At 49.9% G+C, this 57,671-nt stretch carries 31 protein-coding genes and 1 pseudogene; 10 read left to right on the top strand and 22 right to left on the bottom strand.

All coding sequences use genetic code 11. The annotated features are described in order from the left end of the window. Positions 1–336: 336 nt before the first annotated feature. The 4 genes from GJ688_RS13110 to fabZ form a co-directional block, all read right to left on the bottom strand. Positions 337–1,260: an SDR family oxidoreductase gene (locus GJ688_RS13110; RefSeq protein WP_328597370.1), complete on the bottom strand. Its 924-nt coding sequence runs from the start codon at positions 1,258–1,260 to the stop codon at positions 337–339. Between the two features lie 70 nt (positions 1,261–1,330). After that, complete coding sequence (locus tag GJ688_RS21365) at positions 1,331–2,191, bottom strand: SH3 domain-containing protein (RefSeq protein WP_155477010.1); 861 nt, start codon at positions 2,189–2,191, stop codon at positions 1,331–1,333. Between the two features lie 91 nt (positions 2,192–2,282). After that, on the bottom strand, positions 2,283–3,374 hold the full coding sequence (locus GJ688_RS13100) for an MraY family glycosyltransferase (protein ID WP_155477034.1): 1,092 nt from the start codon (positions 3,372–3,374) through the stop codon (positions 2,283–2,285). 136 nt (positions 3,375–3,510) lie between these two features. Then, entirely contained in the window at positions 3,511–3,939 is a 429-nt protein-coding gene (fabZ, locus tag GJ688_RS13095) for a 3-hydroxyacyl-ACP dehydratase FabZ (protein WP_407928956.1), read from the bottom strand. A gap of 169 nt (positions 3,940–4,108) precedes the next feature. Between fabZ and GJ688_RS13090 the strand changes: the two genes are divergently transcribed. Continuing rightward, positions 4,109–4,606 carry a DUF4330 domain-containing protein gene (locus tag GJ688_RS13090; RefSeq protein ID WP_155477008.1) on the top strand — a complete coding sequence of 166 codons (498 nt, stop codon included), beginning with the start codon at positions 4,109–4,111 and terminating at the stop codon, positions 4,604–4,606. On the opposite strand, the gene GJ688_RS13085 is transcribed toward GJ688_RS13090, so the two are convergent. Further along, positions 4,607–5,794 carry a glycosyltransferase gene (locus GJ688_RS13085; protein WP_155477007.1) on the bottom strand — a complete coding sequence of 396 codons (1,188 nt, stop codon included), beginning with the start codon at positions 5,792–5,794 and terminating at the stop codon, positions 4,607–4,609. Between the two features lie 70 nt (positions 5,795–5,864). On the opposite strand from GJ688_RS13085, the gene GJ688_RS13080 reads away from it, so the two are divergent. Next, positions 5,865–7,850, top strand: coding sequence for an O-antigen ligase family protein (locus GJ688_RS13080; protein ID WP_155477006.1), 1,986 nt, complete (start codon positions 5,865–5,867; stop codon positions 7,848–7,850). Positions 7,851–7,926: 76 nt separating this feature from the next. Here GJ688_RS13080 and murJ read toward each other — a convergent pair whose 3' ends face one another. From murJ to GJ688_RS13025, 11 genes are all read right to left on the bottom strand, one after another. Further along, entirely contained in the window at positions 7,927–9,510 is a 1,584-nt protein-coding gene (murJ, locus tag GJ688_RS13075) for a murein biosynthesis integral membrane protein MurJ (protein ID WP_155477005.1), read from the bottom strand. Between the two features lie 24 nt (positions 9,511–9,534). Further along, the gene (locus tag GJ688_RS13070) at positions 9,535–10,674 is read right to left on the bottom strand and encodes a glycosyltransferase family 4 protein (RefSeq protein WP_155477004.1); all 1,140 of its coding nucleotides are present in this window, start codon (positions 10,672–10,674) and stop codon (positions 9,535–9,537) included. A 135-nt stretch (positions 10,675–10,809) separates the two neighbouring features. Continuing rightward, positions 10,810–11,574 (bottom strand): SLAP domain-containing protein, encoded by a 765-nt coding sequence (locus tag GJ688_RS13065; protein ID WP_170291964.1) that lies wholly within the window; start codon positions 11,572–11,574, stop codon positions 10,810–10,812. Positions 11,575–11,609: 35 nt separating this feature from the next. Beyond that, the gene (locus GJ688_RS13060; RefSeq protein ID WP_155477002.1) at positions 11,610–12,143 is read right to left on the bottom strand and encodes a hypothetical protein; all 534 of its coding nucleotides are present in this window, start codon (positions 12,141–12,143) and stop codon (positions 11,610–11,612) included. 166 nt (positions 12,144–12,309) lie between these two features. Further along, the gene (locus tag GJ688_RS13055; protein ID WP_155477001.1) at positions 12,310–14,628 is read right to left on the bottom strand and encodes a tetratricopeptide repeat protein; all 2,319 of its coding nucleotides are present in this window, start codon (positions 14,626–14,628) and stop codon (positions 12,310–12,312) included. 133 nt (positions 14,629–14,761) lie between these two features. Then, positions 14,762–15,712, bottom strand: a complete 951-nt coding sequence (locus tag GJ688_RS13050) for a copper amine oxidase N-terminal domain-containing protein (protein ID WP_155477000.1) — start codon at positions 15,710–15,712, stop codon at positions 14,762–14,764. Positions 15,713–15,847: 135 nt separating this feature from the next. Continuing rightward, the gene (locus tag GJ688_RS13045) at positions 15,848–18,034 is read right to left on the bottom strand and encodes a copper amine oxidase N-terminal domain-containing protein (RefSeq protein ID WP_155476999.1); all 2,187 of its coding nucleotides are present in this window, start codon (positions 18,032–18,034) and stop codon (positions 15,848–15,850) included. 14 nt (positions 18,035–18,048) lie between these two features. Continuing rightward, positions 18,049–18,915 carry an SLAP domain-containing protein gene (locus GJ688_RS13040; protein WP_170291963.1) on the bottom strand — a complete coding sequence of 289 codons (867 nt, stop codon included), beginning with the start codon at positions 18,913–18,915 and terminating at the stop codon, positions 18,049–18,051. A gap of 101 nt (positions 18,916–19,016) precedes the next feature. Next, the gene (locus GJ688_RS13035; protein WP_170291962.1) at positions 19,017–21,104 is read right to left on the bottom strand and encodes a M6 family metalloprotease domain-containing protein; all 2,088 of its coding nucleotides are present in this window, start codon (positions 21,102–21,104) and stop codon (positions 19,017–19,019) included. Between the two features lie 27 nt (positions 21,105–21,131). Further along, positions 21,132–22,472 (bottom strand): copper amine oxidase N-terminal domain-containing protein, encoded by a 1,341-nt coding sequence (locus tag GJ688_RS13030; protein WP_155476996.1) that lies wholly within the window; start codon positions 22,470–22,472, stop codon positions 21,132–21,134. Between the two features lie 127 nt (positions 22,473–22,599). Continuing rightward, positions 22,600–28,395 carry a beta strand repeat-containing protein gene (locus GJ688_RS13025; RefSeq protein WP_155476995.1) on the bottom strand — a complete coding sequence of 1,932 codons (5,796 nt, stop codon included), beginning with the start codon at positions 28,393–28,395 and terminating at the stop codon, positions 22,600–22,602. A 362-nt stretch (positions 28,396–28,757) separates the two neighbouring features. Between GJ688_RS13025 and GJ688_RS13020 the strand changes: the two genes are divergently transcribed. Then, complete coding sequence (locus GJ688_RS13020) at positions 28,758–29,735, top strand: hypothetical protein (RefSeq protein WP_155476994.1); 978 nt, start codon at positions 28,758–28,760, stop codon at positions 29,733–29,735. A 75-nt stretch (positions 29,736–29,810) separates the two neighbouring features. Here the strand turns inward: GJ688_RS13020 and fliB are convergent, their stop codons facing one another. Then, positions 29,811–31,052 carry a flagellin lysine-N-methylase gene (gene fliB, locus GJ688_RS13015; RefSeq protein WP_155476993.1) on the bottom strand — a complete coding sequence of 414 codons (1,242 nt, stop codon included), beginning with the start codon at positions 31,050–31,052 and terminating at the stop codon, positions 29,811–29,813. A 213-nt stretch (positions 31,053–31,265) separates the two neighbouring features. Between fliB and GJ688_RS13010 the strand changes: the two genes are divergently transcribed. The 7 genes from GJ688_RS13010 to GJ688_RS12980 all read left to right on the top strand — a co-directional run bounded on the left by GJ688_RS13010 (position 31,266) and on the right by GJ688_RS12980 (position 43,853). Beyond that, a complete protein-coding gene (locus GJ688_RS13010; protein ID WP_155476992.1) occupies positions 31,266–33,101 on the top strand; it encodes a CHASE2 domain-containing protein in 1,836 nt (611 codons plus the stop codon). 181 nt (positions 33,102–33,282) lie between these two features. Continuing rightward, a complete protein-coding gene (locus GJ688_RS13005; RefSeq protein ID WP_155476991.1) occupies positions 33,283–36,174 on the top strand; it encodes a carboxypeptidase regulatory-like domain-containing protein in 2,892 nt (963 codons plus the stop codon). Positions 36,175–36,177: 3 nt separating this feature from the next. Next, the gene (locus tag GJ688_RS13000; protein WP_170291961.1) at positions 36,178–37,194 is read left to right on the top strand and encodes a hypothetical protein; all 1,017 of its coding nucleotides are present in this window, start codon (positions 36,178–36,180) and stop codon (positions 37,192–37,194) included. A 271-nt stretch (positions 37,195–37,465) separates the two neighbouring features. Beyond that, a complete protein-coding gene (locus GJ688_RS12995) occupies positions 37,466–38,377 on the top strand; it encodes a tyrosine-type recombinase/integrase (protein ID WP_170291960.1) in 912 nt (303 codons plus the stop codon). 87 nt (positions 38,378–38,464) lie between these two features. Continuing rightward, positions 38,465–39,418, top strand: a complete 954-nt coding sequence (locus tag GJ688_RS12990; protein ID WP_155476988.1) for a tyrosine-type recombinase/integrase — start codon at positions 38,465–38,467, stop codon at positions 39,416–39,418. Then, the gene (locus GJ688_RS12985; RefSeq protein WP_170291959.1) at positions 39,415–40,305 is read left to right on the top strand and encodes a tyrosine-type recombinase/integrase; all 891 of its coding nucleotides are present in this window, start codon (positions 39,415–39,417) and stop codon (positions 40,303–40,305) included. The genes GJ688_RS12990 and GJ688_RS12985 overlap by 4 nt, the downstream gene beginning before the upstream one ends. Positions 40,306–40,463: 158 nt before the next feature. Beyond that, a complete protein-coding gene (locus GJ688_RS12980) occupies positions 40,464–43,853 on the top strand; it encodes a beta strand repeat-containing protein (RefSeq protein ID WP_155476986.1) in 3,390 nt (1,129 codons plus the stop codon). A gap of 493 nt (positions 43,854–44,346) precedes the next feature. Here the strand turns inward: GJ688_RS12980 and GJ688_RS12975 are convergent, their stop codons facing one another. The 5 genes and pseudogenes from GJ688_RS12975 to GJ688_RS20305 all read right to left on the bottom strand — a co-directional run. Then, entirely contained in the window at positions 44,347–50,679 is a 6,333-nt protein-coding gene (locus GJ688_RS12975; protein WP_170291958.1) for an S-layer homology domain-containing protein, read from the bottom strand. A 176-nt stretch (positions 50,680–50,855) separates the two neighbouring features. Then, positions 50,856–51,833, bottom strand: a complete 978-nt coding sequence (locus GJ688_RS12970) for an Ig-like domain-containing protein (RefSeq protein ID WP_170291957.1) — start codon at positions 51,831–51,833, stop codon at positions 50,856–50,858. Between the two features lie 232 nt (positions 51,834–52,065). Beyond that, entirely contained in the window at positions 52,066–54,258 is a 2,193-nt protein-coding gene (locus tag GJ688_RS12965; protein ID WP_155476983.1) for an Ig-like domain-containing protein, read from the bottom strand. Positions 54,259–54,606: 348 nt separating this feature from the next. Continuing rightward, positions 54,607–56,463, bottom strand: coding sequence for an Ig-like domain-containing protein (locus GJ688_RS12960; protein ID WP_155476982.1), 1,857 nt, complete (start codon positions 56,461–56,463; stop codon positions 54,607–54,609). A gap of 323 nt (positions 56,464–56,786) precedes the next feature. Continuing rightward, positions 56,787–57,671 (bottom strand): annotated as a pseudogene (locus GJ688_RS20305) (hypothetical protein); the annotation flags it as partial.

Here is a 57,671-nt window from a genome sequence, read left to right as displayed (position 1 = left end):
CAAAACCCATTCTCCGTCGGTCTTCAACACTGTCATTATATAGCGGTCCCTAAATGTTATTTCCAGAAGCCATGTCGTTTCTCCTGCTTAGACGAAGGACAACCGTCCGGACAAGTTATCCCGTTATCCGGTTATCCGGTTCCGTAGCAAGCCTATCACTCCCTCAAAGTGTCTCCGGAAAAAGTCTTTTCCATTATCACCCGCCCTAGTTTTTTCATCAAGCCTTCTATAACAGCCTAAAGCAGACAGAAAAAGCCGCTTCGCAGCGGCTACGTCAAAAAAGTTATGCTTGATAAGAACCGCCAAGGTGCGTTACGTCCCATTGCTTCTGTTCAACTACTTGTCCTTTCTCCAGAAAGCCATGGTCTGTTCCAAGCCCGCTCTCAGCGCAGTTCTAGGTACCCAACCGAGGGCCTCATACAGCCGGCGGTTATCCAAATAGCTGTGTAGAATATCGCCGGGACGCGGCGGCAGATACCGAGGATTCAACTGAGCCCCAGTGGCCTCACAAAGGGTTCGAAAGAGCTCGTTCACCGTCAGCGGATGACTGGTGCCTACGTTGTAGACGCTTTCTGAAATCCGCTCGGTGTCCGCCTCAAGCACCGCGACGATCGCCTCGGCCACATCGCCTACATAGACAAAATCCCGGGTCTGCTCGCCGTCACCAAAGATCGAAGGCGCTTCCCCTCTACCGAGGCGGTCGCAAAAAATGGCCACGACTCCGCCCTCGCCGTTCGCGTCTTGCCGCGGGCCATAGACATTGGCAAAGCGCAGCGCCACGCCAGTAATTCCAAAAAGGCGGCGGTAGACCTGTAAATAATGCTCGGGCGTATGCTTGCTGACACCGTAACAATTGGCCGGATCGAGGGGATGATCTTCATCAATGGGCAGCCGCAGAGGATCGCCATAGACCGCTGCCGACGAAGCGACGATCACCCGGTTGACCGCACTCTCCCGGCAAGCTTCCAAAACGTTCAAGGTCCCCAGAATATTCACCTGGGCATCGCACAAGGGGTCACGGAGCGACACCTGGATGTCCACTTGCGCCGCCAGATGAACGATTCCGTCAGGACGTTCTCGGCGAACCACCTCACGAATCTCCGGTTGGGTCACATCCATCAGGAAAAATCGGGCCTGCGGATGAATATTTTCCTCTTTTCCGGTAGACAAATTATCCACGATGATTACATCGTCGCCCCGGCCGATCAACAAGTCGACCAAGTGGGAGCCAATAAAACCGGCTCCTCCGGTAACCAGCACTTTCAAAGAAGCACACTGCCTTTCCAACCGAAAGAATTTCTATCCGTATCTACTATCCTGCAGTTCAAACCTAATTTTTGAGAGTCACCAAATCCTGGCGAATAAATCCTTCACGTCCATCAGGCAGCGTGACTCGGTACCACTTCGAACCGTCCGATCCGGCCTTGGTTTCCAAAATCGTTAACAGAGTCCCATGATCTGCAACGCAAACAACCGTGTAATCCATACCTGGGCCGTAACGAACATTCGCACCAGTCGATGAATTGACCATTCCCTGTGGTTTACCGTTGGAGACGGCCGTTGAGGCCCCTGTCCCTGTCACGCCGCCGCTGACAGAACCGATCACGGCGGTGGAAGAGGCGTTGGTATTTGCCACAGAACCGTCAACAGGCCCGTTAATCAGCACAGGCGACACCGTGGCTCCGGCGATGCTTGGCGCGACTGTCCATGGCGTATTTTGATAGTTTGCAGGCATGGGCGGGAGTTGTACAGATGTACCGGACTTCTCTAGTGCCTTTTGAAGCGTTTCAATCCGCTGGTTTAAGGCAACAATTTGATTGTGTACCTGAACTGAGTTATCACCTAAAATCTTTTCAAAAAAACTTTTCGTAATCAATGGATCGTCGGGACTACCCGGGTCTGCCACAGCGAGAACCACTTGCCCCATAATAAAACCTGCAACAATCAATGCCATACCACCAGAGAAAAGACGAATGAAGCCTCTGCCCTGCCGGATTCTACCGGTAGGCTCTTCCGAAGCACCGAGCAGTACGTCCCGCTCCTCTACCGTAAGACCCATCGTCTCCGGTACCGATTCTATCACGGACAAGTTGTCTGATCGGGCAGCACAATTAAAGGTCGATTCTAGACCAATTTCATCCTTCGTTTCTGTAAGGGACTCATCTGCAGCCAACAATTCCTTATGCTCCACTGGAACTCCCCCCAGGATATGTATTTCTGAAACAGGAAAAGCCACTGGTGTTTATACCAATGGCCTATGTCGCCTGACCTAATCGCCCTTACTACGACTCGTCGTCTGTCTCTAGGCTGACCCGGCTAGCGGCCACTTCCGACGTGCTCGCAGAACGTCCCAATATACCCAACCGATCGGCAGTGACGATAATCAAGCTCGATATCAATATAAGAATAAAGACACTCTGAGCGGTAGAAAGGCTTGTCAGCACGACAGCAGTAACCCCTAAGACCGTATTGATACCATAAATAATCATCACTGTCTGAGGATGAGAGAAGCCCAACGCTAATAACCGGTGATGCAGATGATCCTTGTCCGCCTGAAAAATAGGTTGTCCCTTCTGATAGCGGCGAAATATGGCAAACCCGGTATCGAGAATCGGAATGCCGACAATCAAAATCGGGATAAAGACCGAAATGACTGTAGCCACTTTCGCCAAGCCGAGAATGGAGAGGCAGGCCAACGCAAAACCTAAAAACATAGCCCCTGCATCACCCATAAATATGCGGGCTGGATGAAAATTATATTTCAGAAATCCGACGGAAGAAGCAGCAAGAATCAAGGCTAAGTAGGCGACCAAAATTTGTCCCTGTGTCCAAGCTACCACAGCCAGCGTCACCGAGGCAATCGAGGCGATCCCCGCAGCCAGGCCATCCAGGCCGTCAATCAGATTCACCGCGTTCGTGACGCCAATAATCCAAATGACAGTAATCGGTGCCTTTAGCCAGCCCAAGTCAACCACGTCAGGGCCAAATAAGGGGCCAAAAAAGGGGTTCGTTACAAAATCGACAGACAATCCAAAAGGTATGACCACGCTTGCCGCCACGATTTGCCCCACCAGCTTCCATTTTGGCGACAAATCTCGTGCATCATCAATCACCCCAACGAGAGTGATGATGAATCCGCCGATCAACAACCCGACGATCTCCGAACGCAAAAAATCGGAATTCTCAAAACCCATCACGGCAATAGCAGCAGCAAAACCGCCATAGATCGCCACTCCGCCCAGATAGGGCATGGGCTCCCGGTGAACCTTGCGTCCGGAGGGCATATCGACAATACCGAGGCGTAAGGCCAGTCGGCGCACCAAAGGGGTTAGTACGAGGGCGAATAGAAACGCAGCGCAGGCTGCCAGGGCCATCGACACCCAGGTCGCCTCCTTCAAACTAAATCAAACTAAATCGACATTTCCAACTGTTATTTTACTCCACCCGCCCGGTGAATACAACGGGGACCTTTATTGCCGCAGCAAATGTTAACAAATGTATGATAAATATTTACTTGGCAATCGCAAAGGTCAACTCAGCTTCACATGCCAATTGATCCTCCACATATGCTTTGCCGACCCCTTTACCGATGCTCTTTCGAAGAGCCGTCAACTCCACCTCAAGCCGTAACGTATCACCAGGCATCACCTGTCGGCGGAAACGCACCCCGTCTACACCGGCGAACAATGCAATCCGCCCCTCATATTCAGGCATTTTTAATAGAGCGACAGCTCCGGTCTGAGCCATAGCTTCGAGAATCAGCACACCAGGCATCACCGGATGGCCGGGAAAATGGCCTTGGAAAAATGGTTCGTTGATAGTAACATTTTTCAGCGCAACGGCCGATTTTCCCACTTCCAATTCGATCACCTTGTCAATCAGTAAAAAAGGGGGTCTGTGAGGTAGAATCCCCTGAATGTCTTGAGCTGATAAATTCACATTTTCCCTCATTGGCACAAATCTTCCTTTCATCAATAGAGAATCACTATTTTTTTCTTTCTTCTAATGTTCCTTCATTTATAAAAAAGGAACCTTGCCCCGAATGTCGAAACGATAAGAGTTATGGGCAATAAGTTCACAAGCGATAACTGAGGAGGCATATCAACCTGTGAAATTCATCAATGACAAAGGGCGTTTGTTCGGTATCATTAACCCGCTCGACTTAATTATCTTGCTCACTGTTGTACTACTGGTAGCCGGATTAGCGACAAAAACCAAAAACATCGTGAAAACAGCCGAAACAGAAGTCCAATTTGAGGCGGTATTTCGAAGAGTCGCACCGGAAGTTGCGGCCACGCTCAACCCGTCGGAGCCCTTATTGGCAGCCGGCACCCTCGTCGATTCGAAAGAAGCCCATGTCGAATCGATACGCATCGTTCCGAACCGTACAGCCCAACCGAACGCGCAAGGCCAGTTGATATCTACAGACGATCCCAATTTAAAAGATATCTACGTGACCGTCCGCGGAATCTCCCGCTCCTCCACAGAAGATTTGAAAGTGGCTAGCCAAGAAGTCAAAGCCGGAAAAGAATACTATTACAAGACCCAACGGGTACAATTATTAGGCACAGTTGGAACCGTAACCGTCATCAAACCCCAACAATGATCACTGGCCCATTTTCTGTAACATGTCTGTCAAGCGGGCATCCCAGGAATGCCGTTCAGCAAGGGCCAATCGCTCCGCTTGTTTCTCCGGAGAGTCCGTAAGGATCGACTGTTCAACCGCCCGGAGAAATGACGACTCGTCGGTCCCTATCTCGACGACCGGAGCAAAGGACAGTACCTCTGGAAGAGCCGTAGAAACAACGGGCTTTCCAGCGGCTAAGTACTCATAAACCTTCACCGGGTTCACACTCAACGTCAATGTGTTGATGCGAAAAGGGGACAAGCAAACATCAAACCCTTGGATATAAGCAGGTAACGCCGCGTACGGCTTTCGGCCCAGAAAAAATACATTTGATAATTCCTGTAAAATCCTAACGTCTGTCTCCACAGGCCCAATCAGCACCAAGGCCCAGTCCTCCTGTGATCGGGCCAGGCTCGTCAGCAACTCAATATCGATCCAATCGCCGATTCCACCGACGAAACCGATCACATGACGGAATTGACGGGGAAAATCGGCAGGCATGGGCAGTACATGCTGAGGCGACGCATCGTTACCATCGCGGCGATTGTCCTCCCGCCCCCCCTGATAGGCTTGGCGAAAATGTTCCACATCCGCCGCATTGGGCACCAGCGTCACGTCGGAACGAACCTTGGCCACTTTGTCGCGGAGTGCACGAGCCGAAGCAAAGACTGCGTCGGCTTGGCAGGCCAACTCCGCTTCCATCGTTTCCATCACTTCCGGATCGATCAGGCCGGAGAAAGCCGCATGATCATCGACACAGTCATACACCCGGTAGTGCCATTGGATCCCGCCGGTGAGCAGATCACAAGAACCCGGCAGATAAGTCCAGAGAACTGGTTTTTCCATTCCTAGAGAGGAAAGGGCCTTCCGGAGCGACCCTTCCAACCAGCGCTGGTTGATCCGGTTGAACCCCCGGCGCATACCATGGAACGGCAAGAAGACCGGCGGCTCAAGCCGCCAGATCCTCCCCGGCTCAACCTCCTCGAGGCGGCCGGCAGAAGGCCACCGGCTTTTCCATAATTCCCGGTTCTTCAACGGCGCTAAGTACGTAATCGGCGGTTCCACATAGACGATTCGGTGCCCCCGTCGAGCCAGGCGCACCATCAACTGCTGTGCCCGTGCCCAGATTCCATACCACTCGGCAGCGCCGATACAAACAATGTCCAAAACAAGTCATTCCTTTATCTGCGATTATGACCTCGATTAACCATACATCTAAGACACGGACAGTCCGGAGGTGAATCTCCTGAATACCATTCAAACCTTTGAACGAATAATTGTCAACAGTTTGGTCGTTCGATTCATTCTTTTTCTCTATAAAATCCTGGTTTTTTTGGAATCGCTTTGGCTAAACAGCCGGTTTTGTCGCCTCTTGGAACGAAGCATTCGCCATGCCCGGCTGGGCCTTATCGGCCAGTTTTTCACCAATGATCCGAAAGTACGGTTCGAAAAACAAGCCGAATCGTCTCTTCTGATCCGTCTGGGCAAATCAATGGCGGCTCCCTTCGGCCGTATACGGATTCTCTTCATAGAGAAACTGCTCACGCTTTCCAAAGCAAGCCTATTCGGTACCATCTTATCCCACCTCGCCCAGCCTGAAGGCTGGCAGCTGGGCGGATTAGCCAAAGCCGGCCTGGCCTTTCTCTTCGGCCTAGCCTTAAGCTTGCTCTACACCCATAGTATCACCGTAAAAATCGGCCTGGCTCTCACCGTCGCTTTCGTGCTCCTTGCACTTTGGCGGCACTCTTTAGCCACCGTGGCCGAGATTTGGCTCGATTCCTCCGTAGGGAAAGCTTTCTACTCCCTATTACCTTCGGAACTGTATCCACAGAACCGGGAGAAGCTCACTGTCGCCCCGCCACTCACCGGTGCGTCAGCCTCGTTGATGTACTTCCTCTTATTCGCTCTCGGCGCACTGCTGGCCTACTTTTGGATAAAAACCAGCAACCCCCTTGTCTTGGCGTTGCCCCTCATCCTGATCATCATTCAGGTGATCGTCGTACACCCAGTCATCGGGCTTTGGGGAGTGGCCGCCTATCCCTTCATTGACTGGCTACTCCGCCTCAAAACGGCATCCCTCGCGAACTGGTGGGACGAACTGCTCATGGTGCTCATCGTAGGGTCACTTTTCGTCCACTGGATCACAACGCCGAATTTTCGCTGGCGGTCCCATCCTACCGCAGCCCCCCTCACCGCCTTTATCTCGGTCATGCTCTTTCTCTTTCTGATCGACCACACCTATCCGAGTCTTGCCATTCCCATCGACGGGCTCCGTGTCGTCATCCAACACATGCTCTGGTTCTACCTGGTCGTTCAACTGGTCCGTTCACCGGGGCAAGCCAGCCTCCTAATCATTGTCTTTACCTTTGTCGGGGCCGGCATCGCCGCTTATGGCGTCTATCAGTATGTGACCGGCGCACCGATGCCGTCGGGATGGGTGGACCAGGCCGAAGACCTGCGGACCCGGGCCTATTCCATCGTCGGCAGCCCCAACATCCTCGGCAGCCTGCTTGTCTTGACGACCCCCATCGCCTTAGGCCTCGCCTATCAAGGAAGGCCTTGGCAGCGACTGTTCTACCTCGGGATTACCGCCGTCATGGCCTTGGGATTGCTCTTCAGCTTTTCCCGCGGCGCTTGGCTCGGATTGGCGCTAGCCGTTATCCTCTTTAGCCTCCTCCAAGACCGGCGCCTCATCGCGCTGATGCTCATCGGCGCCATCCTGCTTCCCGTCCTATCGCCCTCCGTCTCCGACCGAATCGGCTATTTGCTCAGCCCGGAGTACTTCAAAAAGTCTTCGACAGACGGACGGCTGGAACGCTGGAGCTTAGCGCTTGAGCAACTTCAAGCCCATCCCATCACCGGGGCCGGCTTTGGGCGCTTCGGCGGGGCAGCTGCCGAGCGCCATAGAGCAGAACTCCCTCACCGAACGCTTTATACGGACAATTACTACATGAAAACCGGCGCCGAAACAGGCCTCGTCGGATTGATCTCCTTCATTCTGTTGATGGTCGCCGCCGTACGCACCGCCGTCGGTTCAGCTGTCCATGGCCCGCCTCGCTACCGCCCCATCGCCGTCGGCATCGCCTGCGGCCTTTTCGGAGTCGTCCTCCATAACGCCGTCGAAAACGTCTTTGAAGTCCCGCTGATGGTAGCCTCCTTCTGGCTCTGTGCGGCCTTGGTCTGGGTATACTGTTCGTCTGCCCCAACCGTTGAAAAAAACTAGTTCGATCGCTGCTACAGCATGAAAGCAAAAAGGCTGGAAGGATTTTTCCTTCACAGCCTTTTTGCTTTCGTTATGTTCAGGACCTATTGGAATCAAAACCTAAGGTTCTTCGTAAAGTGAGAAACTTTTCCCAAATGTATGCCGTTACGAAGCGTACTTCCTCGACCCGAAGTAACCAGATAAGGACCGCATACACAGCCGCACCGGCCGACACGGAGACGAACAGTTGTAACAGTTCACCCCAATGAGGAATTTGGGATAAATGTTGAGATAAGTACCCGTTCAATTCAAAGACGATCAAACCCATGATCAGGGAGGCAACAGCCGCTTTTTTCAAAACGGCCAGTTCCTGCCTAACCTGCCAGCCTCCGATACGTTTCCACAAAATCCAGCCAAGAATGATCATATTCAGCGCTGTCGCAATCGACGTAGCTAGGGCTAACCCTCCGTGAGCCATAAACCGGATTAAGATGAGATTCAAGAGAATATGAATCGCCACACAAAAGGCGCCGACCTGAACGGGCGTCCTTGTATCCTGCAAGGCATAAAAAAGACGTGTATATAAATCCCGCATGGCGTAAGGCAGAATTCCAAGGGAATACCAGAAAAGGGCACTGGCCGTAGCCAATGTATTCTCAGCCGTAAACTCGCCCCGTTCAAAAATGATCCGCACCGTCGGAATCGATAAGACCATTAAACCGACCGTCATCGGTACAAGAACCAAGGTATAATAATTCGTCCCCTTCCCCATTGTCCGCCGCAAGCCCGCCATATCTCCGTTGGCGGCCAAGGCCGAAAGAGCAGGAAACACAGGCACAGAGATCGCCTGAACAAAAATCCCCATGGGAAGCTGCATGATCTGGTTGGCAAAGTTTAAAGCGGAAATACTGCCTGCCGGGAGCCCGGAAGCTAACATCCGGTCGATCAAAATGTTCACCTGTCCGATTCCGACACCGATAAGGACCGGTACAATCAAAAGCCCAATCTCTCGCACCAGCGGTTCTTTTAAATCCATCAACAGCTGATACCGAAAACCGTTCCGGGGCATGGCAGGAATCTGTACAGCCAGTTGAAAGAACAAGCCGACCAGCACACCAAAAGCCAGGCTATACACTCCCATCGACGGTGCAAGGAAATAAATAAAACCAACAGCCGTGATAGAAGCGAGTGTTGGGCCGATCGATGGCAGCATAAAATGATTAAAAGAGTTCAAAATCCCTGCAGTAATTCCACCAACCGAGGCAAAGATCAGGGTGGGGAACATGATCCGCATCAGTTCCACCGTTAGTTCCATCCGATCACTTGCGAATCCCGGGGCGATCAGTTGGACCACAGCCGGGGCGAAGATCATTCCAATAGCGACAAGCACAAAAAAGGCCAAGAAAACAGCATTTAATACAGTCGAGCCGAGACGCCAAGCCCGTTCCTTTTCCCCATCGACCAATAGTTGCGTAAAAATCGGAATGAAAGCGGCTAAAAAAGCACCCGTCATCGCAACGCCAAAAATATTCGGCAGTGTATAGGCGACCACATAGGAATCCACCTGGTCAACAGGGAAGTTTCGAGCCGTCAACATCTCCCGAATAAAACCGAAAAAACGCCCGGCCAAGGTCACTACCATAATCAGTGCCGCAGCCCGGGCGATGCGATTCTCTTGCATATATGTCTCTCTCACTTTACCTTTTTAACGGCCTAAAAGTTGTCGATACAGCACCAACGTCCGCTCCGCCATTCGTTGAGCCGTAAACCGTTCCTCAACAGTCCGGCGTGCCGCTTCACCCATCTTTTTGGCTTCAGTCGGGTTATCCATTAAACGAACCAATGCCGCCGCCAGAGCGAGGGAATCACCAGGAGGAACCACCAGCCCGTTTTTTCCGTTACAAATAATCTCCGGATTCCCGCCCACTGCGGTCACCACAGGAGGGCACCCGCAGAGCATACTTTCCATTAAGGTTAAGCTTAAGCCTTCCGACAAAGAGGGTAGGGCTAAAATATCTAACGCCGAATAGACATTGGCAATATCCTCTCGAAAACCGGCGAAAATAAAAAAGCTATCTAACCCTTCCTCACGGATAGACTCTTCGATCACATCCCGATAAAAACCGTCCCCAACGAACAAAAACCGAACATTTTGATGAATCTTAATGATGTCTCGAGCCGCCTCGATCAGATACTTATGGCCTTTCACCGGATGAAAGCGGCCGACCATTCCCACCAACGTCACTTCATCGGCGATTTCCAATTCCTGACGCAGCCCTGTACCAGCCGCACTGTTTTGGCATAAACGATAAAATTTCTTATCATCGACACCGTTATGGATAACAGCCAGCTTGGAAGCTGGAATCCCTTGAGCCATCAGCTTCTTCTTTAAGAATTCCGCCACCAGAATATACTTTTCCGTTAAACTAGCCGTCAGTTTTTCCGACCAAAAATTAAACCAACGGGAAAGCGGATTCGGGTAGTCGTTTTCCAAGACACTATGGACCGTCGTTACGACACAATTGACACCGGCCAACTTCGCCGCAATGCGTCCGATTAGATTGGCACGCACCCCATGAGTATGCACGATATCTGGAGCAATTTGGCGGATCAACCGGATAACCTTCCAATAACTGGCCAAATCGATCTTTGATTTCATGGGGACAGCTACCGCTTTTATCCCTTGCTGCTGTGCCCGCTGCAGCAGCGGAGCCCCAAACAGGCAACAGAGATAAAGATCTACCTCTTGGGCTAAAAAGTGTTTCGCCAAGTCCAGGATATGGATTTCGGCTCCGCCGATTTCCCCTCCGCCAATAATATGCAACACTCGGATAGGCCTGGACATGGACAATCCCCCATCGCCATAATCTATTTTATTATAACGAGTATTCGCCGCCAAAACAAGGTACAGTAGGACACTAAAAAAACGCCCCCTGCCGCGACGTTCGCAGCAGGGGTAATTCTTCCTCCGGGAAAGGGCCTAGCTCTGCGTACCGACTACAACAGACCAACGGGTCATATCGGCACCTTCTAAATTCAACTGCGACTTCGGAATGCTGAACGTCCACAACCGGCCGGAGCCCGCTTGAATGAGCAAATCATCCAATTCAAAAAGAACACTCCCCAAGTCCCGATCGTTCGCGTCCAAGACGGTCAAACGAGCCTTATCGATTTTCACATCTTGTTTCAACCCGTTGCGAATGAGAAACATGCTGTGCACAGCCTGATAATCGGCCCAACCTCGGAAGGGGAAGAACTTCACACTCGTCTCCTTGACGGGAGGCAACGACTGCAACAAGTGCACCAGGCGAGTCTTTTCTTCGGCCGGGAGCCGTTTATAGGTCTCATCGGTCATAAAGTTCGGAATCTGGTCGAAACCGGACGGTACCTCCAGCGCAATTACCCAGTCATCCTGTTTGATGTTCGTGACCCGCAGATTCCGCCGTTTGAAGCTCACTTCCATGGGCTTACTTTCGCCAGGCATCAGCGTACCGAGCTTGTCTAACGAAAAAATTTGCCGGCCCAACAACTTCCCTTGACCATTCAGCAACACCAAGGGCACCTTTCCGAAAGACACTGGCTGAGCCATATCATTGCGCACATTAAAGGCGACCCGGACAGACGTATTAAAGTTCAGAATAAAAGAACCCTCAAGAGTAATTCCTTCCTGTTTGTCGTTCACCTCAGCGTTTTCCGTTTCCCCTTCATTGACCGTTACATCGTTTTCATCAAATGTATCTTTCAAAATCGTGTCCTCCAATCCCATGATACCGATTCCAACTATTTCCCAGTTGCTTGCCCGTTAGACTCCTGCGGATAGAGACGGACTTGTTGTTTATCTTTACCGTAGACCATATAGATCTCAAACTGATCCTTCGGCACATTGTCGACTTCTAGAATCCGGTCTTTCTTGGGGCCTACATTACCGATGTTTGCCACCTTTTTATCCTCGGAAAGCTGGATCGTCTGATCCTTCGTCCCAAAAAGGGCAGACTGATCGGGACTGGTCACTCGCAAGACCACGTTGGGCACCGCATCTCCCGTTTTATTCCGAAGCTCAAACATGGTCTTCTTATTCTTAACGTCCGAACTTCCCATCGTCAACTCAAAAGGGCCTACCTGGTAGACCTCTTGTGCCTGTAGTTTATCCGTTTCAGCCGGCTTCACATCAACAGAACCAATTTCCTTCACATTCTGTTGCTGGGGAGCTGACCCTTTACTACATCCTCCCAATAAACTACCGCCGAGCAAAAAGACAAAGACCATGCCCCATGTGGATGCATACTTCATCGGTCCGCTTGGCCATTCGCCCATATCATCACATCCTCCTTAAGCCTACGAGAGAAAAAATCTAGACAAATCCGCATAAATTATAGCAAAAAACCAGTACAAATGCCAAAAAATTCGGGGCAATGCTCCTTCATAATTTGTGTGCCCCCGGGAAAGTCCATGCGCCCAAAACATGTTTATTTCCGCAACGTTACCGGTTGATATCGACCACCTGAGTATCCGGCGAATACACTACCTGCGCCCCTAGCGCCTCGGCCACAAACCGCAGCGGGATCATCGTACGCCCACTGGCCTCGTCGATCCGGGCCGGCACATCGAGCAACTGTTCCTGCCCATTTACCCAAGCTGTCGCCGAATCGGCCGTCAGTTTCACTTCCCGCGTCCCTAAACGACCGGTGATGAGCTTTGTCGCCGGATCATAGTCCACTGTCGCGCCAAACAACTCAAAAGCTAGACGCATAGGCACCAACACCCGGCCGCTTTCCAGTCGAATCTTGCCGGCAGAAGGATCCACCGTCACCGTCTGTCCGTTATAGCGAAGGGAGATACCACCGGTAATCGCTACCGGATGAACAACGCGCGTCTGCGCCCCCTGATCATCGGTCACCATCAGGATCAGCCGGTACTGGCCGGGACTGGGAAATAGCCACTCCAAGGTTTTTCCCGTTCCCAGGTGCTGTGCTCGAGCAGAGCCGTCAAGGGCGGTAAAATCGGCAGCAATTTCTTGACCGCCTCCCGGTATCAGATACCAGTCATATTGAACAATCGTCCCATCGGGATCGGTCGATACACCCCCATCTAGCAAAACCTTCAGCGGCGCAGGGCCGCCATCGGGCCGCACCTCGATTTTCCCTTGAGGTGCTTTATTTTTCGTCAACAAGGACTCGGTCGACGGCGATAACCTCTGAGCGTAGGCGAACTTCCGTTTCGCTTCCCCCTCATTGCCTTCCCCTAACAGCAGATAACCAAGCCCCATATGAACACGAGGATCGCTTTGATCGAGACTGAACGCTTGCTCATAATAAGAACGAGCTTCTGCAGGCCGGCCGTTCAGATAGTAACAATCGCCTAAACCTACATAAGCGTCTGCATGAGCCGTATCCAAATCCTTCAACCGGAAAAAGACTTGTAACCCTTCCTCATAGCGGCCGCTGTCCCGAAGAACAGCCCCGAGGCGATTTAAAGCCACAATATTTTTTGGCGCCAAGGCTAACGCTTGCCGGTAAAAATCCTCAGCCTGCCAATAACGCTGCGAGCCCGCATAGGTGTCCCCCAACGCAATGAGCGCCTCAACATTCCTTCCATCAGCCTGCACTACCTGGCTTAATAACGGCCGGGCAGCCTCATACCGTTTCCCGCCCAAATAGTACCGGCCCGCAGCAAGCAATACATCCGGCTGGCCCGGGTCCATCGCCAAGGCTTCTGCAAAAGCCTTCTCCGCCTCCGTACCTTGTCCGTCAGCCGCATAAGCTTGGCCGAGATGTACTTTGATATCGCTCCGGGTCTTATCGAACTCCAGCGCCTTTTGATCAGCTTCGATCGCCAGTTCCCACTGTTTCTGGCCGGATAGAGCTTGGGCGATTTTAAAAATCAACTCCGCCCGTTTCACCGGAGCCAGCTCCACCCGATCTTGGCCAAGCGTCACGACCGGATCTTCAGCCCAACGCAGAGCCTGTCGGTATTGGCTTTCCGCCATATCCGCCTTTCCCTGGTCCGAGTATAAATCGCCGAGCATCAAATAAGCCTCTGAATCCTGATTATGACGGGACAGAGACTCGGTCAGTTGAAAGGTTGCCTTCTCGTAATCATTAAGTGCACGATATACCTGACTTAACCCCTTATATAGGCTGCTATCACTCTTAAGGTACTGTATCCCGTCAAGATACAATTTTTCTGCTCGTTGATATTCTCCCCGCCGCAAATAGATCTGGCCGAGCACCTGATAACTGTCACTGACTTGCGGCTCAGCAGCAATCCCTTGTTGAAGAGCCGCTATTGCCTCCTCAGTCCGCCCTTGTGAATCGAGAATCTTTGCGGCACCAGCTTGGAAACGGGCTCCCCCTCCCCAGGCAAAACCCTTCCGGTATTCGGCCAAGGCTTCATCCAAGCGTCCGGAATTCAAATATAACCCCGCTAACGTTTCTATCGCCGACAGATTTCGGGGGTTCTCCTGATAAATACGCTTGAGCAGCGCTTCGGCGTCATCATATTTCTTCTGCTCCACATAGACTTTGGCCAGCCCCAACTCGGCGTCGTAGAGGGACCCGTCCAAGGCCAGCGCCGCCCGGTAGTATGCTTCTGCCTCTGTATAACGTTGCTGCGCAAAAAAGTTATCGCCCATCGCCTGTTTACCACGTGCTGCCTTCTGATCATCTTCCGTGACCAGGGCTTCACTCACCGCGATCCCGCTTACCCCAGAAATTGGAGGCCCCGCAGACTGCCCCAGTAACAATACTGCCGTCAAACTGAGAATACCCGCTTGCTTCCAGCCAGAAGATTTTCTTTGCATAGATGTTTCCCTGCCTTTTCATGTTGTGATTTGCACAGGTGTCCAACAGGCCGAATTGCGAACAAACCGCAGAGATGCATAAGCTCGGAAGGAACGCTTCGTCGACACTCAGCTTCTCTGCGGTTTATATGTTCTAGTTATTGAGAATTTTTACAGTGCGGGTGCTGGCATCCCACTCCACCTTCGCCCCCAGCGCATCGACAACCGTGCGAAGCGGAACAAAGGTAGAACCATCGACGATCTCCGGAACAACCGAAGGGCTGGCATCTTTCAGTTGCAGCGGCACTCCATCCTTCAGTACATCCGGTTTGCCGATCCACATCTTAATCGTCTTTAGATCCTTCACCAAATCGATTCGGCCTTCAGGACCGTTCCAGTTGACTTTTGTATTCAAATTCTCGGCAATCACCCGGAGGGGAACCATCGTCCGGCCTTCCTTAATATACGGTTCCGCCGGAGGATTAATCGTCGCGTAATCCACCATCAAGCGAATATGGTTTTCCGGTACATCACTAAGCTTGGGGGCATCCTCATAGCTCCAGAGCAATGCGTATTGACCAGTACCGAGCGTCGTCTCAGCCTCAGCGACGCCGGTCGTGCCATTCCAGTAAATTTTCGTCGGCAGGACCCGCCATTTTTGGGCACCGCTGTCCCAATAGCCCACGCTGAAACGCGTAATCGATTGGCTCGTATCCATCTTGCTGGCCCGTTTGAAATCAATTTCATTGAAATTAATGGCCATCCGCATCGGCTTGGCTAGGCTGCTGACGACCTGCCCGTTGCGGTTCGTCATCCGGACGTCGAGCGCATGGGTCACGTAATATGTATCGATCGGCACCAGCTTAGAAGGCTCCAATGGATTGACTTCCACCCGCAGCGACTGATCATTCGTTTTGTTTTGAAATTCCAAGCGATACCCCAAGGAATCATCTTGGCACACACCGGCAATGGCACCAATATCGGCCGTCTTCGCCTCGGCCTGGCCAGCCCAGTGCACCGAGCCGGCTAAAATGCTAACGGCCACGATTCCAGACCAAGCTGCCTTCTGCCAAAGTCTTTTTCCCACTAACCTGTTATTTTGCATATCCACCGCTCCTCCCGATTCCTTTTCCAGATTCTTGTCCAAAAAATTGCTTTGTCTGTTATTGATATTACTCCTTAAAGGAAAAAAATCCTTCTTATGCGTAGCATTTTCCTTGCCCCACTTGGTTTTCCGCCTTTATCCGACTCGCCGTACCGTCGCTTGGCTTGCAACTGCATTCCAATCGACCGTCGCCCCAAAAATCTCGGCAATAGCTCGTACAGGCAGCGTAACCCGGCCTGGCGGGACAATTCGCGGGGCTGCATCCATGACCCCCGCTCGAATGCCATTTCTATACCACTCCACACTCCCAACTTTGAACTGAATCATTCCCTGAGCCGAAAAAAAGGTTATCTGCCCTGTAGCAGCGTCCCAGACCAGGTCTTGATCCCGAAGCCCTAAGGCACGGGCCATATCCCGCACAGGGATAAAGAGGCGCTCATCCTCTATATAGGGAGCCGAATCCATAGAAACATCGGTACCATTGCAGCTAAAATGGTTCGCCCCCACCGTAAACACCGCCTGTACCGGCGCCGACTGGGGAGAGCCGCTATTGCCGGCGGCTTGATTGGCGAGAACCGCCTTGGCAATAGCGACTTCGGCGACCGTATCGGAATCGAAGTCTGCCGTCTCATCGAGTGCACTGCCCTTAACTCGGACCTTAATCTCCCCTTCAGGAACAGATCGGCTGATCCTTAGCCGAATATTGCTGATCTGAATCTTCGATGGCTGCAACGACTCACCCTTAACCCGAAAAGACAAAAACGAGCAGCCCATCTCCTGATCATAACCAGTCATCACCGAGGATGTATCGATGGGCAAGTTCCCTTCCGTCACAGCCACTGCTGGAATCGCCATAAACTCTACCCCCGAGGGAAGGTACAGGCGGATCTCGTCCTTGCCATCCTCTTTCATCACACTTTCTAAAGTGCTTTCCACCAATTGAATGTCGGCGGCCACTTGATCAGAGGCACCGATTTGGACGGAAGGCACTGTTCCCACTTGAGCCGTTACAGGCGGCTGAATCCGAGCGACAGCCACTTCCTGCCGAACAGAAATCGCTGATCCGCCAATAGATAATTTCAAATCGCCCGGTGAAATTCCTGTATCCAACCGAACCTCGCCATCTTTCCAGAGGAGAGAAGCTGGCTCGCTGGAAGAAGATTCTTTTACGACCGCCTTGATCGACCGTTCATCATCATCAGCCCATTGCCATGGTGAAAGTTCTAGACCGTTCGTACGGGAAATGCTGTCTAATACCGGATATTGGGTCCAGTGAGCTTTTTCCGGCAGCGTGAGTACAATCGCACGGCCAGAAAGAAAAGACTCAGGAATCGATTCCGCAATCGTAAACGTGCCAATCTTCACGTCTTCCCGGCCTGACACCACGATGGGCAACTGAGCGCTGCTCGCAGAAACCGATTGGGCGATGCGGGAGTACTTTGCTAAGGCGATCGTCTCTTCTTCAAGAGTAGATGATCCTTCTAAGGAAGCATTGATGTCGCAAGCATTTAACTTCAGCAAGGACTCATCGGGCTCGATCCGCAATCCTTTTACTTGAAGATACGCTGGTTTTCGCGACTGCTGGAGCACATGAAAGACCAAAGTCCGGCCATTATCAGTCACCGTTACATCGCCGAGTTCCAGGTCACCCCAGATCTCATGCAGGTCCATCGAAGTCGTGATCCAAGTAAATCCTTCCGGTATCTTCATCTTTAGCGATTCGCTGCCCTGCCGGAAGGCCCCGGCTTCAGACTCTTTGATCCGAAGAGTATCCAGTTGGCCGCCTTGTTCCCCGAAATAGGCAATACTATCGATCTTAAGATCGACCTTCCCGTCGCTAATCGTAGTCAACGTCACGCTTTCGCCCGGGAAAACATCGGATTCATCACTTTCAAAATCGACATCCACATCACCGGTGTAGTTGGAAGCAACCCGAATGTTCTCGATTTCCAAATAAAATAGACCCTTACCGCCTGTGTTTCCACTCGGCTTGACATGTATACGATACTCTTCTTTCGAAACCTTCTCCACCGCCACCGAATCGACCTGATTCGGTGCGTTGTCCACTGATTTCGGCACATCGCAAGCGAGTTGTGAGATGCTGATGTCAGAGGGGAGGTTTACCAGAAGAACCGTATCGTCTTTTTTCAGCATGTCTATGGGAATTTCTACAGAAATCTTTGCTTGATAGCTATTCCCTGTATCATCAATTTTACAAAAAACCACATTGTAATTGGTGCTTTCACTGGCTAGCAGGCTCGTAGGGCTCAAGACGAGAAAACTCACAATCGCCGCAACCGCTACCAATATGTTGAACCGCAACGAGCTCCCCCCCTTTATATCTCCCCATTCGCCTCTCTCGGCTCCTCTGTGTTCACTAGAGACTGGGGAACATAGACAGACCAACGGCTTAAATCAGGAGAAGCCCCAAGTAGATGCTCCGGCCCAAAGACAAAACGGTGGAATCGTGCACTTCGGGCACGAATGACCAAGTTTTCTGGTGTAAAAACCGCTTGGGCTACTTCTTGGCTCTGAGCGTCCCGAAGAGCCAGCGGCAGTTGCGCAAAATGTACATCTCTCGCCGTGCCGTTTCGAATCAACAGCAATGCCTCCAAAGCACCATCCTGGAAGGAGCATTGCACCGCAGCGAAATTCAACTCGCCTTCCTTGATCTGCGGAAGCCGCACCAGAAACCCCTCTAACAGTTGCCGTTGGTCCTCCGAAATTTCGCCGATGTTCAACCCTTCTATCACCATCGCCTGAACAGGTTGAGGTGTGGAAATCCGAGCCGTCAGGTTTTCCATCTCAAAGGAAAGTTTCCAATCATCCTGAAAAATCTTCTCCGTAAAGATATTATCCTGGGAGAAATTAAATTCTATCGGCAAGACACCGTTCGCCGGGATCTCTGGGACATTAGACATATCAAAAACCTGATAACCTAAAAGGACCTGTCCGCTGCGGTCTGTCAGCTTCAACGGAATTTGCTCAAAACGGACGGGCCGAGGCAAGCCGTTCATCAAGAAGGCGGCGACTTGGACATAATTATCCAAATTCAGCAAGAAAAACCCCTCTATTTTAACTTCGCTCTCGTTCGGTTGGGGCAGATGGCTTGCTGTCCCCAGGTTCACATCCAGATTTACCTCCGGCAGAGACTCTTTTACGCCCTCAATCAATGAATCTTCCTTCAACGCCTCATCATTCATCATTAACGACTCCCTTCCAAGTTCCTAGTTTGATTCCACGAATAATGACAAGTCTCCTGCAAAAAGGAAGCAATGCAGCAACAACCGCATTGCTTCCCAATTTATTTTACATTGATCTGCAGGGGTTCGGAATTGACTAGAACCTCACCATTCCCGTCCGGGATATAGGCATATACATATGCCGTCCCCGGGCTCATCCCCTTCACTTTGCCGGTACGACTATCTAACTGGATCACAGTGCCTGTTTCTTCGCTGAACCAGCGCACTCGGCTGCTAGACAGGGTTTTGCCGGCCGCGTTATAGACTTTCGTCTTTAAGGTCACAGACTTCTTTTGGTTTAATCGATACATGCCATCAGAAGCACCCTTATCGGGATCTACGATCTCTATCCGAGCCGGACGGTTTGGATTATAAAAAGTGACCGTAAGCGGATCTGACACTGCGAGCACGTCGCCCACACCGTCAAGCACTTGGGCAGTAAAGGTAACCTTCCCTTCCTGTACGCTGTAGATCCGGCCCGTGTTTGCGTCCATCTTCACGATTGTCTGTGTCGGATCATCCGTTTTCCAACGAACCTTAGCCCCTTTAACCGTATTTCCGTTGTCATCAGTGACGTTGGCTTTTAGCGTGAGGAACTTGTGATAGGCAATCATTGCGACTCCGTCCGGCTTGTTTCCGCTATCGGGGTCGGCTATGGCGATATGTAGGGAGGACGTATCGGAAGCCGTAATGATACTGAACCGTGCACTCATCGTGGTTCCGCTCAATCCGAAATCATCAACGCGAACACCTGTGTTCTGATTGGTGTAGCTGCGGGAGTTCGGCTTTGTATCGGGCCCAAACATTTCCGATGTGACATAGAAATCTCCGGCGTCAGCCAATGCATCTTGTTCGATCTCTTCTAGGCCGTCCGCCTCCATCAAACGCAGCAGTTTATGGCTTGTGTAGGAGTTATCATATATAGTTTCGCCGCTACTATCGAGTCTCGTGTCCACATGCCAAATCAACATTCCTGATGCAGGGATATCAGGTTTTTGGAGGCTCTTCGTATCATTTCCTGTAGATTGTTTACGGTACTGGACCATATAGAACTCCCCGCCAAAGGGTTCATCCTTTGCCCCCGGCATAATGACGGCGGCATCGGGATAGAGACTTGTCGGCCGAAGCGTAATCGTCTGCTCACCGGAAGGGACAACCACCGGATCGAGCCAGCCTAAGACGAACTTGGAAAAGGCGTTGTGGTCGCCCCAGTTGTAATCCATCATATCCAAACCGCCCACACCGCCACTCGGGCCTTTCGTGGAATCATAATCGTAATAATCGGGCAGGCCCATCAGATGACCAGTCTCATGGATATCGGTCAGGGGCACATACTGTTCCGAACCGTCATTCTCAAGATTACTGTACCAACTGGCCACATAGGTGTTTAATTTTTTTCCGTTTACCTCAAACGAAGCATCGCGCCAGTTTGTCATGTAGGGCCACCAGAAACCGCTCCAGCCGTTATCAGGACCGGTCCATTTCACATAGAAGGCATCGAGCACGCCATCGCCATCGTTGTCGTATTTGGAGAAATCGATCCCCTGGGAGGTATAGTAATCGAAAATTTCCTCGATCAATGGCTCCATACTGTCAAACTGTTCATAATAGCTGCGCTGATGTTTTGCCGTATACCACTGCATCACGTCGCCCTGTAGATCCAACTTGTTATAGGAGGAACGCTGGTAGTAATTATGTAAGCTATCATAAGGGTAGAGAGAGGGGTCGCCGTTTCCGAACATTTTCTTCGCAATATCGTTTCTCGAACCGGTTTTATCTGCCTGTGGGTAGTCGGGAAAATCAACGAGCAGCACGGGAACTCGGGGAGAACCTATCGCCGGTAGGCCCCCTTGCCATGACGAAGGAGTATCATAGGACTTCATGCGAGATCGTATCTCCGCATCGGAGAGACCCTTCGCCTTCCAATAGAGCCGTTCCGCCTTTACACGTAGTTTCTGCATCATGGCGGAACTCGGTTTGTGGTCGCCGATATTCCGGGCTCGTTCCACCCGTTTGGCATAGGAGCCGTCGGCTTTGTATTTTTCTATCATACTTGTCGACGGCGGCTGCATGGCCGATGCCGGGATCGCCGGCCATAGTAGTATGAAAAGGCACATCCATAGATAGATCGACCGTCTCCGTTTTAACAACGAAAACATTCCTCCTGTCGGTCCGAGTTAATTACCTAAATGGGGACGCAGGATCGACGCTTTTTGGGCGAGAGCATCCCACTCCATTGTATATCCGAAAGGCTCTACGATCCAGCGGGCCGGCAAAAAGACCCGATTTTCCGGGGAAATAACCGGAACAACATCCATCAGCATAGTGCCTTTACGGCTGTCTTCCAATTGTGCGTTGCCTGTTGTTAGGCTAAGACGATGGCCGTCCTTTCGAAGGTTAACTCGAACTTCGCCTTCATTGGCTTCCCAAGCGATATCTTCGGGCTTGATCTGGATCGCTTCGGCGACGGCCCGAATCGGCAAATAGAGTCGATCTTGACTAATAAAGGGTGCGGCATCGAGACTGGCTTCCTTGCCATTGATCATGCACATACGATCGTTCACTGTAAAGACAGCCACTTTTTCCGGCGATTCGACTTGCGGCTTTTTCGGTGCGGGGATAAAACGAGCCTGGAACTGATCGGCACCGCTTCTGCTGCTGCCGCCCGTTTTTACGAAATAGTCATAGGGCTGCGTTTTTTCTCCAGTGGGATCGGAGACAGACAGGCCGGTCAACAGAAAAGTGGACACCTGATGGGAGGGGCGCTCCACGGAGATGGACAGCGTCCGCCGGTCCGCCGATAAGCTCGGTGCGGACAGTTGAAGGTCTCCCCGAACCACATCCAGTTTCGCCTTCGCCAGATCCCAGACTAAGGGATAGGGCAGTTCCAATGTAACTGCATTGCGGGACTTCAGGGACCCTACTTCCGACTCTTCAACATCAATGCTGATCGCGTTTGCATCGGTGGAACTGGCTTGGGCGCCAGTGCGGACGGTGTAATCATAATCAGCCATTTGATCGCTCGTCAAGGATGCCCGTTCCGGTTGAAAGATCGACCCGGAAGCAGCTTCGAAGCTGACCCGCACATCATGGACACTGCTTTTCGCCGTGATTCCATTTAGGTCGAGATAGATGACACCGTCACCACTGCCGCCGCTGCCGGTCACAGTGAGGGTGAATTCATTGCCCCCGCCCCGCAGTTCACCGGTGCCGGCCTCAAACATGTTGGGCGCGCTCTCAACAGTCTTCGGAATCCGGTAGGTAATGCTCTGTACAGATACACCCGAATTAAACCGCAGTTGAACCTCATCAGTCTCACCGGATTCCAGGGCGCCGCTCGGGACTTCGATGCGGATCTTGCGATCAAAATAACTGTTCGCCTGGACAGGAGAAGCACTGACGACAGAGTAGGTGGCCGATGCTTCACAGGGGGATACAGGGAGAAAAGAGAGCAGCGGAAGAGCTGCGCTGAGAAGGATCCAGTTTTTCGCCTTCGACCGAGGGTTGGATGTTTTCATTTTAAGAAGCACCTCTTTTTATGTGGTTTTCTCTTATTACTTAGACGTAAAATCGACAGCAAAGGTTTCCAGTAGATAATGGAAGCGGACCCGGGGGAAAACGCTCCCCGGGCCCGCTAATGTTAGGTTAGTTTATCGTTACCGGATGGCCTACATCAATGGTCGTCGCGTTTCCTGCAGCATCTTTAAGAAGATGACTTGCATCGATATAGATCTTCGCCCCTTTTAGCTGAATTGTACTCTTATTAAGCGTTAAAAGAATGCTTTTATTGTTTAGTCCCCATGCAGCAGCTCCCTCTACTGTAGACGTCGTTGAGTTACTCGAAAAAATAAAGCTAGTGAGATCCCCAGTAACTAAAGAATTGGAATCCATATTGTTAGTTTCGGTCAATGTTAGCAATATACTATCTTTGCCACCAGTAAAGGGAATTGGATCTGTTGTGGCTTCAGTGAAATTACCGCTGCCGTTAGTTAACGTAGCCGTAAAACCTAAGTTCCGACCATTGATTGCATTGACAATATTCGCAGCATCATTCGCTGAAATAGCTACACTATCACTATCGTTATCGGCCAACGTAATTTTAAGCGTTCCAGAAGCTTGATCCATATTGACAGTCAATGAATCAGCTTGATGGTTTTCAGCCGGTTTGGACACGGATACTTTTAACGAATTTCCATAGGCGCCCAGAGTATTTCCGTATTGTTGACTTGCACAGGCAATTTTAATACTAATGGAACCGCTTGAGATAATGGCTGATGCAGAAGTTTGCGTTGTAGCTGCCGTAAAGGTTGGTGCTGTGTTATCCACGATAAAGATGTTTCCTGTGGTGGGGCTAACTATCGGGTTACCCGCCTTGTCGGTGCCGCTGAAGGATATGGTCGCTGTTCCATCACCTGCACCGACATGGTAGGTATATGAATAGTCGCTACTGCTTACATCCATTGGAACTGAACTTAATTGGTTTGCGCCAGTAATGGTTATATTAGGTTTATCAGATAAAGGTTCACTCGGGGTAGTCTTAATGATTAAATCAGTACCCGATTTAACGACAGGTGTAGTACTATAGCTCGAAGAACCCACAGCATAACTTACGGTCATCGTTGGTGAAACTCCGTCAAAACTGAATCTAGATGTTGAAGTCGGTGTCACTGTATAAGGCGTTAAAATACTGTTACCTAATTTATCTTTCAACCCTGAATTCACAGTGAACGAAGAAAAGGATTTTGGTTCATCGCCATCGGACGTCCCTCCGGGTGTTATAGTGATTGCTTTACCGTCAGCGGACAGCTCCAGCTTAGAATTTGTTGCCAGGGGATCACTTTCCAATAGAGTTGCTGTGGATGACGGCCAATCCGTAGTGCCTGATTTAAAGAGACCTACACTTTTGATAAGTTCGTACAGGTCACCGTATACAGAACCGCCTTTGCTTAATGCTCCATTTACTGAACTCGGCAAAATCTCGTCGGAAAAGGTAATTATAATTTTGTCATCAGGATCGATTTCATTATCCTTGATCTGTGTCCCTTCATCAAACTTCACCGAAGTTAATCTCGCGGTGGCAAAGGTCTTCTTGGTTCGAGGGGAACTTTCCAACTTCCCTTGCTCCGTTATGGTCACATAAATAGTGTTTATACCGTTATCAAACCCATTCGTTATGGGAATCGTTAAATCGCTTGCAACCGTACCATAGTTATGAGCGGAGGCGAGCACCGTCCCCCCCGTCTCTGTCAAATAAATTTTCACATCCGCGTTTGGAGGAACTGATTTCACTAAAGCAGTATCGTTTCCATTGGCATTATTCGTTACCACGATATTATTAACGCTGGGAGCAGTGGACGGTGTTTGCTTAGGTGCTGGAGTACTTTCGAGCCTACCACCGGTTTCCGTAACGGTAACATATACGCTTGCTGAATCCAACGTATCGGGACCGACTACAACAGCATCAGAATAGTCTTTGTTGTTTGGGACAGGCGTACCAAATAATTGAGTTAATTGTGCATCTTTATAGACTTTCACCGTAGCTCTAGCCGGTACATTATTAACTTTAACCGTAGTGGCAACCATATCCATCGTTATCTCATTCGGATCAGGTGGAACGGATGGAACGTTAACTTCAGTGGCCTCCGATTCTGATCTAATCGTATCTTGAGCAGTGACCTTAATTTTATTGATGTTACTGCTATCAGATTTTACGAATCCATTTGTGATGGCTACTGTAGCGACCCCAGAAATATTTGCCGTGCCGGTTCCGATTACTGCCGGTTGGGTAGAGTCATCATACACCCGGACAGTCGCACCCGGAGGGACGTTCGACACAGTGACCGTATCGGTACCGGAACGAACGTTAGCCACAATAATCTTTTCCACTATCGGTGCTAATGATGGAACCGAAGCTGAAACACGCGGACTTTCCCTTTTTCCTTCTTCGGTAATGCTTACATACACATTGGATAAGGAACCTAACTCCATTGAGTCAACAGTAATCGTTCCGGTATCACCAGAAGTGTTTTTCTTATAATTTAGTTCTGCATTATCTTCTCGGTTTTTATAAACCTTGACTGTAGCATTGTTAGGGACACTCTCTACAATCACCGTGTCGGCTGAGGGTTGAGCAATGTTTTTAACTCTAACCGTAGTTGGAGCAGCAGAGACGCCAGGAAGATTAACCGCAGTTCGCAATCCTTCTTCAGTACTTCCTGACGGAGTTAGGGTAATATACACTGTTGGAACCAATATCTTATTCACGGTGAACGAAGCCGTCGCATCGGTAGATTGTCTATAGTACCCAATCCGTGTTCCCCCTAGCGGAGCATCGTAAACCTGGAGTAACATGCCATTCAAAACATACTCGTAAGTAGTAGAGCTTGATTTAATCTGACTGACATCTATACGATCTTGACCATTTGAAACAGAAGTGATTGTAGCTCGACTTACCACATACCCCGTCGTCGTCACATCAACTGGTACTCTTGCACTTTCGGCTTTATTACTCTCTGTAAATGTCACGTACACAGCCTGGGTTTTAATCCCTTGGGCAACTTGAATCGTCAAAGAACTATTGTTCGTCGTATCTCCATACGCGATCCGGTTCCCGTTTGTAGCGGAGTCATAAACATTTACCCGTACCCCTACTGGAACATTGGTTAAATTGGTCAAGGTAACAGTATCTGCTGTACCGGAGTTTTTGCTAGCTACTATGTTAACAGACGGAGAATACCCGTTAGGAGCTTTGGAGACTGGCGGGATATTCTGCTGCGTACGAGTGCTTTCAGGCTTTGTTCCTTCGGCGATGCTTACAAAAACGCTAGTGAGCGCATCATCAAAGCGAACAACTGAACTCCCATAGGATATCAATACGGTCACCGTACCCATCGATGACGTGGGGCCGGCTTTGCCAAGCAAAGTACCGCCTGTAGGGGAATCATACACAAATACATTCGCATTCGCAGGTACATTTTTTACGGTAACCGAGTCTTGCTCACTATTGGGCGCATTATTTACGGTGATATCCGACTGCTGCGGTGCTGCAGACAATCCCGGGACACTCTTGCTGACACGAACGCTGTCCGTTTTATTCAGTTCAGTTAAGCATACATAAATTGTACTTACATTGGAAGCAAAGCCACCGTTGATAATAACATCCACAGAACTCGGTGAAGTACTAGAGCTATTCGTGCCGGTTCCGATCGGCGTATCGCTCGTCGCACTATCAAATATTTTTACCGTGGCACCGGCAGGAACGTTATCCACGACCACCTTATCAGCACTTACAGCGTTATTGATAACTGTAATGTCATCGGCCTTTGGAGGTTTGCTTTGGCCGGTAGCCTCCGGCACCGGCACTGAGGTCCGTGTACTTTCATCTTTTCCAGACTCTGTAATAGTGACATAGATAGAAGAAACGTTCAGGCCTGCACTCACCGTAATATAAACGGAACCCGCCGCGGCATTTTGATTTGTTCGTCCCAATGAATTGCCGCCGCTCGCAGCATCATAAACACTGACGACCGCATTCTGAGGCACATTTTTTATCTCTATCGTATCGGCTCCAGCAGCGTTATTTGTTACGACAATATCCTCGGCCTTGGGCGCTGTTGACGGTTTAAGCACCGCTTTCGTCACCGTCACCGGGATCGTAATCGGCGTTATTGTCTCCCCCGTTTTACTGCCGCTGACGGTCACGTTGACCGGAGTCGCACTTTCGGCCACACCGGTGACCGTCAGCTTGCTGCCAGAGATGCTGACCGTGGCTTTCGTTGTGTCACTGGATTGGGCCGCGTAGGTAACCCCAGCAACTGTCGTCGTCGGGGACGCGATCTTGACCGTGGTCAAGGCGATATCGGTGGTGCCGTTTGCCGCGACGGTCACAGGCGTCGGGTTGGCAGTGATCTTTGCCGTATTGTCCCATTTGACCGTTTTGGACGTAGCTGTAATCGTCAAAGGGGATGCTGCACCGATCGTATAGGTCGTTCCGGAGGTTACCCCGGGAATCGTTCCTTTCCAAGACTTCCCATCAGTCCCGGTAGCTGAAACGGTAACCGCAACCGGGCTAGGGCTCGAACTGCTATCTGGAGTGGCCGTAATCTTTCCTTGCAGGTCTGACAGTTGGACCACTTTATCGGTGGTGAAAGTAAACTCGCCTGTCGTTGTATCAGACTTGGTGATGGATGCGACAGCCGCTGGTTTCGTCTGTCCGGTGACCGTCACGGTGATTCCCTGAGTGGTTGTTTTGCCATCGACAGTAGCGGTGATCACCGCAGTCCCTGCAGCGACTGCAGTCACAGTGGCCGTGGGGACATTTGTGGTCGATGAACTCGTAGATGTTCCGCTCGTTGAAGTGCCGGCACTTGTATCAGCGTTCGCCGTTACCGTGGCCACAGAAGGGTTGCTTGATGCCCAAACCGCCGTCTTTCCAGGAATGATGTTTTTATTGGTATCTCTCGGGTAAGCTGCCACTTGCAGGACATTATTCGTGGTAGAGCCTAAATCGAGTGTCTTTGACGCCGAGGCAGGCACTGTACCCAATTCGACGGTAGACACATCGGGGATAACAGTGGCCACCGTAACTTTGCTGGTAACGGTAACAGGGGAATAGGAAGCTTTAAAGGCCGTCACAGAAATCGTGGCACTCCCTGAAGCCAGAGCCGTCACATTGACTTTGGTTCCGTCCTTTTTGACCGCTACCGTCTTAGGGTCGCTGCTGCTGACCTCCAGTTGGGCGCCGGAGTCCACGTCTTCACAGATGTTCATGGTCGTGTTGGGAGTCAGAAAGACGGGATTTTTTAGGACGAGTTTCAGCGGATTGGTGGGCGTTTGAGGATCATCCGGAGGCACCTCTGTCCCGCTGCCAGTAAAGTAAAGGTATGTTTCTTTTCCCATATAGCGAAGGCTGTACGATTTCCCCGCTTCTTGTTTTTCCGTCGTTAAGGTGACGCTATCTTTGCTGCTGCTTAACTTAACATCCGTTATGCGAAGCCCTTCGGCTGTAGAAAAATTGCTTCGTGTGACCGAAGACAGCTTGTGGTTTAGTTCAACAACCACTGTGTTCTCATCCGTCGCATAAGCATCGGTAAAACCAGGATAAAAAGTATCAGAAGTCTCCATATCTTTATAGGCATTCGCTAGCGGATACTTGCTGGCATTGGCTAATTCCTTACCGTTTTTGTCCCAGTTAAAGTTCGTTTTGTACCGATTTCCTTCAATGTACAAATCACCGGCTTCATTAACGAAAATGGCACTACTATCTTTCTTGGCTTTTGATAATGTGGTTTTAAAAGCGCTTTTGTTGGAATTGTCATCGATATAGTCCCAGGAATAAAAGTTCTTCTTGTAATAAAGCCCGCCCGGTTCCGCCCAGGCCGGCAACGTTAACGAGAGTAAATAAGCTGTGGTCACTACCGCTGTGACACTTTTCCGAATCATGGGGAACGGACCTCCTTCTTCTGGTCGCGTGGTCTCAACTAAACATAACTTCGTGATCATTGTATGAAACTCCTACAGTTGTTTTCGTCTCGTAAGGTAAATTTTCAAATAAGACCCATCTCCTATTTTTAATGGAGCACAAACTAACCATTTCATCCATAAGCGTATAGACCAACAAAGGGGAATTTTTAAATAACAATTTCAATTTAACTTTAAATACAGAACATTGATCGAAAAAAGTGAAACCTTGCCCCTGAGCAGCCGGGGTAAGGTTTCACTTTTTTTCAAAAAAACCAATTTTACTGGAACTAATTTATGCCGAAATACGTCATAATTACGACGACATTTTAGGAGGTATCAACGTGCTCTCAAAGTTCAAAACATGGAAGACCCTGCTTACGGTAGGCGCCTTTTTAGTCAGCGCCGTCACCGCGACAAGTGCCATTCCGGCACCACCAGCCCACGCCGCTTCTTCTTCTACAACGGCGGCCTATTCTGTGAAAGGCTCCGTTCCCAAAGTAAAAGCTGGCGGTAAGTTTACCAGCACCGTAAAAGTCGAAGTTCCAGATGATATGTTGCTCGAAGACACCAATGTTCTCATCTCCCTGCCGAGAAAGGCAACAAGCGTCACATGCAGTGTCGACATCCCTACAACAGATGCCAACGGAAAACCGAATGAAATCGCCACGGCTGAGCTCAAGAAAACAGAGAAAACTGGTCGTTATTTCCAACTAACACTTTCTCCGAATACAAAATCCGAAGCTGGCAACGGCATCGTCAACCTTAAATTCACCGATATTAAAATTCCAACAGGCACCAGCAGCGGAGATTTTAAAATGACCTTTGAAGGCGAAGGTAGTCCTTTTCCGACATCGAAGTCGCTTGCCATCGCCAAGGTTCCCAGTACCGACGATGACAGCGACGACAGCGATGACAGCGATGAAGCCACTGTGTCCTTAAAGATGAAAAAGACATCCACCTTTGAAGACGGCGATACGATTAGTGACATCATTGTCAAAGAAAGTTCAGCAGGCTCCCTGGTGAAAAACAGCAAGAGCCTTTCCATTAAACTTCCTTCTGGCTTCACCTGGGATATCGATGACGCCTATGTTGATGTAAATAGCGGAAATATGGAAGAACCGGAGTTAAGCCTGGACAGTTCAGAGCAAACATTGTATCTCAACGTATCAAAAAAATCATCAAAAGCATCGACTCTCTACATAACCGATTTACGCGTTAACGCCGATTCGGACGCGTCAGAAGGTGCGGTCACTGCAACGATATCGGGAAAAAGCACCGTTAGCTCGAAGAAGTTAAAAATCGGTACCTATTCTGAATAAATGAAATTAAACCACCAAGAATAACAAAGGGGCCCTCCGGGAAGGAGGGCCCCTTTGTTATTCTACAAGACTTCCTCAGCATTTGATCAACATTGCCATGGCAGCCATGTTGTCATTCTGCCCTTCAATAACTTTTTGCTTGAGATTCATCAACCAACTTGAATTCCGTTCTTCTTCCCGCGTTAAAGTCTGAATCAGTTCCACCATATGCTCCACCTGAATATGCTCTTTATGGAAGGCTGCGAGGCCAACCAATAAGTTTTTAACCAGCATAAACGTCAAACATAATGTGATATATTGGTCAAAGGGATTCGGCGTCATGAATGGAAACACCATGTTATAAACACGATTTACCAAAAAGTTCTCTAAAATATACTCATGCTCTTGAATCAAGGGATGGTAATAGGTGCCCTCCGCATCATAGTAGGCCTTATCCCGTTTCGTCTTCGCGTTACTGCCTGCGTCCAGCCCACAAAAGGACTGCGTCAGCAACTGGGAAAAACCTTGATAAAAGCGGTTTTGTTGGTTGAATTCGGAGAGTGTGTCTAAAAGATCCCGTTGTAAATTCCGGCGGTCCCGTTTGGGCAAATGATAGTTAATTTTTAGCGTTTTCGGCTCCATAAGAAACGAATCCATGTCTTCAACAATCGCGGGAAGCTTCTTAGCACGATCATCTGGTAAAACTCTAGCAAGGGATTCACAAAAAAACCCTAATAACAACATCCGATCATCCACCGAATAGCCTCTCGATTGGAGACAAGAAAAAACGAACTGGCGCGTCCGCTCGATATAGCCGGCCCAAAGCTCCGGCTCCGATGTATGGCTGACATTTAACTGGCCATAGACACCTCGAAATGGCAGATTCGGCTCGTCGATCTCCGTTAACACTAAGGGCCCCTTATTTAAAAGAGCTCTGCGGGCAACGGCCGGACAAGCCAGCGTACCGGTTCGCTCCCATCGCCCATTGATGATGTTCGTAATCCGCGGGTACGAGGCGCACCAACCAGGCAGAGCGTCCTCGCCAAGCTTTTTATGAATCGAACAGATGCGATCACGATTCCAAAAGGGACAGTTCCCGCTTTCAGAAGGCGTCACGAGCGCATACGCATCGTCAGTAGCGCCGCTGCGAATCCGCTGAATTTTTCTATCAATTTCTTTTCGAAAAGAAGGATCCTGAACCTTGCGATACTTTTTATAGGTCTTCTGATCGATGTTCAAGGCCTTACCCAAGCCGCAACAAGCATCTTGGCATTCGGCCCCAGCACACTGAAAAGAGCGAAGATACCAGGGGACATATACTTTACGGGATTGCTTCATTCAAACGTCACCTTTTATCGAATTTTCAAGATTACCAAGATACTATCATACTAAGTATTCGAATTTTGTCGATATAGGTCGAATAGTAATTCAAGAAAACGATTATTATAAGGACTTTTACTACTATATATATTTTTAGTAACAGGAGGAAACTGGTATAGTAAATGGAATGATAAAAATGTAACATTCGTTACATGGAAGGGAGCTATTTTATTGAACATATTTAAGGTAAATCGCCTCGGCATCCTGGTCACTGCAGCTATCATTACCGTCATCCTCATTATTCGTCAGCTGGGCCTGCTGGAAACAACCGAAGACCGCATCTACGATGGCTACTTCCAACTGCGCGGCCCCCAGGCCCCGCCGGAGAACATCGCCATTATCGGCATCGACGATGAATCCATCGGCAAATTAGGACGCTGGCCTTGGCCCCGGCACCTACACGCCCAACTGCTCGACCATTTGGCACAGGCTAAAGCGGTCGCCTTCGACTTAACGGTCAACACCGCCGATGCCCCGGAAGAAGATCTTGCCTTTGCCAATGCGATAAAAAAACAAAAGGGCGTCGTTCTGGCGGCCCACTTCTCCTATAGCCCGCAAGACGGAGACATGGTGCAGACCCTCCGTCTACCCGTAAAAGACTTGCTGGCCGTAACGCGCAGCCTCGGATTCGTCAATACGCCCACCGAAAAGGATAACGTCGTCCGGCGGGCTCAAGCCGTCATCACGCACAACCAGAAGCTTCTGCCCTCCCTCCCCCTCGCCGCCGTCATGGCCTATGAAGGGATCCCCTTCAAGGAACTCGATTTCCAACCGGAAAAAGGCGCCAGAGCAGGCTTTCTCACGATACCTCAACTACAAAATACGATGCCCCTTATTAATTTCTGGGGACCGGCCCGAACCTTTCCGACCTACTCCTATGAGAAGGTTCTGCATGGCGAAATCCCCCCTGAAGCTTTTAAAGATAAAATCGTCTTCGTCGGCGCAGTCTCCCCCGTCTTCAAAGATGAAGTAAACAATCCGTACAGCCGCGGAAACATGATTCTCCAAGGGAATCTACCTGTCCCCGGAGTCGAAATTCACGCCAACGCTGCCGCCTCTTTCCAACTGGGCCAGTATGTCTACCGGGCCCCTGCTGCCGTGAATATACTGCTCATCACCGTCACCGGTGTATTGGCCTACCTGCTCACGGGCCGCCGAAAAGCGCTGCAGGGATTTGGATTTCTTTTTCTCTTTGCCGTAATCACCGTCACCGCCAGCTACTGGTTCTGGAATTCGCAGCACCTGTGGATCGACCTCGGTGCCCTGTTGATCACTCTCTTTTTCACCTACTTAGGGACCACCGTCGTCAACTTCGTCCTCACCGAACGGGAAAAGCGAAACATCCAAGGTTTGTTCGGCCGGTACGTGAACCCCCAAGTGGTAAATCTCCTACTCGACAATCCGCATATGGTGGAGTTAGGCGGAAAGCGCTGTGAAGTGACAGTCATGTTCTCCGATATTCGCGGATTTACCGCCTATAGCGAAGGGAAACAACCGGAAGAAGTGGTCAAACGCCTAAACGAATACTTCTCTGAGATGACCGCCTGTGTCTTCAAATACGACGGGACCTTAGACAAGTATCTCGGTGACGGACTGATGGCCGTCTTCGGCGCACCTATCGAAACAGCAGACCACGCCCAAAAGGCGGTGGACGCCGCCCGGGAAATGCATCAACGCCTTCAGGATCTAAATGCCCAATGGACAGCCCGAGGCGAGCACACCTTTGACATCGGTATCGGACTTAACAGCGGTTTTGTACTCTCTGGAAACATCGGCAGTAAGGAACGGACTGAATTTACCGTCATCGGAGAGACGGTAAACTTAGCATCGCGCTTAGAAAGCCTAAATAAACAGTACCATTCCCGGATTATTCTCAGTGAAAATACCTTTCGCCATCTTAAGCAAGCCGGCGAGTTACCTTCCGACCTAAGTGAACTGGGCGAGGTGCCCGTTCGCGGCCTGCAACAACCCGTAAAAATATACACGCTGACAAAGATGAACGAGTAGGCTAAGCCATAAAAACCCGCCTCCACAATTTGCTGGACGGTGGGTTTTCGCATGTACCAGTCACAAGTTCTCTAAAAGTGTTTAATTATTCTTATTAACCAAAGGATCTACTGGCAATATGTAGAATTATTAGGCATCGTTTTTAACAAGAAAAACATCACGAAAGGACGGTAAACAGCAAATGGTTTGGAAGGCAAAGATCCATCGCTTAGGGCTGCGACGGTGGTTTATCTGGTTGCTTATGCTTTTCATACTCACACCGTTGTGCGCTCTTCCCTCACCGGTTCAAGCCGCCGAAAGCCCTGCCACCTTTACGGACCTACAAAAAAACTCCCCCCAATTTCCTTTTATTAATTATCTAGTTGAACGAGATGTTATCTCAGGGTATCCAGACAAGACCTTTCGTCCTGATGAGGGATTGAACCGGGCCTCCGCCTCAGTATTACTTGCAAAAGCCGCTCACTTAACCGTACCGTCGAGCATTGCTCAACGCCCCTACGAAGATGTTCCGCCCGATTTCTGGGCCGCTCGAACCATCGCTGCCGTCAGCCGGGAAGGCTTTTTAAAAGGCTTTGACGACGGTAGCTTCCACCCCAACGATCCCCTGACGCGAGCACAAGGGATCACGGTATTGCTCGCTTTGGAACCGAAAGCACAGATAAGCCTCCGCAGCGAAAACAACCAGGAACATCCCTTTCTCGACATCCCGCCGGAACACTGGGCCGCTAAGCAGATCAACCTGGCCCAAAAAATGGGATTGATCGCTGGATGGAGTGACGGGCAGCATTTTCGCCCTGATGCTCCCATCACCCGGGGCGAATTCTCGCAAGCCTTAGCCAAACTGATGATCGCCAGCCCGTCCTTGCGAAAAGCCGAGTTGGACATGCAACTCAAAGGGCTCAACAACGGAACTGTCCAGATTCGCCACGCCGGCCAAACGGGATATACGGCCACCGAAAATACCCAAAAAGTGGCCGCTGGTGATACGATAAAAGTAGAAAACACGCCAGCTGAACTGCTCTTCCCTGACGGCAGCGGCCTACTCCTTGAAAAAGGAACGGAAATCACGCTAGAAGAAGCCAGTGGTAAAACATACATAACTAAGGACGGCAAGCCGAACGTCAAAGTGGAACGGCTAAAACTTCAAATGCCTGACGGCTCCATGTTCGGCGCTCTCGCATCAGACAAGCGGGAAGCCCCTTCGGCAAAACAGATATCATCCGTACAAAAAGTATTTGCCTTGCCTGGGGAAGAAACGTCAGAACCGGCCAAAGATCGAGAAGAGTGGTGGAAAAGCTCCACTGAAACAACGGCAAGAGTAGAGATCGATGTTCCTTGGGGTGTCGCCTCCATTCAAGGAACCTATTGGAAAATCGTCGCTCGCCGAGGCTTGCCCGGTGAAGCTTCCGTATTAGCCGGCAATGTGCGAGTACAAGCCAGTGGGAAAACCGTCCAAATCGGTTCGGGCCAAGCCAGTTCCATCGCTCTTGGAGGAGCACCATCGACACCGGCCCCTATGTCCATCGGCCAACAGGCCGATTGGCTCAACCAACGTACCTGGGTTGAAGAACGGTCACGGGCGATCGAAGCATCGAGCGCACTCGCCTCACCGAGCACAGAAAAGGCAATAGACAGCCAACCTGCGGAAACACCAGGAATGCCGGAAAATCCCGGTGAAGCTGCCTTGATCAACGGACTGATCAATCATCTCTCTGTGTCCGTATCCCAAGCCGCCTCATCGAGATCCAATTCGGGCGGAGGTTCCTCCAGCAACAACAACGACGATCCCAAGGGCAATCTTTCATTTGCGGGATTTGTCACCGATGAACAGGGAGAGCCGGTAAAGGGGGCAAAAGTAAGCCTCTTCTACGGCGATAGGGGCCACCTTATCAAAAGCACCGTCACCAATAAAAAAGGTGCCTTTACCTTCAGCCATTTAACGGACGGTGATTATCGCATCAATACCCAAGCCGACGGATACGTCTCTGCTTCATCCACGTTCACATTAACCGATGAATCGGTAGAGAATTATTCCATAGAATTATCCGCCGCAGAACAAACGGTGCAGCTAACCGGGCAAATCATCAATAAAGAAACGAAGGACCCCCTTGCAGATGTCCGCATATCCGTCTATGAGCAGGAAAGCGGCACACTCCAAAAGCAAACCACCAGCGATTCAAAGGGAAGTTTTGAACTATCCGTCAACATCGATCCGGCGTTGATCTATCGATTCGTGGCCGAAAGCAACGGATATGAACAATACGAGCAGACTCTCACCGTATCCCCGCAGGATCAAGAAATCGACTTGGGCACGATCTCGCTCAAGCCATCATCGGTGCAATCGTCTCTTTCCGGAATTGTCGTCGATGCCACGAATAACCATCCGATCAGCGGCGCCACCGTCACACTTTTGACGACCGATACAGAACAAGTCGTCGGAACGGCCGTTCTGTCGGAGGACGGCAAATTCACCTTTGAACACCTAGACTCTCCGGCCTATACATTGCGCGTCTCCGCCGCCGGGTATATCGATTGGAATGAATCCATTATGCTGAATGTAGGCCACCCGAATCAACGGACGATTGCCTTGTCCCCAGTTATCGAAAATCAAGCTCTGCGCATCGTCTTGTCATGGGGAGAAAAACCGTCCGACTTAGACGCCCATCTCGTCGGCTATGAAGGGAACACAGAAAAGTTTCACCTGTACTTCGGCCAGAGTACCAACGAGGAATTCGGCGCCCACCTCGACGTAGACAATACAAACGGCTACGGGCCTGAAACGATTACGCTCGATAAATACACCCCCGGCATTACCTATGAGTTTTATGTCCACGACTACAGCGATGCCGGAAATGAAGCAAGCACCGAACTCTCTGCGTCCAGTGCCTCCGTCAAGGTCTACCGTGCCGGTGAAAAAGCTCCTCAGACATTTCAGGTGCCCGCAGGCCAAGGCGACCGCTGGCGTGTTCTACGAATCGACGGGAGCACCGGCCAACTCACTGCCATCAATCAAATCGACACCATCGAAGCCGCAACCATCCAAGCCTTACGGTTAAACCGGAAAAAGCAATAGCCCATGGAGACAAATCTGCTGATCCGATTGCAGTATCTATGCCTGGCAACATTCTTTTGGCTTCATATGTCCAGCACGGATGCGGCGGCAAAGGCTGCCGCTTCCCTGCACTTACAAAGCCTATCTGAAAACAGTTTTGACTTTCTTAAGTGGAATGCCGACGATCGGCAAGAAGTGTACAGAAAAATCAACGCCAACGCGGCAACGATCGACTCTTTTTACAGCGGCCTAGACAACGAACTGGATGACTTGAGAAGCAAAAAAGAAGCAATATTGCAGGAAAACTCATTTCCCGTCGGATTGGGTTGTTACGCTTATACGCCAAAAACAAGTGGAACATTGCAAGCCCTAGAGTTGGCTATCGAATACCGTAACCGCCTCCGTACTGAACGGGCAACGTCAATCCCAACGGATATTCCCTATCCCTCGCTTGAAGGTTTCTATCTAAATAACTTGGATGTGCAACTTTTTACGGCAGAACCAGCCGATTGGCCCCAGCCCTCGGAAGTTGTTGCCGCCGTCTCCCATATAAACATCCCGCCGGATATAAATCTTCACATACACGTTGAACTACTGCCCTTTACCGCCAGCCTTCCCGGAACCCATTCGCATCTCGCTCGTGGACTGACTATCGTAAACCCGACGAAAAAAAGAATTTCCCCTCAAGATATCCGGTTGCTCATTCCAGCCGGCATCAGGGATGATGAAGCCACTCTCGCAGAGCGGATCGCCCATGAGATGGGCCATGCGGTGCAGCAACTGTATTTCAATCCTGATTATGGACAAACGTCTGAGTGGCTGCTTTTTTTAGACATAGCCGGCCATTTTCCCTACCCCATAGAAGACTCCTGGCATTCGTCACCGGAAGAAGCCTTTGCCGATTACTTTCGCCTAGCCTTTGTACCAGAGGAGAAACGGCGTCTTCCCTTTCAAGCGTGGGGATATTTCGCCCCCGATGAAAGAACTCTACAAGCCTATCGGACACTTGTACTATCGGTGCTGAAAAATGCACATTCGTGAAAGGGCTCGCATAAAACCGAATACATCCCTAATGAAGAACGGCAGTTGTTTTGCCGTTCTTTTTTTGGATAGGACAACTTGAATAGGCAAAAATTAAATCAATATATAAGTTAATTGTAAACAAATTTCTTGTTTGACATACATATTTCGACATTTTTCTGCATTACTGTCTGTGTATAATCGTAATTGCCTCAAAAGCTTGTATGTATAGCCTGTTTACCCGATATCGAGACAGCTTTGGGTTACCTTTTTTTGAAAGGAGATGCAACTGGTGACCCTGTCCATCCAGCTCGAGCAGTACCGCAACTATTTGACCTATGAACGCAACTACAGTCCCCAGACGATCAACCACTACCTGCGTACCTTGCGCCGTCTCGATGCTTTCCTTACCGAAATCAACAGCCACCAATCGCCGCCAGTGAAACAAATCCGCAGCCTGCACATCCGCCGCTTCCTCGCCGATACGAGCCAGCGCGGTGCCAAGCCTTCGACGCTCCTCCATTACATCAAAGAACTGAGCGCCTTTTTTAACTACCTCATCAGCCAAGGCCGGATCGAAAAATCGCCGACCCAGCATATCCGCAAGCCCAAACTGCCCGACCGGGCACCGGAGTACCTGACCGTCGATGAGATGACCCGGCTCTTTGCCGCCGTCGATCTCGACGAGAAGTGGGGGCTCCGAGATCTTTGCATTCTTCAGGCGCTCTATTACTGCGGCCTGCGTAACGGTGAGCTAACAGCACTCAAGCGGTCCGATATCCATGATGATTTCAGCTACCTTCACGTCCAAAGCGGAAAAGGCGGCAAAGACCGGCTGATCCCCCTGCACCATCACCTCCAAGAGACCCTGCGTGCCTACGTGCGGCGCTACGACGTTTCACGCCCCGATCAGCCGCTCTTCCCCAGCCGCTACCACAAGCAGCAGCGCCTTCACCGGGAAACATTGAATCAACTGGTGAAACGCTATGCCGCTCTCGCCGGTATCGAAAAAGATGTCCTGCGCACCCATACCTTTCGGCATACCTTTGCCACCCATCTCTACCAATACGGAGTCAACTTGAACACCATCTCGGAACTGCTCGGCCACAGCGGCCTCGACAAAGTGATCGTCTATACCCATGCCAAAGCTGACCACCTCAAAGAAGCTATGGTGCGCTGGGAGGCCGCCACATCGGACGGATAGATACATCTCCCGCCATAAACTTCTATTTAATTGGACAGACTACTGTACTAGATTTTATGGAGCACAAAAAGGAGACGACCAACGGCTATGGCATCACCAAACTACGATCCAGATAAAAGTGCACCGTTTTTTGATTGCTATCGAAAAGATTTTCTCGATTATCTCGAAGTGGAGTTGCACCGCAGCCCTGCCACCATCCTCTCCTATGGCAAAGACCTGCGATACTTCTCCGAGTATTTGCGAAAACAAGGCATCGGCAGCCTCTCGGAGATCACCCTGCCGCTGCTGAAAGACTACATCCAGTACCTATCCGCGAAAAAACGTTACAAACCGCGCAGCCTAGCCCACACCATTGCCACCTTTAAAACCTTTTTCGACTTCCTCGTACTGGAAGAGATCCTCACGGAGAACCCGGCGAAACGGCTGGCCCAACCCCGCATCCCCCATAACCTGCCTCGTTATCTCGACCAGCCTGAGGTTGAACAGCTTATCGAAAGCGTCGATGACGGAAGCATGCGGGGCAAACGGGATCGAGCCATCTTGGCCACTATGTTTTATTCGGGCCTGCGACTGGCTGAAACGGTGGCACTGCAGATGGACGATGTGTCCCTCGAAGAGGGCACCCTCGAAGTACAGCATGGAAAAGGCGATAAATACCGCGTCGTCCCGATCCATCCCAAGCTCCAGGCCATCCTGCGAGACTACCTGGACCATATCCGCCCGGACACATCGTCGCCGTACTTTTTCCCCGGCGTCCGAGGGCATCAACTCGGGAAAAGCACCGTTCGCCTCATCGTATACCGAGCAGCGAAAACGTCCGAGCTGCATAAATCCATCTCCCCCCACGTCCTGCGCCATTCGATCGCCTCGCGGCTCGCTCAGGTCGATGATGTGGACATTCTCGACATCAGCAAATTTCTCGGCCACAGCCGTCTATCGACGACCAAGATCTATCTCCATGCCGATCTCAAACACCTGCGGGAAGCGATTGAACGGCTGCCCGTATTATGGGCGCCACCCCTGCGGCCGATGGCCCGATGAGCACTCCGCGGCTGCAAGACCAGATCGAAGCCTACGGGCGCTACCTGGCCTATGAGCGGCGCCTGAGTCCGAACAGTGTCCGTAAATATCAATACAGCTTAAACCGGCTGCACCGGTTTCTCAAAGGGACTTACTTTTCGGGGTCCGATCCTTCCCTATCGGACGTGCAAACCCTCCATATCCGCCGCTTTATCGCCTACTTATCGAAAGAGTGCCAGTGTGAACGGACGACCCTCGTTTCGTTTATTAAAGATCTGCGAGCTTTTTTTGCGTATGCCCTGGCGGAAGGGCTGATCGTCAAGAACCCGCTCCAGTCAATTGAGCCGCCACGCTTGCCCGAACGGCCGCCGAAGTCGCTTTGCCCGCGGGAACTCGAAAAACTTTTCGCCGCCGTCAACCTCAACCACCGGAGCGGCCAGCGGGACATGATCCTCATTCAAACGCTCTACTATACAGGCCTCCGTGCGAGCGAATTAGCCAGGCTCCAGGTTTTTGACATCAGCCCGCAGTACGACCGCTTATTTATCCGGCAAGGGAAAGGCCAAAAAGATCGCTGCCTCCCTATTCATCCGCAATTGCAAGTCTATTTGAAAGACTATTTAGAAAACCGGAGCGACCCCTCGCCCTACCTGTTCAGTTCCAACCGCGGTAACCCGCTCACCAATTTTCGAATCGCCCACATCATCAAAAAATATGTCCGCCAAGCGGGCCTTTCGGAATCCATCAGCACCCACAGTTTACGGCACAGTTTCGCCACCCACCTGATCCAAAGCGGTGTAAAGATGAACTATGTCTGCGATTTGCTCGGCCATGAGAGCATGGATACGACATCGATCTACGTTCACCGCACCGTTGACGACCTGACGAAGCTGATTGCCAAAATTTAGACCCATGATTGGTTTTTTTTGGTTTGAAAAAATGACAATAAACGTCGATTACTGCCACTTCTACCAATATCAAGGTTGGAGAAACAGCAACTGTAACTGCGACGGCTACACAAGGAGCCACGATTACATACGCCGGTAACAATGATGCCGTTGCGACGGTGGATCCCGTTACCGGCGTTGTTTCAGCTAAAGCAGAAGGTACAATTAAAGTCACCGCGACTGCTTCGCTGAACGGCAAAACTGCCACAAAATCGATCGATCTAAATATCACAAAAGTTGCTGAAAAGATTGCCCCTGTGATCACTACAGTGGCATCCGTAGATGTAACTGCGGATAAGCAAGTCTTTACATTCACTGTAGCTGACGAAGTCGGTGGCAGTGGCGTAGATGCAAATAGCATCGTCGTTAAACAGGGTACCGCCGAACTGAAAGTTACCGCGGTAACCGGTCAAGACAACACCTATCAAGTATCTCTTAACGAGGTAGCCGGTGCAGATCAAACCCTAACCATTGATGCTAAGGATCTTAGCGGAAATGCAGCTACTCAAGCAAAGGTAACCTTAGTAGATAAGGTCAAACCTACTATTAAAAGCGTTCAAGCCCTGAATAACAAGACCCTTCTGGTTACGTTCAGTGAACCCGTTGCCGATTCCGCATTGACTGTTACATCAAAATACGCTCTGTACAATAAAACGAACGGTATCTCGAACAGTTTTGTTACTACATCAGGAGCGAGTGACCTCAATGCAGTAGCAGCCTTTGCAAACACCGAGAAAACTCAGATTAAGTTTATCATTTCTGCAGGTGCCAGCGTAAATGGGTACCCGCTCGGTGGACTCTCCAACGGCGGATATATTTTCTATGCAACAGGTGTAGATGATAAGGCTACTTCTGCGAATACGATTATTGCCTCTTCCCCGACTGAATTTACAGGTACATTAACCCCTGATTCCAGCGCACCTGCATTGTTGTCCTCATCTTTCAACAACGCAAGCGGTGCAGTAACCCTTGTCTTTGATAAGGCAACTACAGGCGCAGCTCCAGCAGATGACAAAGTCTATTTCCAAGTTGGTTCTCAAAAAGTGCTGTTAAAAGCAACCGACTATGACGGTTCGGGAACGAGCACGGCTATTGCAGGAACCAGTACTGTAACATTTACTGTAGAAGCGGCCACATTAAACAGCATCAATGCACTAGGGGCTACCCCACAAATTGTATTAGCTGACGGTGCCTTTACTGATGGTGCGAACACAACTGCTTTGACAACAACAACACCGACAATCGTTACTGGACCGATCCTCTCAGCGGTTACCTATGATGAAAATACCAATACTGCCGTTTACAAGTTCAGTAAAACGATTGATGTCTCAGAAATCACGACCTTTGCGGGCAGTAAGTTCATGCTTGGCGGTGTGGACATCCAAGATGCAAATCTCGTGTTTAATAATACGGGAGACAGCACCGACTTGTCCTTTAAGCTATCTGACGCAAAAGCTCAAGCCGTTGAGACACAACTTCGTCTTGGTACCTTAACCGCTTCTGTCGCTGCGGGTACTGTTAAAGATACCGATGCTACACCAAATTCCAACGTAGCTGCTTCCTCAAGCGCAACTTTAGTAGTCGGAACTTCCTACATTAAAGATACAACGGCTCCAACTTTAACAGCGGTCAAATTTAATAAAGATACCGACGTTGTTGAATTTACCTTTAATGAAAAAGTTAGAAATAACATTGCCGACTTTACTAAAGCCAGCATAGAATTCTACAAGGACGATAACGGAATCGCCGGTCTTCAGACAACGGGCACAACCCCTGACACCAAGATTGCTACCTTCGCAGATACAGATACATTATCTGGAACTGACGATCACGCTATTGATGGCACCGCTGGTTACTTTGTATCGGATGCTACTGGTGCCACGCCCGCTACAGGAAACTCAGAAGTTACTACGATATATGTAAAAGATACCGATGCAACAGGTACCCATAACCTTGATGACTCTTTAGACGCCGCGGTTGCTGCCTCGAAAGATATTTACGTAAATATTCTTGCTGGAGGCTTCAAAGACGCAAACACTACTGCTACAACGGTAGATCAGTCAGCAAAAATGACAGTAGTGACCATTTCTAACGCCGCTGATGTTACTTCTGCTACAACCATCGATGGTGACAATACTACCGATAGCTTAGGTTATATCAATGTAGAGTTCAAAAACGGCTCAGGCGCGGTAGCCGTAGATCCTGCTACTGCCACAGTGAAAGGAAATTATGATCTCTACTTAACCGCCAACCCCTTAAGCAAAGTTGAGATTAATAAGGTTGTCATGAACGCAACTAATACTGTGGCAACGCTGTATCTCAAAAATCCGTTAACGGTTTCTTCTTCCTATAGTTTGAAGACCTCAGGAATTAAGACGGCTACTGGTAAGTCAGGAGATATTACCACAGCGGAAGTAATTACTGCTGCCGCTGACTCAACCACACTGAGCGCTACGCAAGCCCTTGTCTTAACAGACAAAGATGCTTCCGGCACTGTCTCCGCGGGTGATACCATAGCGATAACATTCAACGAGCCAATTAAATTACCGGGTACTTTCACATTGTCCAACCTGACTGTAAGCAACAGCCATACTCTTGGAAATAGTACCTACTCATTGTCTGATGATAGCACCACGCTAACCATTACGGTCGGTTCCACTTCCACCATTGCAGTAGGTGACACGATTACATTCCCGACAACTGTCACAGACTATGCAAACAACGCTTTAGCAAGCGGCGCTGATCAAACCACCAACGCCATGACAGTATCCGGTAACAGTGCACCTACCATTAGTTCCGTTGTCTATGCAGATACAAATGGCGATGGAGTTGTCGGTGTAGACGATACATTGACAATCACCACGAGCCAAAATGTTTACATTAAGACGGGTAAGGTTGCAGCCGATCTTAATAACGAAATCAACATTAATGGACACAACGACCAAGTTAAGTCGGTTTCCATCAACGGTAAAGTATTAACTGTTACTCTGAATGGAAGTGCTAATGCAAGCGACCTTACAGCAGCTAACGTTAAATTCTCCGGTGGAGATGGTGACCTCGTTAACGTATGGGGTACTGCTGCGGCAGATAGCACCGGTGTAACTTTAGCGTACGCTGATACAACCGCACCTACCTTAGCAAATTTGAAATACGATATCTCAGACAAGAAACTTACCTTGGTGTTCAGTGAAGCAGTAAATATCGATTCCGCTACTAACGCTACCGATGTGGCTCGAATGATCTTTGGAAAGTATTCTGTCGATGCTTCCAGCACCAACGGTTCCATTCCTACAACTGACGCTACCTTATCCTCGGATAAGAAAGAAGTATCCATTGTCTTAGGTGGATCTCCTGCTATTGATGCGACTACCGTCTTCACGGTTACAGCGGGTGCATTTGACGCTGACGCTACAGCAGGCACTGACGGCACAAATGAAGTTATCGCCGACGCATCCGGAAACAAGGCTATCCGTGCCAAATCTACGTACACGGCTACTGTAACTGAGTAAGTCTCAGTATTCTTCACAAAACACCCTCAGTCGTAACACTGAGGGTGTTTTCTTACCTCTTAACAATATCCTAAAAAGGAAAAAATCCACTCATTTTAACCAATCGCAGGTATGAGACCTATCTGCCATGGTAGAAGAGTTTTGTATAACTCATGGTAACACGTTTTAACAAGCGCATTGTCTTTTTCATATTTCCTTTTATCGACTTAGGCTTATAGTTAGCTGAAAGCATGAAAGAATATCTCCATCACAAGTAGTGAAAGGGAGGTATGTATCGTGACCCGGTATGACCGCAAAAGCATGGTGCGAAGAAAAGCGGATTGATTATCGAAGTATCTTAATAAAAAGAACCCCCGGTACGACAAGAAACAGTCATGCCGGGGGTTCTTGTGTAAATGCTTCAAACGATCTTTCCTTAGAATCAACTTTTCTGTGACGTTGTTCAAGTTATCGTTACTAACCGAGCAAATCGGCCTTATCCACCGTATAGGCGTCAGTTCGGCATCGGCGTTTTGACATCTACCTTTTTCGGATCAGTGGTGTTGCCATCTACGTTTTGTACAACCACATAAACGTCGTAATCGGTGTTGTCAGCCGGAAGCAATCGAGTAACAAAACCCACTTCTTCATTTTCTGCAATGGTTAGGAATCCATAATCTAGTGCGGGTATACCGAAACTGTCTTTACCAGACAACACCTGCTCAACTGTTGGGGGAGCAGCATCATTGGCTACGACCACATAATATACCGTTCCGCCTGCATCTGCCTGAACACGTATCTCTACCTGTTTACTGCCAGATCCTTGATCTGCTCCGACTTTTGGGTAAGTATCGGCAAAAGCAGGTGCACTAATGTTCGCCGGTACAATGACACAATTATTCACAACCAGTACGCAGGGATTTATAAACAAAGCCGGACGAACAGTTGAAGATTCTGTTGCATATCGCCAAGGCAATGTGCCATCGCTATACACACCCCTGACTAGTCCTGGTTCTAAATTAGCGAGACTGGGCGGAACAGGAGTACGGGTCCAGTAAAACACATCACTTGTCAAATCGCTGATGATACTGTGATATATGTTTTTGTATTCATCGTAACTAATCAAACCAACTCGACAGATGATGGACGCTGAAGACTCATTCTCTTGTTCACCAATAGCCCAAGTATGTGGTTGAATTAAGGCTCTAGATCCGCTGGGTAATTCACTGTAGAAATTATTATTTAAATAGTATGCGATATTGTTTGGGTCGTATGGATCAAAGGTGTTTTTGAGCGAATCTGAAAATGGCCTGTCGTTACCATACGCATTTTTCATAAGCAGATAACCAGTGTTGGGGTTTAAGACAATCCAACTATAACCTGCAAAATTAACTGTACTCCCTGCCGTTAGAGAAGATAGTGGGACTGAGTCCTCGTCTTTTGTCCAATCGCCTGTTTGCGTCCCTTTGTAAGTTCCCGCCCCCCCTGCGACATAGGCATCGCGGAATTTATTGTTAATACCTGTGAGTAGGTTATACCCCACGCTTACACCGGGTCCAATCGTGATGGTTGTCAATTGGTTGTCTTGGAATGCCATATCACCTATTAAAGTGATACTTTCAGGGATAATGATTGAAGTCAAATAGTTCCTTTTGAAAGCCTGAGCACCGATGGTAGTAACACTACTGGGAATAACTACGCTGGTAATCATCGTATTTTCAAAGGCATTATCACCGATCGCTGTAACATTCACTCCCCCGATTCTAGGCGGAATGATTGCATTAACACCTCCGACTGAACTATATTTCGTGATTTTTCCTGTTGCGAAATCAAACGTAAACGGCGAGTTGCTAACGTAAAAACTTTTACTGAATGAAGACATCGCGCTCCAAGCGCCACCACTGAAATTTACATCAAAATTGGCATTTGCATCGCCGACCAGCAATAACGTAAGCTTCTTTTTATTTTCCGAGATCATCGCCGCTTGTACCGACAAGGGTTCGGATTGGATATACACATATTCATCGGGATGCTCCTCTATTTCAGGACTGAAGGTAGAGTTCCCTATGATTGTGAAAGTAAGTGTCAGTGGTGAGCTGTCTGTATAATGAGAAGCTAAAACCTGATCATCGATTAAAACTTGTTCGACGATTAACTGGGTTGATAAGGTGTCCGTATTTGTCGTAAACGTAACCGTATAAGGGCTTTTCTCAGCAACCAACCCTTCTTGTAACCGAATTTTTTTCTCCTGGGTTTCACCATCGTAATGATAATTCACCGTGGGAGTAGGTGTATTTCCGCAGTTGTCTTTTAACGATACGATGGTGGCACCGGTGTTAAGACGATTGGAGCCATCGAAGACAAAAATATCTTTGAAGCCGTTATCTACTGCTTGATACCCTTCGACTAAGGTGTGAGGTTCGAGTGTCAACACTTTCTGTGGATAATTGACTACGCCCAATGGAACGGTACCAATAACGGATTTTTCGCCGTTCCATCCCTGTAATAGGGTTAATTTGAAAGGATTCACACTACTCCATACATCAACGTTTTCGTCCAAGATGTTATTCAGATATTCTCGATCGATCGAAGCGTCAACATAGACAATGGCTTTGCAGCTATCTGCGATTTCCGCGCCTATAGTCGCACCGGTAAGGGTATAACTCGTCGTGTCATCGCTTATAACCAGTTTTGTCGGGTCAATATCGTTGTGACTCCCGTCAAGCTGTACTAAATCAGACCCTTCAAGAACCAGGTAACCCGTGTCATGCTCAAACCTCGCCTGTCTAACCATGGGGTAAGCCCGTATAGCTTCCGTGCAAATTTCCTGATTCAGCACGTTATTGGAAGCGTCTTTTACCGTTCCTGCAGTAACCTTGATTTTATTAAAGCTACCCTTACGGGAAAGAGAGAAATGAATCACTAGACGATTCGCTTCTACAGACACATTGTCACCAGTATAAAGCGGATAGAAGTTCGTGCCGTCTTCGGCTACGGTGATGGCGTTTCTCAATGTATTCGGACTGACCGCAAAAATCGGTTCGTCAAAGGCCAGGGCAATCGTCTGATTGCTATTGCTGATGATAGCCTTTGTATAAACCGGGGCATTCTGATCCGTAGTTGGCGGCGGAGGAGGCGGCGGAACAGGATCACTCGGTACAATCGTCACCGTAACCGGTGCGGCCTTTGGCAATCCCGGCTTGGAAAAAGCGCTTCCCAAAAGGGTTACCGATATGACAGCTCCTTGATCTTGGGGAGCAGTTGCCGCTCCTTGAAGCTCAATGATAATTTGATCCGCACTGCCTGGACGAACGGTAGGGATAAAACCTGACGGTAGCCCTTGGAAGAGAATATCGGCGGCCGATACATCCGGTTTAAGCGAAGCTCCGCTGATAGAGAGGATCCACTGCCGGTCGCTCGATAGGTTTTGATTGCCCACATCGAACTTCATCGTCGCATCGATCGCTGTGACGGTTACCGAACTTTGAGAGGGTAGGATCGTTACGTTGACAGGGCCCGCATCGGTCCCCGTGGCCGGATCTAGGGAGGAGGCCTTCACGATGACAGCCACCTGGGCGGGCTCTGTTAGGGCCTTTTCCAAGGTTCCGTCAACCGTAAGCACAATCTCATCGCCAGTTCCTTTAGCTGCAGTCACCACAAGGCCTGCAGGTAAGCCGGACAAGGCTAGATCCTTAATCGAAAGATCCGCTTTGACAGTACCGTTGGTTACTTTCAGGACCCAGGTATTGTCGGAAGAGACAGTCTGATTCCCTTCGGCTAAGCCGATTTGCCCATCTTGCACTTCCACCAAAATCTTATCGGCTTTCGCAGGCATTAAGGTCACTGTTACCGGTTCTGCATCGTTCATATCCGGTTCTTGAACGGCTGAACCCTTGACGCGAATGGACACGTCTTGGGCCTTTTCAATGGGCGCAGTAAGCGTCCCGGTGACGGTGACGATGATGCGATTGCCGCTTCCCTTGACAGCCGTCACCGTCAAACCTTCCGGAAGCCCCTCCACGTCCAAATCGTCGTTGCTGACAGAGGAGCGAACGGTGCCAAAATCCACAGCGAGCAGCCAGCGATTATTCGTCTTGTCAACGGTGAGATTGCCGGGAGCCATCTGTACCATCGAGGTTTCCGCGTTCACGCGGATCCGATCCGGCAGGGGTTCAATGGCGACAGTGATCGGATCTGCGTCGATATAGTTTTTACCAAGAAAGGCACTCTTGAGCACCGTGACTGTGACAGGCAGCCGTTCCGTAGGGACAGCGGCCATCGTGCCCGACAGGGTGATCGCCAGTTCGTTTCCGTTTCCTTTAGAGACGGTGGCCGTAAGCCCGGCCGGTAAGCCGTCGATGGAGACATCGCTTTTCGACAGTGTCGATTTGACCGTACCGTTGTCCAGTGTAAAGATCCACTGGTTGCGTTTGCTGGCGACCTTGCCGGTTTCGGTGATATAGACCGTATCGGTTTTCGCGGATGCGCCGACTTTCAGAACGGTGGGGACGATCATCACCGTCACCGGTTTAGCGTCCTCCATATTCGGTTCCAGCAAGGCACTCCCTTTGACAGTGAGGGTCACGGAAAGGGGGGTGTAAAAGCTCTCGGTCGCTTCCCCGGTTACGGTGATTTTAATCGTCCCGGCAGAACCTTGGCGCATTTGCCAATTCAGCCCTTCCGGGAGGCCCTCCACGGCCACATCATCCATCGACAAATCGGATTTCAAGGTACCGCTTTCGATGGCGAGAGCCCATTGGTTCGCAGAGGGGTCGGGGGAATTATCTTCATTCCGGATTTTGACCGTGCCGGTGACGACACGGACCGAGACGACTCGCTGGAAAGGCTTCAGCCGTAGCTTAACAGGCAAGCCATCCCCTTTAGGCGAGCGGTTAAAGGCTGACTTCTGAATCGTTACGGTAAAGTCTAAAGCCGTTTGGACCGGTTGAGCCGTCTGCCCGATCAAGGCGAACTCAATCGTTTTATCAGAGGCCTTGCGGGCGGTAAGCGAAAAGCCATCCGGAAGGCCGGACACGCTGATTTGCTCTTCACTAAACCTATCCTTCAAGGTAGTGCCGCTAATATCGACAGTCCAACGGGTCGTCGATTGAGCCTCTGTATTTCCGTCCTTGAGTTGTGCTTCCACATTCACGGGGGACGCCGAAATATCTGGTGTGCTCGTGCCGCCCCCTCCTCCCGGATTTCCCTGGCCTTGTCCCGGAGTGTTCCCTGGAGACTGCGGGCCTGCCGGCGTTCCCGGCGAGGAAAGGCCTTGTATGGCCTGCTGAATGACTTGCGCCTGCGGAGCCGGACCGGGAGGGGCCGGAGGTACGCCCGGCAGGGCAACCGTTGGCGCCGGCGTCAGGGGCCCTGCCGGTGCGATGGGTTCTGGTGCGTTTTGGCCGATCTGATTGGCGGCTTCAGTGAAGAAGCTCTGCTGGTTGAAAAAGCTGGCGACCGCGGCAGGACTGAGCGGTGCCGGGGGAGAGGGAGGCGCATTAGCCGGCACTAAGGTCTCCTGTCCGCCGATAACGGTGGCGATGCCGCCGCTTTTGCTTACGTTCTGAATCGAACCCTCTAAGCATCGAGTCCCGCCGGTTCCGTCCGCCATAGCGTAAGTCTCACCGGACGTTCCTTGAACAGAGGCCACGCCCCAAGGCGTATTCATTTCTAAGCGAGAAGAATCTTGCTCGGCCGTGCGCCACCACTCATCACTTTTGGCAGCACTTTCTGCCGGGTTCGGTTCACCGTCCAAGGCCAAAAGCATTTCCGGCAGGATCCGAGAGCTGGCCCAATAGGTTTGCCCGCGCAAGGCAGTCTTTGTTGGCGCAGGGGCAGTAGTATTGGCACTAGCCTTAAGGAGTTCAGCCACCGAGAAGAAGAGGTCTCCCACAGGCATCTGCAAGACAAGGCGGTCGATAGTGACGCTGGGACGGCCGCCCTTGACGATATAACTTCTTCCTCTGGCCTCGGTGATCGTGATCTTCGTCCCGGTAGTCAGCAACAAGGAAGAACCGTCTTCGCATTCCAATCGGGCCTCTCCACTTATCACTTCCACGGCATCACCGCCTGTGACTGTGAGTGGTTCCTGAGCAGGGACAGCGGCGTCGTGACCCTTCCGGCGCAGGAGGGCTTGTCCTTGGGGAATGAGTTTCATTGCCAAGGGCTGCTGCCGTAACGTAGGAGCGACGGTGAGCAGCTTGGCTAAGGCCTGAGCGATCTGGCCGCGCAAGGCGGGCTCGTCCGGCATAAAGGCATGGCCGGCCCCCTGAGGAGAAAAGAGCCCGGCGGCCACAGCCATTTGGACCGGTCGAGATGCCCAATGACTGGCCGGCACGTCACCAATAGCTGTTGTCGGCACGACCGAAGGGGAGACCGGTTCTAACCGTATCATGACGGCTACCGCTTGGGCGCGAGTCAGCGTTGCCTCCGGCTGAAAATCGCCGTCCTGGAAGCCTTCCATCACACCGGCTTGCTTCATGGCGGCAATGGCGCTGTGCGCCCAGTAGCCGGGGGGCACATCGGTGAAGGGCCGCTCCTCGCCTCCGGCAGGCAGACGACCGGACTGGCGAAGAAGGGTAGCCGCGATCTGGGCCATCTGCCCACGTGTTAAAGGCAACTCCGGATGGAAGGCACCGTCGGGATACCCATGGAGGATATTCCTGTCTGACAGATACCGTACTACTGGATATAAGGAATTCCCCAGCGGGATATCCTTGTACGGAACCGGAGGGTCCGCTGCACTGGCAGACATCGGTAGCACCATAAGGCCAATCAATACAAGTACGATTAGAAGGCATAAGCTGGAATAGAGGGACCTTCTCTGAATCAACTGCGCATGGATCACGGCAACGCCTCCTTGGTTCATATAATTGTTTTCTAATGAACGATTGATTTCCCTATTCGGTTTGTATATACCGGAATCCTCCATAACCTTAGTCGGTAAGTAGGAGATTTTTAGGTGTAAATATTTTAAAATTAAAAAAAACCCCGCTGTTTTGGTTAAGCGGGGTAAGCCTAGAGCTATACATATACTCCGGAATCATCATCATTGGAGACAATTAGATCGAGCGTCGCGGTCACATTGCCGATTTTTGCTGTAATCGTCACATCACCGACCGATTTCGTCGTGACTTTTCCATTAGAATCGACGGTGGCTACCGAAGGATTGCTCGTACTCCAAGTAACCTTCTGATTGGTGCCGCTCAGATCGATTTCATCGCCATTTTCGTCATAGGCGATCACATGAAGATAGACGGTCTGTTTGGGTTCTAGCTCCGTGCCGTCTTCCGGTTCTTCGATTTCCAATTCTTCCACCGTGCTTGAGGAGTTCGGATCGACGACGGTCAGATCCAACGTATTGGACACGTCATCGATTTTCGCTGTAATCGTCACATCACCGGCTCTTTTGGCCTTCACATTTCCTCTCGCATCGACGGCAGCCACATTAGCATCACTAGAAGTCCAAGCGACTTTCTTCTTGCTCTTGCTGAGGTCGACTTCATTTCCGTCTTCGTCGTAAGCAAGGACAGACAAGGTAATCGTCTGATTTACATTTAATTCGGTACCATCCTCTGGCTCCTGGATTTCCAAGGAGTCAATTGCATAAGGGTCTTTGACTTGGACCACTATTTCCGATGATACTTTTCCACAGGTTACAGTGATCGTCGTTTCACCTGCGGAGATCGCCTTAACAAGGCCGTTTTTGGCCACTGTGGCGACTTTGCTGTTTTTAGACTTCCAAGAGAGCCTTGGTTTTTTGATCTCATCGCCGTTCGCGTCGGTCACGGTTGCGACAAGTTGGAGGGTGCTTCCGATCGGTACTATAGGGTCAACGTCATCCTTTGTCGTCACTTCGACGCAACAGGCTACGGCACTTAGCGGTTGAACAACACTCCTTGCCGGTTGATTATCCGGTGTGTTTGCTAAGGCAATTGAAGTGACGGAACAGAACATACTTGTTGACATGATCAATGCCAGCAGTTTCTTGGGTACATTCACCATAGCCCGCCTCCTGTTCAGTTCTTTTGGTAGAAAAGATCAGCCTATACTCTATGTACTGTTTCGTGGATTGCGTAAATCTTCCTGCATATATTCAAAAATTTTACTAGGAGTATCCCTCTTTACAATATAAAGAAACATCCCTTGAGGAATGGCCAAAATACTGAAATGTACTTTTGTGGCAGAAAAAATCCGAAGGGGTGTTCCCTTCGGATAGGTAGAATCAATTCATTTATTTCACTTTCACGGTGACGTTCTTTTTCAGCTTGCCTACGGTGACTGTAATTTTAGCTGTTCCTTTACCGACAGCGCAGATGACCCCATCTTCTACGGTGCACACTTTTTTGTTCGATGTGGAGAACTTGGCTTCATCGGTTACATCGGCTTCTTCTTTATTCGCATAATAGCCGGTTACGGAAATTTCAGCGGTATCACCGACCGCCAGTGTTACGGAAGCGGGATTTACGGAAATCGACTTCACCGTTGCAGTAACGGTGACGGGAACATCGATTTCCTGATCTTCATAATAAACGGCGATGGAAGTTTCGCCTCTAGCCACAGCAGTGACTTTTCCGTTTTTATCGATCGTGACCACATCTTCATCGCCCGATTCGAATGTGCATGATTTGGTCACTTCCGTGATTCTTCCGGTTTCATCGGTGGCTAGCACTTTCAATTGCTGGGCTTTGCCACCGACTTGAATGTTGAGTTCCTCCGGGTTGGTGCTCAGCGTAATATCGCTTGCTGTCGCATTCACAGTAACGGGGATTAGGACTTGACTGCCTTGGTAGCTCGCGGTGATATTCGCATACCCTTCCGCAATAGCCGTTACGTTCCCTTCGGAGACTACAACCACACCATTGTTATCGGAAGACCAATCTGCGTTTTCGGTGACATCCTGCACAACTCCATTGACTTGAGCGGTAAGTTTTACTGAAGTGGTTTCTCCTACACTCATGGTGAGTGAACTCGGCGTCGCCGTTAGGGAAGAACCTGCCTTAACTGTTACCGTACAGGTAGCCAGTTTCCCCTGATATAAGGCCGATACGACTACGGTTCCTGTTTTTAAGGCGGTTACGTTGCCATTGCTATCGACACGAGCGATTTTATTATCGGAAGATGTCCAGCTGGCACCAGTGACCGGTTTTGTTGTACCGTCTTGATATTTCCCGGTTAGCGTTAACTGGGTCGTACCGCCAACGTTCAAGGAAACGTTGAACGGAGCAATCACGATGGATGTCAAATTGGATGATTTGGCAGAAACGGCCACATTTACAACAGCCGAGCAGTTACTGCCATCTTGCGGTGTAAAGGTAATCGTCGCAGTTCCTGCGGCCAGTGGGGTCACCATTAAGTCTGGGGTGACGGACACCACATTCGGATTGCTCACGGTATAGTTTATGTTCTGGTTTGTAGCGTTGCTTGGACTGACGGTAACCTGTAATTGTTGGGGACTATCCCCGACGTTCAAGGACAAGCTGCTCGGGCTGACGGAGATCGCGGTCACCGGTATGCCATCAGAGGATGCTCCGGTGGTAAAGCTATAGTAAAATTCGTCACTTTGATTCCCCGATTGGTCAGTGACAGCCCCTTTTTTCAAAGACAGCATATACTTCGTGTTTGCCTTCAAGTTACCGACGGGAGTTACTAATAAGGTGTTTCCATTTACGGCGGCTGAAGTGGGAAAATCTTCGTAGGTATTGTAATTCCAAATACTGACTAAACCGGTGCCGCGTTTTATCGGTTCGCTATAAGTAATGGTGTGGGTCTGATTTACTTTTACATTGGTAGACCATTTCGGGGGATCGACACTCTGCACGGCCGGCGGCGTCGTATCGCTGCTGCTGCTGTCCATCAGAGCTTCCATAAGGTAAGGTTTGTTAACCAGAGAGGCGGAAGTATCGCCGAACAAGACAATATAGTAGGTGCCCGGCGACAAGGTTTTCGAAATAACCTGCCCAGAAGATGTGGAAGTGGTTACGAGAGAGCCCCAGGCTAAAGAATTATCGTCACCGTCGACGAGTTGTAGAATTAAATGGCTATTTAAATCTGATCCCGCCGTAGCGATTACTGTAAGATTTCCTGATGTAGGCACGTTTACTCTATAGTAATCCAGATCATAATTGGTGCTAAAGGAACCGGAAACGTATTTGTTTAGTACAATGTCATCGGCGAGGGAGATGTTATAGTTGGGTTCACTTTCATAGATATAATCGGAACTGGCTGCAGGGGCTTTTTGCTTTACCGCTTTCGATAAGTTCTCTACCTGGGCCGTATCCGGTGTTACTTCAGCAACCGATTGTTGAGCGGATCGTTGTTTAATCAGTTTTTCATAATCGGATTTTTCATCGGCAAATGCAGGGCTAACTAGGAATAGTCCCAAAATGACGGTGAATAGGCAAATAGACCACTTTTTTACGGACATAATTTCTCCACCCCTTAATAAGTTTTTTGTGGTTTTTAGTACTAAGGCACTTGCGTTTTGACTTTAATCTCCTCTCCTCTAAGCATAGATCCCTCTTGATATGTAACCTCCTTTCACTTCATGTAAAAAATGTATCACCCTGAGATCCTATGTATTGTTTCGTAAGCTGTTTAAAATTTCCTGCCAGTTCTCAAGAATTTTACTGAGGATCATTTCATTTACCTGTATTGGAGAGATTTGCGATTATCTCCTGTATGGGGTATTCAAAAATCCTGTAATAAAAAAGACCCTTCCGGAAACAATGGAATGTTTCCGGAAGGATTTCACAGCTAGTGATCTCTTAATAGATCACTTTACAGTAATCTTTGCTGTTACGGTCTTGCCACCAAAGGTAGCCGTAATCGTAGCTTTTCCCTTTGTTTCGCCAGTGACTAAACCCTTGTCTACAATAACCGCGTTCCCTGTTTTAACTAGCCAAGATGCTTGTTCAGACACATTTTCTGTCGATTTATCTGTATATGTGGCTGTCACCGTCAGCCGACAAGTGTCTCCAACCTTAATCGTCTTACTCGTGGGCGTAAGTTTTAGTTTGCTGACTTTATGATCGCCGGCAACCGTGACAGTAATTGTTTTGGTTTTGCCGCCAAAGGTAGCTGTAACTTTCGCCGTTCCCGCAGCAACCGCTTTGACGTTCCCCTTGTCTACTGTGACCACCCGGGCATCGCTGGAATCCCACCGACAGGCTGGAGAGGAAGTTACATCTACGTTAGAACTATCATCATATTCCGCAGTCGCCGTCAGTTTGAGCGTATCGCCGACATTGAGCTTGACTTTTCCGTCTTCAATCCCCGCACCAGTTAGGTCGAGAGATTCAACGGACGCTGTCTCTCCACCTTTAAGCTTGACCACGTAGATTTTCCGTTCATAACCATCGGGATACCCGGCCGCGATAAAGCCTCCATCTTCGGTTTGCTGGCCCGAAAAAATGTAGTAACTCCCCTTAGTGCTATAATCGGTTTCCCAAATCGGAGTACCGGCTGCATCGGTTTTTACGAACATCGGAGTATATATTCCCGAGTTATTGACGTTATAAGACGTTCCGATCACAACGTAGCCACCATCGTCCGTCTGGACAACAGCTCGGCCTTCATCATAACTGCCCTGGCTAACCGCTTTTTGCCACTCTTGATCCCCTTTTGCAGTCACCTTGAGCAAGTAGGTTTTCCAATTATCCGACTGAAGTTCCGGACTGGCTGTAGTCCCTGTCGCGATATAACCCAGATCGCTAGTTTGTTTTACGTCATAGAGAATTTCATCTTCGCTTTCCCCAAAGGCTTTTTCCTGCCATTCTTCCTTACCGCTCGCGTTCAGCTTGATCAAATATGCGTCCTTTCGTCCAGTTCCGAAAGAGCTTGTATAACCACCCAGGATAAAGCCGTTATCTTCTGTATTGCTCACGGAAAAAACTTCATCATCTTGGGGGCCGCCGTAGTACTTTTCCCAAAGCAGCTCACCATTCGCGTCAGTTCTGACAGCATAAACTTGCCTGTCGCCGTTAGGGCCACAGTTGCTAAAACCAACCGCGAGAAAACCTCCGTCGCTAGATTGAGTGACCGCATATCCTCGATCATCGTAGATTAAGCCATCTTCCGAACCAAAATATTTGATCCATTTTTGAGTTCCCTGAAGATCTGTTCGCAATAAAAAGAGTTGGTTATAAACATCGCTGTTTACATATGTATAACCGGTGATAATGTATCCATCGACTGGGCTGTCTGGGCGTCCGTCTTTCGTCGTCTGTCGTACAGACATAGCCACGTCATATTCAGGTGTGTTATATAATTGCTTCCAGACTTCATTTCCGTGGGCATCGGTTTTGAGGAGATAAACATCATTTTGAGGGTCGCCATCTGCATCTTTTGTCGCGCTTAACGTAGAAGAAGCGATTATGTAGCCGCCATCATCAGTCTGTTGAATACAGGGGTGTGTCTCATCCCCTGAGTTACGGGGTCCTCCATTCGGACGTTGATAGGTACTCTCCCAATCTACGGAAGGCCCGGATTTGATGGGCGTCGCCATGGCACTCATCGCTGTCGTAGAAAGCATGGTAATCGTCAATAGGGAAGTGAGTAGCAGATGTTTCCCTTTCCCCGGCCTCCTAAGGGAGTCATGGCTCGACGGATTGATTGTAAATACCTTTTTCATTAATTCCTTTCCTCCTTTTATAAAAATAATTAATTGGATAACATTGGAGAAAGGTTAGCGGTAGTGGGAACTTCAACGAAGTACTCGACATTGGAGAATAGAAAATTGTTTGAATCATGTTAATTTTACTCAGATAAATTATACCATCCTTATTTTAAGACACAATACATGCCTGAGAAATTTATGAACACTTGACTTGATTACACTGTTCAGTTATGTATAGCCTGCCAACTATATACTATGGTTAGGGTTTTGAACAAGAAAACCGGTTGAGAAATAAGCCTCTCAACCGGTTTTCTTGTTCAATATATCAGATTTAATTTTTAGGATCCGAATTTTACGATAGTCCCAATGGTGATCGTACCGTCCGCGTTAACCGTTACAGCGATCGTTGCCTGATTCGCTAAAGTATCTTCCACCGTAATCGTAGCCGTACCAACACTGACGGAAGTGATGTCGATCATACTGGTGCCCGAGTTGACGGATGCCGTAGCGACGGAAGGTGCATCCGATGTTGCTGTGGTACCTACCAAGCCTAAGGTGGGCACATCGTTCGCCGTGGTGCTATCGGTGGCGGCACTGAAGACGACGGTATATTTGGTGATCGTTCCGACGGTAATCGCTCCATCGGGACCGACGGTCACGGCCATGGTGGCTTGGTGATTCGACGCATCTTCCACCGTAATGGTTGCCGTACCGGCACTGACAGAAGTGATATCGATCTTACCGGTACCGGAATTGACGGCTGCCGTCGCGACGGAGGGCGTACCCGATGTTGCCGTGGTTCCGACTAGGCCTAAGGTGGACATATCGTTGGCGGTGGTGCTGTCGGTGGCAGCACTGAAGACGACAGTGTATTTCGTGATGGTTCCGACGGTAATCGCTCCGTCGGGCCCGACGGTCACGGCGATGGTGGCTTGGTGGTTCGATGCATCTTCCACCGTAATGGTCGCCGTACCGGCACTGACAGAGGTGATGTCGATCTTGCCGGTGCCGGAATTGACGGCTGCCGTCGCGACGGAGGGCGTACCCGATGTTGCCGTGGTTCCGACCAAGCCTAAGGTGGACAGATCGTTGGCGGTGGTGCTGTCGGTAGCGGCGCTGAAGACAACGGTGTATTTGGTGATGGTACCGACGGTAATCGCTCCGTCGGGCCCGACGGTCACGGCGATGGTGGCTTGGTGGTTCGACGCATCTTCGACTGTAAT

The sequence above is a fragment of the Heliobacterium mobile genome, from assembly GCF_009720735.1.
GTDB classification, from domain to species: domain Bacteria; phylum Bacillota; class Desulfitobacteriia; order Heliobacteriales; family Heliobacteriaceae; genus Heliobacterium; species Heliobacterium mobile.
Note: the sequence above shows the minus strand (reverse complement) of the source record. Positions and strands in the feature narration are given on the sequence as shown.

Coding starts and splice junctions, on each gene's coding strand:
- GJ688_RS12965 (WP_155476983.1), bottom strand. CDS start 54,258: ATGTCCGTAAAAAAGTGGTCTATTTGCCTATTCACCGTCATTTTGGGA.
- GJ688_RS13025 (WP_155476995.1), bottom strand. CDS start 28,395: ATGATTCGGAAAAGTGTCACAGCGGTAGTGACCACAGCTTATTTACTC.
- GJ688_RS13100 (WP_155477034.1), bottom strand. CDS start 3,374: ATGGCCCTGGCAGCCTGCGCTGCGTTTCTATTCGCCCTCGTACTAACC.
- GJ688_RS13055 (WP_155477001.1), bottom strand. CDS start 14,628: ATGCAAAGAAAATCTTCTGGCTGGAAGCAAGCGGGTATTCTCAGTTTG.
- GJ688_RS13060 (WP_155477002.1), bottom strand. CDS start 12,143: ATGGGCGAATGGCCAAGCGGACCGATGAAGTATGCATCCACATGGGGC.
- GJ688_RS13005 (WP_155476991.1), top strand. CDS start 33,283: ATGGTTTGGAAGGCAAAGATCCATCGCTTAGGGCTGCGACGGTGGTTT.
- GJ688_RS12990 (WP_155476988.1), top strand. CDS start 38,465: ATGGCATCACCAAACTACGATCCAGATAAAAGTGCACCGTTTTTTGAT.
- GJ688_RS13050 (WP_155477000.1), bottom strand. CDS start 15,712: ATGCAAAATAACAGGTTAGTGGGAAAAAGACTTTGGCAGAAGGCAGCT.
- GJ688_RS13040 (WP_170291963.1), bottom strand. CDS start 18,915: ATGAATGATGAGGCGTTGAAGGAAGATTCATTGATTGAGGGCGTAAAA.
- GJ688_RS13070 (WP_155477004.1), bottom strand. CDS start 10,674: ATGTCCAGGCCTATCCGAGTGTTGCATATTATTGGCGGAGGGGAAATC.
- GJ688_RS13030 (WP_155476996.1), bottom strand. CDS start 22,472: ATGAAAACATCCAACCCTCGGTCGAAGGCGAAAAACTGGATCCTTCTC.
- GJ688_RS12960 (WP_155476982.1), bottom strand. CDS start 56,463: ATGAAAAAGGTATTTACAATCAATCCGTCGAGCCATGACTCCCTTAGG.
- murJ (WP_155477005.1), bottom strand. CDS start 9,510: ATGCAAGAGAATCGCATCGCCCGGGCTGCGGCACTGATTATGGTAGTG.
- fliB (WP_155476993.1), bottom strand. CDS start 31,052: ATGAAGCAATCCCGTAAAGTATATGTCCCCTGGTATCTTCGCTCTTTT.
- GJ688_RS12985 (WP_170291959.1), top strand. CDS start 39,415: ATGAGCACTCCGCGGCTGCAAGACCAGATCGAAGCCTACGGGCGCTAC.
- GJ688_RS13000 (WP_170291961.1), top strand. CDS start 36,178: ATGGAGACAAATCTGCTGATCCGATTGCAGTATCTATGCCTGGCAACA.